Source organism: Colwellia sp. BRX8-4 (genome assembly GCF_014077345.1).
In the GTDB taxonomy this organism is placed as follows: Bacteria; Pseudomonadota; Gammaproteobacteria; order Enterobacterales; family Alteromonadaceae; genus Colwellia_A.
This window is the reverse complement of record NZ_JACGVS010000001.1, coordinates 1-57,671: the sequence shown is the minus strand read 5'-3', so window position 1 is coordinate 57,671 and position 57,671 is coordinate 1. Positions and strand designations below refer to the sequence as shown.

53 protein-coding genes (1 of these 53 running past the window's edge) are annotated in these 57,671 nt (G+C 37.4%); 42 read left to right on the top strand and 11 right to left on the bottom strand.

Annotated features, from left to right (window positions below; translation table 11 throughout):
* A protein-coding gene (locus H4J56_RS00265; protein WP_182221281.1) for an HD-GYP domain-containing protein crosses the window boundary here: on the bottom strand, positions 1 to 1,184 show its 5' portion. 7 nt of this gene lie to the left of the window's left edge; the window shows 1,184 of its 1,191 coding nt (coding positions 1–1,184); the start codon lies at positions 1,182 to 1,184; its stop codon lies beyond the left edge, outside the window.
* Between the two features lie 14 nt (positions 1,185 to 1,198).
* The gene (locus H4J56_RS00260) at positions 1,199 to 2,221 is read right to left on the bottom strand and encodes a DUF484 family protein (protein ID WP_182258693.1); all 1,023 of its coding nucleotides are present in this window, start codon (positions 2,219 to 2,221) and stop codon (positions 1,199 to 1,201) included.
* 284 nt (positions 2,222 to 2,505) lie between these two features.
* Here H4J56_RS00260 and H4J56_RS00255 point away from each other — a divergent pair, with 284 nt between their 5' ends.
* The 7 genes from H4J56_RS00255 to rplI all read left to right on the top strand — a co-directional run bounded on the left by H4J56_RS00255 (position 2,506) and on the right by rplI (position 8,400).
* Complete coding sequence (locus H4J56_RS00255) at positions 2,506 to 3,123, top strand: tetratricopeptide repeat protein (RefSeq protein ID WP_182221279.1); 618 nt, start codon at positions 2,506 to 2,508, stop codon at positions 3,121 to 3,123.
* Positions 3,124 to 3,416: 293 nt separating this feature from the next.
* The gene (rnr, locus tag H4J56_RS00250; RefSeq protein WP_404842628.1) at positions 3,417 to 5,804 is read left to right on the top strand and encodes a ribonuclease R; all 2,388 of its coding nucleotides are present in this window, start codon (positions 3,417 to 3,419) and stop codon (positions 5,802 to 5,804) included.
* 93 nt (positions 5,805 to 5,897) lie between these two features.
* A complete protein-coding gene (gene rlmB / locus H4J56_RS00245) occupies positions 5,898 to 6,650 on the top strand; it encodes a 23S rRNA (guanosine(2251)-2'-O)-methyltransferase RlmB (RefSeq protein WP_070375544.1) in 753 nt (250 codons plus the stop codon).
* Positions 6,651 to 6,893: 243 nt separating this feature from the next.
* Complete coding sequence (gene rpsF / locus H4J56_RS00240) at positions 6,894 to 7,313, top strand: 30S ribosomal protein S6 (RefSeq protein WP_070375545.1); 420 nt, start codon at positions 6,894 to 6,896, stop codon at positions 7,311 to 7,313.
* Positions 7,314 to 7,350: 37 nt separating this feature from the next.
* Positions 7,351 to 7,641: a primosomal replication protein N gene (gene priB / locus H4J56_RS00235; protein WP_083277989.1), complete on the top strand. Its 291-nt coding sequence runs from the start codon at positions 7,351 to 7,353 to the stop codon at positions 7,639 to 7,641.
* A 58-nt stretch (positions 7,642 to 7,699) separates the two neighbouring features.
* The gene (rpsR, locus tag H4J56_RS00230; protein ID WP_070375547.1) at positions 7,700 to 7,927 is read left to right on the top strand and encodes a 30S ribosomal protein S18; all 228 of its coding nucleotides are present in this window, start codon (positions 7,700 to 7,702) and stop codon (positions 7,925 to 7,927) included.
* 20 nt (positions 7,928 to 7,947) lie between these two features.
* A complete protein-coding gene (gene rplI / locus H4J56_RS00225; RefSeq protein WP_182175428.1) occupies positions 7,948 to 8,400 on the top strand; it encodes a 50S ribosomal protein L9 in 453 nt (150 codons plus the stop codon).
* A 140-nt stretch (positions 8,401 to 8,540) separates the two neighbouring features.
* Here rplI and H4J56_RS00220 read toward each other — a convergent pair whose 3' ends face one another.
* The gene (locus H4J56_RS00220; protein ID WP_182251072.1) at positions 8,541 to 9,470 is read right to left on the bottom strand and encodes a 1-aminocyclopropane-1-carboxylate deaminase/D-cysteine desulfhydrase; all 930 of its coding nucleotides are present in this window, start codon (positions 9,468 to 9,470) and stop codon (positions 8,541 to 8,543) included.
* 115 nt (positions 9,471 to 9,585) lie between these two features.
* On the opposite strand from H4J56_RS00220, the gene H4J56_RS00215 reads away from it, so the two are divergent.
* The 12 genes from H4J56_RS00215 (at position 9,586) to H4J56_RS19855 (ending at position 20,794) form a co-directional block, all read left to right on the top strand.
* Positions 9,586 to 10,491, top strand: a complete 906-nt coding sequence (locus H4J56_RS00215) for an MSHA biogenesis protein MshI (protein ID WP_182258692.1) — start codon at positions 9,586 to 9,588, stop codon at positions 10,489 to 10,491.
* Complete coding sequence (locus H4J56_RS00210) at positions 10,491 to 11,096, top strand: PilN domain-containing protein (protein WP_182221277.1); 606 nt, start codon at positions 10,491 to 10,493, stop codon at positions 11,094 to 11,096. The genes H4J56_RS00215 and H4J56_RS00210 overlap by 1 nt, the downstream gene beginning before the upstream one ends.
* On the top strand, positions 11,089 to 11,787 hold the full coding sequence (locus H4J56_RS00205; RefSeq protein ID WP_182258691.1) for a hypothetical protein: 699 nt from the start codon (positions 11,089 to 11,091) through the stop codon (positions 11,785 to 11,787). The genes H4J56_RS00210 and H4J56_RS00205 overlap by 8 nt, the downstream gene beginning before the upstream one ends.
* A 49-nt stretch (positions 11,788 to 11,836) precedes the next feature.
* Positions 11,837 to 12,121 carry a hypothetical protein gene (locus tag H4J56_RS00200; protein ID WP_182221275.1) on the top strand — a complete coding sequence of 95 codons (285 nt, stop codon included), beginning with the start codon at positions 11,837 to 11,839 and terminating at the stop codon, positions 12,119 to 12,121.
* Between the two features lie 14 nt (positions 12,122 to 12,135).
* Positions 12,136 to 13,845, top strand: a complete 1,710-nt coding sequence (gene mshL / locus H4J56_RS00195) for a pilus (MSHA type) biogenesis protein MshL (RefSeq protein WP_182215556.1) — start codon at positions 12,136 to 12,138, stop codon at positions 13,843 to 13,845.
* Between the two features lie 12 nt (positions 13,846 to 13,857).
* Positions 13,858 to 14,766: an ExeA family protein gene (locus tag H4J56_RS00190; RefSeq protein WP_182215554.1), complete on the top strand. Its 909-nt coding sequence runs from the start codon at positions 13,858 to 13,860 to the stop codon at positions 14,764 to 14,766.
* Positions 14,763 to 15,917: a lipopolysaccharide assembly protein LapB gene (locus H4J56_RS00185; protein ID WP_182258690.1), complete on the top strand. Its 1,155-nt coding sequence runs from the start codon at positions 14,763 to 14,765 to the stop codon at positions 15,915 to 15,917. The genes H4J56_RS00190 and H4J56_RS00185 overlap by 4 nt, the downstream gene beginning before the upstream one ends.
* Before the next feature lie 2 nt (positions 15,918 to 15,919).
* On the top strand, positions 15,920 to 17,635 hold the full coding sequence (locus tag H4J56_RS00180; protein WP_182251070.1) for a GspE/PulE family protein: 1,716 nt from the start codon (positions 15,920 to 15,922) through the stop codon (positions 17,633 to 17,635).
* A 14-nt stretch (positions 17,636 to 17,649) separates the two neighbouring features.
* Positions 17,650 to 18,885, top strand: coding sequence for a type II secretion system F family protein (locus H4J56_RS00175; RefSeq protein ID WP_182221272.1), 1,236 nt, complete (start codon positions 17,650 to 17,652; stop codon positions 18,883 to 18,885).
* A gap of 139 nt (positions 18,886 to 19,024) precedes the next feature.
* On the top strand, positions 19,025 to 19,558 hold the full coding sequence (locus tag H4J56_RS00170) for a hypothetical protein (RefSeq protein WP_182251068.1): 534 nt from the start codon (positions 19,025 to 19,027) through the stop codon (positions 19,556 to 19,558).
* 139 nt (positions 19,559 to 19,697) lie between these two features.
* Entirely contained in the window at positions 19,698 to 20,294 is a 597-nt protein-coding gene (locus H4J56_RS00165; RefSeq protein WP_182251067.1) for a type II secretion system protein, read from the top strand.
* Between the two features lie 44 nt (positions 20,295 to 20,338).
* Entirely contained in the window at positions 20,339 to 20,794 is a 456-nt protein-coding gene (locus H4J56_RS19855; protein WP_182251066.1) for a prepilin-type N-terminal cleavage/methylation domain-containing protein, read from the top strand.
* Between the two features lie 52 nt (positions 20,795 to 20,846).
* Here H4J56_RS19855 and H4J56_RS00155 read toward each other — a convergent pair whose 3' ends face one another.
* Positions 20,847 to 22,475, bottom strand: coding sequence for a PglL family O-oligosaccharyltransferase (locus H4J56_RS00155; RefSeq protein WP_182251065.1), 1,629 nt, complete (start codon positions 22,473 to 22,475; stop codon positions 20,847 to 20,849).
* Between the two features lie 232 nt (positions 22,476 to 22,707).
* On the opposite strand from H4J56_RS00155, the gene H4J56_RS19850 reads away from it, so the two are divergent.
* The 16 genes from H4J56_RS19850 to H4J56_RS00075 all read left to right on the top strand — a co-directional run bounded on the left by H4J56_RS19850 (position 22,708) and on the right by H4J56_RS00075 (position 41,467).
* Positions 22,708 to 23,202, top strand: coding sequence for a prepilin-type N-terminal cleavage/methylation domain-containing protein (locus H4J56_RS19850; protein WP_310733820.1), 495 nt, complete (start codon positions 22,708 to 22,710; stop codon positions 23,200 to 23,202).
* A 44-nt stretch (positions 23,203 to 23,246) separates the two neighbouring features.
* Positions 23,247 to 23,738, top strand: a complete 492-nt coding sequence (locus H4J56_RS00145) for a hypothetical protein (RefSeq protein WP_182251063.1) — start codon at positions 23,247 to 23,249, stop codon at positions 23,736 to 23,738.
* Positions 23,725 to 24,303, top strand: a complete 579-nt coding sequence (locus H4J56_RS00140; RefSeq protein WP_182251062.1) for a prepilin-type N-terminal cleavage/methylation domain-containing protein — start codon at positions 23,725 to 23,727, stop codon at positions 24,301 to 24,303. The genes H4J56_RS00145 and H4J56_RS00140 overlap by 14 nt, the downstream gene beginning before the upstream one ends.
* Positions 24,303 to 25,199, top strand: coding sequence for a PilW family protein (locus H4J56_RS00135; RefSeq protein ID WP_182251061.1), 897 nt, complete (start codon positions 24,303 to 24,305; stop codon positions 25,197 to 25,199). Before H4J56_RS00140 ends, H4J56_RS00135 begins: the two co-directional genes overlap by 1 nt.
* Positions 25,189 to 25,653 (top strand): type II secretory pathway component, encoded by a 465-nt coding sequence (locus tag H4J56_RS00130; protein ID WP_182251060.1) that lies wholly within the window; start codon positions 25,189 to 25,191, stop codon positions 25,651 to 25,653. Before H4J56_RS00135 ends, H4J56_RS00130 begins: the two co-directional genes overlap by 11 nt.
* Positions 25,654 to 25,817: 164 nt before the next feature.
* Positions 25,818 to 26,387 (top strand): PEP-CTERM sorting domain-containing protein, encoded by a 570-nt coding sequence (locus tag H4J56_RS00125; RefSeq protein ID WP_182251059.1) that lies wholly within the window; start codon positions 25,818 to 25,820, stop codon positions 26,385 to 26,387.
* A gap of 712 nt (positions 26,388 to 27,099) precedes the next feature.
* Positions 27,100 to 28,143 carry a rod shape-determining protein gene (locus H4J56_RS00120; protein WP_070375565.1) on the top strand — a complete coding sequence of 348 codons (1,044 nt, stop codon included), beginning with the start codon at positions 27,100 to 27,102 and terminating at the stop codon, positions 28,141 to 28,143.
* 136 nt (positions 28,144 to 28,279) lie between these two features.
* Positions 28,280 to 29,200 carry a rod shape-determining protein MreC gene (gene mreC, locus H4J56_RS00115; protein ID WP_182244109.1) on the top strand — a complete coding sequence of 307 codons (921 nt, stop codon included), beginning with the start codon at positions 28,280 to 28,282 and terminating at the stop codon, positions 29,198 to 29,200.
* Positions 29,187 to 29,666, top strand: coding sequence for a rod shape-determining protein MreD (mreD, locus tag H4J56_RS00110; protein WP_070375567.1), 480 nt, complete (start codon positions 29,187 to 29,189; stop codon positions 29,664 to 29,666). Before mreC ends, mreD begins: the two co-directional genes overlap by 14 nt.
* A gap of 36 nt (positions 29,667 to 29,702) precedes the next feature.
* Complete coding sequence (locus H4J56_RS00105; RefSeq protein ID WP_182251058.1) at positions 29,703 to 30,320, top strand: nucleoside triphosphate pyrophosphatase; 618 nt, start codon at positions 29,703 to 29,705, stop codon at positions 30,318 to 30,320.
* Complete coding sequence (rng, locus tag H4J56_RS00100; RefSeq protein ID WP_182175473.1) at positions 30,317 to 31,783, top strand: ribonuclease G; 1,467 nt, start codon at positions 30,317 to 30,319, stop codon at positions 31,781 to 31,783. The genes H4J56_RS00105 and rng overlap by 4 nt, the downstream gene beginning before the upstream one ends.
* Positions 31,784 to 32,205: 422 nt before the next feature.
* Positions 32,206 to 36,147 (top strand): YhdP family protein, encoded by a 3,942-nt coding sequence (locus tag H4J56_RS00095; protein WP_182251057.1) that lies wholly within the window; start codon positions 32,206 to 32,208, stop codon positions 36,145 to 36,147.
* On the top strand, positions 36,140 to 36,976 hold the full coding sequence (locus H4J56_RS00090; protein WP_182251056.1) for a carbon-nitrogen hydrolase family protein: 837 nt from the start codon (positions 36,140 to 36,142) through the stop codon (positions 36,974 to 36,976). The genes H4J56_RS00095 and H4J56_RS00090 overlap by 8 nt, the downstream gene beginning before the upstream one ends.
* A 26-nt stretch (positions 36,977 to 37,002) precedes the next feature.
* The gene (tldD, locus tag H4J56_RS00085; protein ID WP_182175476.1) at positions 37,003 to 38,442 is read left to right on the top strand and encodes a metalloprotease TldD; all 1,440 of its coding nucleotides are present in this window, start codon (positions 37,003 to 37,005) and stop codon (positions 38,440 to 38,442) included.
* Positions 38,443 to 38,698: 256 nt separating this feature from the next.
* On the top strand, positions 38,699 to 38,950 hold the full coding sequence (locus tag H4J56_RS00080) for a hypothetical protein (protein ID WP_182221264.1): 252 nt from the start codon (positions 38,699 to 38,701) through the stop codon (positions 38,948 to 38,950).
* A 75-nt stretch (positions 38,951 to 39,025) separates the two neighbouring features.
* Positions 39,026 to 41,467, top strand: a complete 2,442-nt coding sequence (locus tag H4J56_RS00075) for a TonB-dependent receptor (protein ID WP_182258689.1) — start codon at positions 39,026 to 39,028, stop codon at positions 41,465 to 41,467.
* A 62-nt stretch (positions 41,468 to 41,529) separates the two neighbouring features.
* Here H4J56_RS00075 and H4J56_RS00070 read toward each other — a convergent pair whose 3' ends face one another.
* Both H4J56_RS00070 and H4J56_RS00065 read right to left on the bottom strand, forming a co-directional pair.
* Positions 41,530 to 42,360: a S1 RNA-binding domain-containing protein gene (locus H4J56_RS00070; RefSeq protein WP_182258688.1), complete on the bottom strand. Its 831-nt coding sequence runs from the start codon at positions 42,358 to 42,360 to the stop codon at positions 41,530 to 41,532.
* Positions 42,361 to 42,430: 70 nt separating this feature from the next.
* Positions 42,431 to 42,883 carry a TerB family tellurite resistance protein gene (locus H4J56_RS00065; RefSeq protein ID WP_182215523.1) on the bottom strand — a complete coding sequence of 151 codons (453 nt, stop codon included), beginning with the start codon at positions 42,881 to 42,883 and terminating at the stop codon, positions 42,431 to 42,433.
* 189 nt (positions 42,884 to 43,072) lie between these two features.
* Between H4J56_RS00065 and nagX the strand changes: the two genes are divergently transcribed.
* From nagX to H4J56_RS00040, 5 genes are all read left to right on the top strand, one after another.
* Entirely contained in the window at positions 43,073 to 44,224 is a 1,152-nt protein-coding gene (gene nagX / locus H4J56_RS00060; RefSeq protein WP_182230490.1) for a transmembrane glucosamine N-acetyltransferase NagX, read from the top strand.
* Between the two features lie 265 nt (positions 44,225 to 44,489).
* Positions 44,490 to 45,689, top strand: a complete 1,200-nt coding sequence (locus H4J56_RS00055; RefSeq protein WP_182215519.1) for an efflux RND transporter periplasmic adaptor subunit — start codon at positions 44,490 to 44,492, stop codon at positions 45,687 to 45,689.
* A gap of 3 nt (positions 45,690 to 45,692) precedes the next feature.
* The gene (locus H4J56_RS00050; protein WP_182215518.1) at positions 45,693 to 48,908 is read left to right on the top strand and encodes an efflux RND transporter permease subunit; all 3,216 of its coding nucleotides are present in this window, start codon (positions 45,693 to 45,695) and stop codon (positions 48,906 to 48,908) included.
* Positions 48,909 to 49,082: 174 nt separating this feature from the next.
* Positions 49,083 to 49,385: a hypothetical protein gene (locus H4J56_RS00045; protein ID WP_182215516.1), complete on the top strand. Its 303-nt coding sequence runs from the start codon at positions 49,083 to 49,085 to the stop codon at positions 49,383 to 49,385.
* Between the two features lie 95 nt (positions 49,386 to 49,480).
* Positions 49,481 to 49,906, top strand: a complete 426-nt coding sequence (locus H4J56_RS00040) for a hypothetical protein (RefSeq protein WP_182215515.1) — start codon at positions 49,481 to 49,483, stop codon at positions 49,904 to 49,906.
* A gap of 62 nt (positions 49,907 to 49,968) precedes the next feature.
* On the opposite strand, the gene H4J56_RS00035 is transcribed toward H4J56_RS00040, so the two are convergent.
* The 3 genes from H4J56_RS00035 to H4J56_RS00025 all read right to left on the bottom strand — a co-directional run bounded on the left by H4J56_RS00035 (position 49,969) and on the right by H4J56_RS00025 (position 53,155).
* Positions 49,969 to 50,478 carry a histidine phosphatase family protein gene (locus H4J56_RS00035; RefSeq protein WP_182258687.1) on the bottom strand — a complete coding sequence of 170 codons (510 nt, stop codon included), beginning with the start codon at positions 50,476 to 50,478 and terminating at the stop codon, positions 49,969 to 49,971.
* A gap of 33 nt (positions 50,479 to 50,511) precedes the next feature.
* Positions 50,512 to 51,948, bottom strand: coding sequence for a Si-specific NAD(P)(+) transhydrogenase (gene sthA, locus H4J56_RS00030; protein WP_182175485.1), 1,437 nt, complete (start codon positions 51,946 to 51,948; stop codon positions 50,512 to 50,514).
* Between the two features lie 88 nt (positions 51,949 to 52,036).
* Entirely contained in the window at positions 52,037 to 53,155 is a 1,119-nt protein-coding gene (locus H4J56_RS00025) for a fatty acid desaturase (protein WP_182258686.1), read from the bottom strand.
* 229 nt (positions 53,156 to 53,384) lie between these two features.
* On the opposite strand from H4J56_RS00025, the gene fabR reads away from it, so the two are divergent.
* Entirely contained in the window at positions 53,385 to 54,002 is a 618-nt protein-coding gene (gene fabR, locus H4J56_RS00020; protein ID WP_070375583.1) for an HTH-type transcriptional repressor FabR, read from the top strand.
* A gap of 5 nt (positions 54,003 to 54,007) precedes the next feature.
* On the opposite strand, the gene trmA is transcribed toward fabR, so the two are convergent.
* Positions 54,008 to 55,105: a tRNA (uridine(54)-C5)-methyltransferase TrmA gene (gene trmA, locus H4J56_RS00015; protein ID WP_182258685.1), complete on the bottom strand. Its 1,098-nt coding sequence runs from the start codon at positions 55,103 to 55,105 to the stop codon at positions 54,008 to 54,010.
* Positions 55,106 to 55,352: 247 nt separating this feature from the next.
* On the opposite strand from trmA, the gene H4J56_RS00010 reads away from it, so the two are divergent.
* Positions 55,353 to 56,621, top strand: a complete 1,269-nt coding sequence (locus tag H4J56_RS00010; RefSeq protein ID WP_182258684.1) for a DUF5610 domain-containing protein — start codon at positions 55,353 to 55,355, stop codon at positions 56,619 to 56,621.
* Positions 56,622 to 56,681: 60 nt separating this feature from the next.
* On the opposite strand, the gene H4J56_RS00005 is transcribed toward H4J56_RS00010, so the two are convergent.
* Positions 56,682 to 57,125: an RNA-binding protein gene (locus tag H4J56_RS00005; protein WP_070375587.1), complete on the bottom strand. Its 444-nt coding sequence runs from the start codon at positions 57,123 to 57,125 to the stop codon at positions 56,682 to 56,684.
* Positions 57,126 to 57,671: the final 546 nt, after the last annotated feature.

Below are 57,671 nucleotides of genomic sequence, written 5' to 3'. Positions count from 1 at the left end.
TCCATTAAAAGAAATTCGATGATTTTGTTCATATCTAGATCAAAATCATCGGCTCTTACCCCTCGAACAATAAAGTCTTCATTGTCGGATAAATTTATATCTTCAGCCATTACGTAACGGCCATCTAGAGAATTATAGAATGAACGCACATTAGGATTGATTGGATCGCCATCATTTCTGCTTTCGACAATAGCCAGTTTATTGGAACTCAATTCGACTAATGAACCAACAGGATAAATACCCATACACTTGATAAATAAGTCGACTAAACGCTGATCTAAATGCTCTTTTTGCGCCAAACTTCGTAAAATACTAAATGCTTTTATATGGCTATAACCCTCTTTATAACAACGGTTGGCGGTTAGGGCATCAAAAATGTCACAAATGGCAATCATCCGACCATATTTCGTGATTTTTTCTTTAGGGATGTTATAAGGGTAGCCAGTGCCGTCGAGCTTCTCATGGTGGAGTGCAGCAACTTCAAGACTCAATTCGGAAATACCCGGCGTCGACTCTATTATTTTTATCGAATGGTTTACGTGGCTTTTCATAATGGTAAATTCAGCTTCTGTTAACTTACCCGGTTTATTTAAAATGCTATCTGGGATATTAATTTTACCGACATCATGTAAAAAAGCACCAACTGAAAGTAACTGAATTATTTTTTTGTCTATTTTTAAAAAGCGCGCAAAAATCGTCATTAATACAGAAACCGATACTGAATGCTCGAGTAAGTACTCATCTTTTTTCCTGATATTGATCACACAGGCTAAGGCATCCGCATTTTTAAATACGGTATCAATGGTTTTATTCGTTATTTCAATAACGGGTGTTAAGTTTATATTTCGTCCTTGTTGAGCATCTGAAAATACTTGCCGTTGAATCTCTTTTGATTGATTAAAGAGTTTTTTTGCTTTGCTTATCTCTAAGATAATGGGGGATTTATTACTTGCTGGTAAGGGCGTCTCTTTTATACGACCAACAATATTATTATCGGCATCGAAGGTGAGTGTTTTGCTGGTATCAATTAATAAACTTTCGACGCCCCTGCTACGCAAATTACCTATAACCTTGATATTTTTTATATGGCCAGGGGTTGTTAAGCTGTAAGCGCCTCGTTGTTTGGCGATATCAACCACATAATGCCCTTTTAATAATCCTGAAATTTCAATTTCAACAATCATAAATAATATACTCGTTAAACTAGCAGCTGTTTTCTATTATTCTTTAGTTGATATAAATGGGTATCCGCCTCTTTTAGCAGTTCGTCCATAGAACGTTTACCATCACTTGCTGCTACCCCACAGGTTATTGTAACGGGTAAAACTGTTTGTTGATAAGGCATAGGGTTTTTGATAAAAAACTCGCTTAAACGTTTTGCTGCTAGTTCTGCTTCTTGGTATTTTTGGCTTGCCAATACCACAACAAATTCATCGCCTGCGAAACGAAAACAGCGGTCATTTTCTCTTATTAATCCTTGTAAATTTGTCGCTATATAAGCCAGTACTCTATCACCACAATCATGACCGTATCGGTCATTAACTTGTTTGAAATCATCACAATCAACAAATAATAGTGAAAAGGGAACGCCATACCTTTGCTGTCGTACTAACTCCTCGGCAATAAAAATTTCCATTAAACGACGGTTGGCAACACCGGTTAAGCGATCATAATGTGCCATGTATTCAAGTTGCTCTCGAATGAGCACATTGGATAAGCACAAACTTACTTTAGTAGCGAGTTGCTCTAAATGAAAGGTGCCGAGTATATTACTAAAGCGACTTTTATCTCTATCAGAAAACAATAGGCTACCAAAAAGTTGCCCTTCTAGTATTAAGGGAATAAGCGCAATAGATTGTGCTTCTATAAGTAATTCAGTAGGTATAACAGCAGGTAAATTATCTAAATCATTCGTTAGGAAAGGTTTACTGTCATGATGAAAAGCTTTTAGCTGCTCTAAAGATATTTTGTTACTATGTCGTTGTTGCCAATTCGATTGCAATCGTTCATTGAATAAATAGCTGATCGGTGTTGGTTCAACCAAAAGTAAAGTAATCTCAGTGATATCAAATTTTTGTTGTATGGAGTTCAACAAACGTTGGATAAGTTCTTCACAAGATTTACTTTCAAGTACTTCTTTTTCTATTTCAAATAGCTTTAGTGCAATGTTTTCATTAGCTTTTGAGTTGGCGATTAGTTGCTCAATTTCTAATTCTGACATAATCATTTCTTGTTTTATGAAACCGTTTTAATTGTGTTCTTTTCAGAGCTATTGTGCAAGGGCTTAGTCAGGTCCCCTTTGTTAATCGCTATATTTACTAAAACATCACTTTTAAACGCTAAGGTAGTTGAGATAATGGTATTAATATTGCTTAACCTTTAATCGTTGATAAGAGAGGCTGTTGGCAACAAAAAAATGTCAGTCTTTATTACTTAACCTTTTTTATGTTCAGCCGATAATAAGTTAATGCTTATATATTTTTTTGAATTTTTGGATTGTCATTTATGCGATTTTTATTAGTAATTTTAGCGTTGTTATTTTTTATAAGTAATACCTGCTATGGTCAAAAACTTGAAGCAGTGCAAATTTATACAGATAACCAGCTTTTGGGTTTGATTAAAGAGAATAAACATTTGGGGCAAGTTGTGCTCGACGAATGTCAGCTTGTACAAGACATTGAAGCACGAGCCACTAAATCAGAATACCCTTCGTACCAATTTCTTTGGGGGGATATGCTAGCGTATGGTGTCTGTGTTAAAAAAGATGTGCCGCTTGGACTTCACTTTATGAAAAATGCTGCAGACCAAGCTTTGCCTGAGGCACTTGAACAACTGGGGCGTTACTACCATACCGGTAAATTTATGCAGGTTGATGTAGAAAAAGCAATGTTTTATCTCAAAGAAGCCGCGGCAGTAAATAATTTAAAAGCACAGATCCGTTTAGCGGATATTTATGCACAAGGCTATGGTAGTCCATTAGACTACCCAGAGTTATATACACAACTTCATCACTCAGTTACCGATGATAAAAAAATTCATCAGCAAATTGCAAAAATATTATCAGCATTGGCAGATAAAATGCCAGAGCATGTTGTTAATTCAGCCAAAGAAGGTAAATTTTAAGCTGTTTTTCATGTGATGACATTTTTTATCGCATTACTCTCTTAATGGCTTTAGCTAATAAATTCATTAATTAACATATGCCTAACCGATTTATATTGCGTTATTAAAATTTAAAAAAGCATCATCATTCGATAAAATTAATGTCTATCGACAGCGTTTTTAATTACCACTTAAAACCAACGCTTTGAATGGTAACGGGTATAGGTATATAATTGCTGTATTAACACATTAATCGAGTTTATCCCCTGAAAGATCCTCATCAAAAACGCGAAGCACAAAAATACGACAATCCAGTGGCGAGTCGAGAATTACTATTATCAGTAATAGAAAACTCTGCTGTGCCACTTAATTTTAAAGCGATATGCAAAGCTTTGAATTATCATGATGAAACGCATCATGTTGGCGTAAAGAGGCGTTTGCGTGCTATGGAAAATGCAGGTCAGCTTGTTTTTAATAAACTTAAGCAATATGTCATTCCTGCCAAAAATAGTTTGATCACGGGTAAAGTTACCGGTCATCGTGATGGTTTTGGCTTTTTTATACCTGACATTGCTAAAGGTGAGAAGCCAGGCAAAGATTTTTATATTTCATCTCATGAAATGCAACGTGTATTCCATGGTGATATTGTTAGCGCTATTTTAGTGGATCGTACCGATCGTAAAGGCCGACAAGAAATTAAAATAATTGAAGTCATTGAACCGCGTAAAGCCGGTATTGTTGGCCGTTTCTATGTTGAACATGGTATCGCTTATATTGTTCCAGACGATGCGCGTATTAAACAAGATATTTTGATTGAACCCGAAAGCAAGCTTGGTGCACGCCACGGACAAATGGTGGTGGTCAATGTTCTGCATCGCCCATCAAAACGCAATAATGCCGTAGGTGAAGTGATTGAAGTCTTAGGTGACCATTTAGCACCAGGCATGGAAATTGACATTGCTCTACGTGAGCATGATTTACCGCACGAATGGTCGGCTAGCGTTATTGAAGAAGTTGCAACAATAGCAGACGAAGTCGAAGACGAAGCAAAAATTTCACGAGTTGATTTACGTGACTTACCGCTAGTTACTATAGATGGCGAAGACGCCAGAGATTTTGATGATGCTGTTTACTGTCAGCCTGAAGAATCCGGTGGCTGGCGTTTATGGGTGGCTATAGCCGACGTAAGTTACTACGTACGTAATGGTACAGCGCTTGATGATGAAGCTATATCTCGTGGTAATTCGGTGTATTTCCCGAGCCAAGTTATTCCTATGTTACCGGAAAAACTATCTAACGGTTTATGTTCATTAAACCCTGATGTTGACCGTTTATGTATGGTTTGTGAAATGACTATCAGTGCGTCAGGTGAGTTGTCGGGTAGTAAGTTCTACTCTGCGGTTATGCGCTCACATGCTCGTTTTACTTATAGTAAAGTAGCAGCAATTCTATCGGGTGAAGACGCAACCGAAAAGGCAGCGTTGCGCGAACAATATCAGCCATTAGTCGGCGATTTAGAAAATTTATATCAAATGTATTTAGCATTAAAGACCTCGCGAACTAATCGTGGTGCCATTGCCTTTGAAACCTCCGAGTCTCTATTTTTGTTTAATAGTGATCGTAAAATAGAATCGATTGTGCCGCTTATTCGTAACGATGCGCATAAAATCATTGAAGAATGTATGGTTTTAGCGAATGTGGCAACGGCAAAATTTGTAGAAAAACACCAAATGCCGGGCTTATTCCGTGTTCATGACAAACCGAGTGAAGATAAGTATAAAAACTTTGTCAGTTATTTAACTGAACTCGGCATATCCTTGCCAACACGAGAGCAACCTGAACCTGCTGATTACGCTAATATTTTAAACCATGTTCAAGGTCGTCCAGACCAAGAGTTGATCCAAACCATGTTGCTGCGCTCTATGCGCCAAGCAGTTTATCAAAGTGAAAATTTAGGACATTTTGGTTTAGCACTCGAGTCTTATAGTCATTTTACTTCGCCAATTCGTCGTTATCCAGATTTGGTTATTCATCGAGTGATTAAAGCGATTCTGGCAAAGCAAGCACAAAGCGCTAACGAAAGTAATGAAGCGAATGCCGGATTTTACCAATACTCACCTGAAGAAGTTATTGAACTAGGAGAGCATTGTTCAATGACCGAACGTCGTGCTGATGATGCGACTCGTGATGTTGCTGATTGGTTGAAATGCGAATTTATGCAAGATCACGTTGGTGATACTTTCACCGGTGTTATTTCAACCGTTACTAATTTTGGTCTATTTGTACGCTTAACCGATTTACATATCGAAGGCTTAATTCATATAACCTCTTTAGGGCATGACTATTATCACTTTGATGATGTTCGCATGTGTTTGAGCGGTGAACGTTCGGGCACTAAATATCGTATTGGTGATGTTTTAGAAGTTAATGTTGCCGCAGTAAACTTAGATGAGAAAAAAATAGATCTCGTTTTGTCGGGTGAACAAGCCCCGAAAAGTAGTGGTAAACCTGATGGTAAATCGAAAGCTAAAAGTACAGGGCTGAGAAAAAACGCCGATCAGGGCTTTAATAGGCCCAAGGGAACTAGCGACAAAGGAGCGCCTAAAAAGCCAAAAGACAAGAAAACAGAAAAATCAAAAGCTAAAAAGCGTACCGCACGAAAAAAACGTCCAGGTAAAAATGCTCGTAAAACGGCTGAGTAATATCGGTTAAAAAGTCGTAACGATTAACGTTCGACCGATACGTAATGAAGCTCGATATAGAGTAATTAAAGAAGAAGTTGAAAAGAGAATAACATGGCAAAACAAGACGAATTAGTATTTGGCATTCATGCTGTTAATGAATTAATTAAACGTGCTCCAGAACGCTTTATTGAGCTTTTTTTATTAAAAGGTCGTGAAGATGAACGGTTAATGACGATCATTAATTTGTCAAAAAAGTATGACATATCCACCCAGCTTGTTAGCCGTAAGGTCCTTGATGAAAAAAGTGATGGCGAACAGCATCAAGGCGTCTTAGCACGTATTACCCAAGGAAAAACTTACACCGAAAATGATCTCGTTGATATTCTAGCCCAAGCCAAACAAAAAGATGAAACACCCTTTTTATTAATTCTTGATGGTGTCACCGATCCTCATAATCTTGGTGCGTGTCTTAGAAATGCAGATGCGGCCGGTGTACAGGCTATTATTGTTCCAAAAGATAATGCGGCCCGCTTAACAGCAACAGTGCGTAAGGTTGCTGTTGGTGCAGCTGAAACCGTGCCATTGGTACAAGTGACAAATTTAGTACGTACGATGAAACAGTTGCAAGACAATGGTGTTTGGATTATTGGTACAGCAGGAGAAACGGATCATTGTTTGTACGATGAGAAATTAGCTGGCCCAATGGCATTAGTGATGGGCGCAGAAGGCAAAGGTATGCGTCGATTAACCCGTGAAAACTGTGATCAATTAGTTAAATTACCTATGGCTGGCAGTGTTTCAAGTTTAAATGTTTCTGTTGCTACCGGCATTTGTTTGTTTGAAATAGTACGCCAACGCCGTTAATGTTTACCTACATTTATGGTAGTTAAGTTGTGCCACAGCTTTAAACCTCAATAAAATCATCAAAGAAGTCATTTTCTTGGTGATTTTTTTGTTTATTGCCCTGTATCCTTATATTTATCTTGCCTTCGCTGCTTATATTTACTACACTTCGCGACCTTAATTCAGCCCGAACTTTTTGTTCCTTGCCTCTTTCTGGTGTTTGGCTGAGCCAGCTAATGAGGCTACAACCGTAAGGAGCTCGTAATGCGTCATTACGAAATCGTATTTATGGTTCACCCTGATCAGAGTGAACAAGTACCTGGCATGATCCAGCGCTATACAGACTTGATCAATGCTGCTGAAGGCAAAGTCCACCGTCTTGAAGACTGGGGCCGTCGCCAATTAGCATACCCAATCAATAAATTGCACAAAGCACACTATGTTTTATTAAACATTGAAGCGCCACAAGCAGTTATTGATGAGCTTGAAACAGCTTTCCGTTACAATGATGTTGTTATTCGTAACATGATCATGCGTACTAAAGACGCAGTAACAGAAGCGTCAGCAATGGCTGCTGCTAAAGAAGAACGTCGCGACGATCGCCGCGAAGTTAAGAAAGATGCTCCAGCTGTTACAGAAGCACCAGTTGCTACTGAAACTACAGAAGAAGCTGCGAGCGAATAAGTAACTCGTGACAAACTCTCTTTATGAGAATTGCCTTGTGTTGGTAGGTGAAGTGGTAAAACCACCGAAAAAATCAACAAGCCCTGCAGGTATTCAGCATTGTCAGTTTTCAATGGACCATAAGTCCATACAAAATGAAGCTGGCATGAACCGACAAGCATTTGTCCGGATACAGGTTGTCGCAACAGGTGAGCTGTCACAAAACTTAACTCGTGATTTAATTGCGGGCAGTAAGCTCAAAGTGACTGGTTTTATAAACCGTCATGAATCAAGAAATGGTAACCCACTTCTTGTCTTACATGCTCAACATATTGAAATGATTAATTAAGGTGGTTTTTTTGGTTGGTTAATCTACCCAATAAAGACACCATATTTAGGAGAAATCCATGTCTCGTTTTTTTAGACGTCGTAAGTTCTGCCGCTTCACAGCGGAAGGTGCTACCTCTATCGATTATAAAGATATTGCTACACTGAAAAACTATATCACTGAAAGTGGTAAAATCGTTCCTAGCCGTATTACTGGTACTGCCGCTAAATATCAACGTCAACTTGGTCGTGCGATCAAGCGTGCTCGTTACTTAGCTTTATTACCATATACTGATTTACATAAGTAACCTAAAAAGGGGTTTTGAAAATGGAAGTAATACTTCTTGATAAAATCGCCAAATTAGGCGGCCTTGGTGACAAGGTATCAGTTAAATCTGGTTATGCACGTAACTTCTTATTACCGCAAGGTAAAGCAGTTTTTGCATCTGAAGCTAACGTTGAACATTTTGAAGCACGTCGTGCTGAAATTGAAACAGCATTAGCAGCAACTTTAAAAGCTGCTGAAGCTAAAGCTGCTAAAATCGTTGAATTGGCTGAAATCACTATCGCATCATCTGCGGGTGAAGAAGGCAAATTATTCGGTTCTATCGGTACTAAAGATATTGCTGATGCAATTACTGAAGCAGGCGTTGAAGTAGCGAAAGCTCAAGTGCGTATGCCTTTAGGTACAATCCGTGAAACGGGTGAATTCGAAATCGCAATTCACTTACACAACGATGTTGATACTAACATTAAAGTTGTTGTTATCGCTGAAGCTTAATTTAGTTCGCTAAATTACGTTGATAAAATACCGTTATTTCTTTTTAAGAATAGCGGTATTTTTTTGCCTATTGTTTCCGATAGTATAAATATTTTTACCTGAAAATTATCACTGTAAAATAATTCCCCTCTAAAATATCATCAAAAAGTAGGTATACTCCAGTCGTTAGCATTAAGTAAACCTCGTTCAATTAAACCGCCAATACCTTGTAAACCACCAGTATGTAATAAGACGAGGCGATGTCCTTTAGGAAAATACTGCTGATCTATTAAGTCTAATAACGCTAAAATCATTTTTCCTGAATATACAGGTTCAAAAATGAAACCTGTTTGTTGGCTAAAGCTTAATATTTTCTCCACATCTTCTTTACTAAATTTAGCATAACCGCCACGGTGAAATTCTGGCATTATTTGCCAATTACTGAAATGTAGATTATCACCGAGCAGGCTATTTACTTGTTCTGTTAAGTAACCATCTTGCTTTAATACGCCAATCCCTAAAAGATTATGCTGATTATTATCTGCTTTTATAAGTCCGGCTAATGTACCACCACTACCCACAGGCGTTACTAAAGTATCAAATTCACATTGTTGATTTAATTCAGTTATGACTTCGCCAACGCCAGCTAATGCTAAGGTGTTACTGCCGCCTTCAGGCACAATTAAATAGCCAGGGTATGTGAGTTGTAATTGAGCTAAGTACTCCTTGTTTTCACGAAGTCGATAGGATTTTCTGTCAACAAAGTGCAGTTCCATGCCCCATTGCTGCGCCATCGAGAGGGTGAAGTTACTCGCATATTCTTTTTCACCACGAATAATACCGATACTTTTTAACCCCTGCTTATGGCAAGCAAAGGCGAGGGCGTGAATATGATTAGAAAAACTACCACCAAAGCTTATCACACCAATATAGTTATGTGCTCGGGCGTGGCGTAAGTTAAATTTTAATTTACGCCATTTGTTGCCAGATATTATCGGATGAATAATGTCGTCTCGTTTGATCGAAACAGAGAGTTGATGCTTCTCAAATAAAGGGTGGATGATTTTCTGTAAAGGAGATTCTGTTTTCATAAAAGGTAATGTTATTCTTTACTTAAATATAACTACTCGATAAAAAACTTGCGCCTTCAATGGAATAGGGGATAATGATTTATAGACATCTGACTATAAATAATAATATTGATAAATGTCACTTATTAAAAAAATAAATAATTTTTTCTCCAAAGTTGAGTCCAAAGACTTGTTAGGTGTAAGTTTACATCAGCATTCTTTTGCCTTTTTTTCTTGTCCAGAGCAGGGGGAATCTCAGTTTCAACAAATTAACTCGCCATTGGCAGAGCATCCTCAACAGATTAAAATTCAAAAAGAAAAGTATCAGTTGCAAGGGCAATGTCATCTAGTGCTGGCTTCATCACAAACCCAAATATTGCAAGTCGACAAACCCAATATTCCCGATAATGAATTAAACGCCGCTTTAAAATGGCAGATTAAAGATCTCGTTAACCATTCTCCAGAAGATATGGTACTCGATTATTTTGACGGTCCAACACTTTCTGGTGGCAATGACAAAATAAACGTTGTTTGTGCTTCTAAAAAAGAATTATTAGCCTTAATTGGTCCACTTAATCAAGATGGGCTAATATTGAAGTCGATTACTACCGAAGAATTCGCCTTTGCCAGTTTATTGCCAGTGAAAGATGATGCCTGTTTAATGGTATGTCAGCAACCTAACGAAGAAATAATTTTATTGATCGTTAAGCAAGGCAAAGTATTCTTCTCTCGTCGTTTACGTGGTTTTGCTCATATTGCAACCAAAACAGAAGAAGAGTTATCGTTTGGCATTGTTGATAATTTAAACCTTGAAATTCAACGCTCAACTGACTATTTTGAACGTCAATTAAAACAAGCACCTATACGCAGTATTGAAGTTATTGTGCCGATGGCTAATGAGGCGTTACTTGCACGTAAATTGGCTGAAAACACCAATGTTGCTGTGAACTTATTCACCATGCCTGAAGGTTTTAACCATGCACGAGAGTTTGCGGTAAGCTTAGGAGCAACAAAATTGAATAATATGGAGCCAATAAAATAATGGCAAAAAATTCAATTAATTTACTACAACAAGACTTATTGCCTAAACAAGTGCTGGTGACTTTACCCCGCGTTGTTATGCTTTGGTGTTTAACTCTCGTCTTTATGTTGTCTTGGACTTTTTTCAACCTTTATCAAGTAACTGAATTGACGGCTAAGTACGTAGCGCTTTCTCAAATAAAAACTAATCAAGATAACCAACTTGCTCAACTAGAAAATAAGCTCAAAGCGAACAGGGCAGACGTAACAGTGCTTGAAGAACTAGCAATGTTGAAAATTGTTTTGAAAAATAAAAGTGTGCTACTGAATGAATTAACTGATCGCACTCATACTTCGGTGGCAGGCTTTGCCTCATCGATGACAGAACTGTCTTTAATGCATCATAAAGACATTAGTTTGCAGCATGTTAATATTACTTATCAAGATTTAACGTTTTCTGGTGTGGCGCGAACGCCAGAAGCGGTACCCGCATGGTTAGCTAAATTTGAAACATCAAAGTTTTTATCAGGTAAATCATTTATTAATTTTTCTCTTAACGAAAATGAGCAAAAGCTTACCGAATTTTTAGTTAGTTCTAAATCAAAGACCGGAGGCGCCGATGAATAAACAATGGCAAGCGTATAGTGAAAAATATTTAACGATTACTCCTCGTGAACAATATATGGTGTTATTAACTGGGTTAGTTGCCATTATATTTATTATTCATAACTTCTTTATTGATGATAACGCGCTAAAGATTGTTAAGCTTGATAAGCAAATTATACAAGTGAACAACGACAATCGAACAGCTAAAGCTTCTATATTAATTTTTGAAGAAGGCTTGTCAAAAGATCCTAACGAATCATTAAATAAGCAAATTTCACAATATAAAGATAAATTAAATAAGGTTGATGTAAATTTATTAAAACTTACCTCAGACTTAATAGACCCTGTTCAAATGCGTTACGCGTTAATGCAGTTATTAAAAACCCAGAAAGGTGTTTCTTTACAATCATTTCAAGTTATTGCTGCACAGCCGATGAACATCGCTAGTACAGCGACTGCGGTTACCGATGATGGCACTAAAACGGCTGTCGTTAGCTCTGACCAGCCAGAAATGATACTTTATCGTCATGCGATAAAAATTAAACTCAGCGGTAGTTACTTTCAATTACGTGACTACTTAACACAGCTGGAAGCATTATCTTGGAAGTTTTTTTGGCAAGAGTTTACTTACCAGCTAAAAGAATACCCAGTGAGTGAGTTAGAAATAGAAATGTACAGCTTAAGTACTAAACGGGAGTTTATAGGTGTTTAAAATCTTAACTTTCAACAGTATTTTTTTTATAATTTTGCTGACTTCTATTGTGGCTAACGCTCAAGATGTTGACCCAACTAAACCGCTTTCAGGTACTGATTTTTCATCAATGAGTAAAGCTCAAACGACACCGAAAGCAGAATTAATATTAGAAAGTATTATTCATGGTGTAGAAGTACACACTGCTGTTATTAATGGCCAAGTGTTAAAAATAGGTGATTTTATTCGCCAATATGAATTAGTAGCTGTGAACAATACCAGCGTGGTCTTACGTTCAGCAGAAAAACGCTTAAAGCTCAGTGTTTTTTCTAGTGTCGTGGTTAAATCAAAATGAAAAGATATGATCAAATGAAAAACACTCAAAGAAAATTTTATTGTTTCACCTTACTGTTAACTTTGTTTGGTTGTCAAACGGCGCCAGATAAACCAACTGAAATGATTAATGCACTAGACAAAGCGATTGAAGAATCGAGTAAACCTGCGCCTAAAGCATTGCAACAAGTGCCAAGTGCTATTCAGCAAGAATTAATGCAACGTAATGTTAGCCAAGCTCGAGAGGGTTTATTGGCAGAAAAACGCTTAGAAATTGCCGCTAGCGATGTTAGCGCACAAGAGTTTTTCGCAGCTTTAGTCGACGAGTCAGCGTACAGCGTTGTTGTGCATCCTGACGTAAGCGGTACGATTACCTTGAACTTGAAAAGCAGTACGCTCAATGAAGTGCTTGATGTTGTTGAAGAGGTTTATGGCTATGAAATTAGACGTAGTGGTAAAATAGTACAAGTTTACCCAGCCGGTATTCGCACTGAAACTATTCCACTAAATTATTTGTTTGTTAAACGCTCAGGCATGTCGAGTACTAGTATTAATTCTGGTGGCGTGTCAGAAAATGACCAAGGTAGTGGTAATAACTCAAATAACAGTTCAAACGGTAATTCAAACAATTCTGGTAATTCAGGTGGTGGAAACAACCAAAATAGTCAACAAGGAAGTAGCGGTATTAATATTTATACTGAGACCACATCTGACTTCTGGGCTGAATTAAAAGAAACGCTAACGGTATTGGTAGGTTCTGAAGAAGGCCGTTCAGTTTTTGTTTCTCCGCAAGCAGGCTTAGTGACTGTTCGCGCTTTTCCAGATGAAATAAAAGTCATTAAGAGTTTTATTAACGATACAGAAACTCATTTACGTCGCCAAGTCATTATTGAAGCTAAGATTATGGAAGTTACGCTCAACGATGATTATCAGCAAGGTGTTAAATGGGATCAAATTTTAGGCAGTATTGGTAGCACTAACTTAGCTTTTTCAACGTCTGGCTCCATCGCTGGCAATGTTATTTCAAATACTATTGGTGGCACAAGTAACCTTACCATTAACAATAACGATTTTTCAGGTGTTATAGATTTACTCTCTACCCAAGGAAATGTACAAGTATTGTCAAGCCCAAGAATTACCGCTACCAATAATCAAAAAGCGGTAATTAAAGTCGGTGGAGATGAATATTATGTTACTGAGGTTTCAAGTACGACGACTACCGGTACGTCAACTACTACTACACCTGAAATTAACCTAACCCCTTTTTTCTCAGGGATTGCTTTGGATGTTACCCCTCAAATAGATGGTAATGGTGAGGTTATTCTTCATGTTCATCCTTCAGTTACTTCAACTGATGAGCAGACTAAAGTTATTAAACTTGGCAGTGAAGAAATAATTTTACCCCTTGCACAAAGTAGCGTACGTGAGTCCGATACTATTATTCGTGCTAAATCAGGTGAAATAGTGGTGATTGGTGGGTTAATAGAAACACGTAAAGTGATGTTAGATTCAAAAACACCTTTTTTGGGCGATATTCCATTTATGGGAGAGTTATTTAAAAGTAAAAGTGAAACTACCCAGAAAAAAGAACTGGTGATCATGTTAAAGCCGATTGTTATTGGCCAGGATACTTGGAAAAATCAATTACAAGATGCTCGCTCATTATTGAAACAATGGTTTCCTGAGGAAAATGATTTTTCTCAAAGTGAAAAAGGTAGGTCTGATGATTCTAGCGACAATGAATAATAGCTAAAATCTATGTACCTTTACCACTTTGGTTTAACGGAACTTCCGTTTACATTAACACCAAATACTGCATTTTATGTAGGGTTAGAGCCGCATAACGAAGCGTTAGCTGTCTTACTAACCGCGCTAAAAACAGGTGAAGGCTTTATAAAAGTTATCGGTGAAGTCGGTACGGGTAAAACCCTACTTTGCCGTAAACTGCTTAATGAAATACCCGAACATTTTGTAACCGCTTATATTCCTAACCCTTATTTAAAACCTGATGAATTACGACGAGCGGTTGCGGTTGAATTAGGTATCAAACAAGCACAGCGAATGTCAGTGCAATTGCTTACTCAACGTATTCAACAGCGATTATTAGAACTTCATTTAGCCGGTCATTCGGTAGTGCTTATACTTGATGAAGCACAAGCTTTACCAGAAGAAAGCCTTGAGGCTTTACGCTTATTTACTAATTTGGAAACTGAAACACGTAAACTTTTGCAAGTTGTGCTGTTCGCACAGCCAGAATTAGATGAGCGCTTAGCGACGAAAAGATTTAGGCAGTTAAAGCAACGTATCACTTTTTCTTATAAATTACGTGCGATGACAGCGCCAGAAGTTCAACGTTATATTCAACATCGTATGCAAGTTGCTGGCTATAAAGGTGCTTCTTTATTTAGTGCCGCCATATCGAAGAAGGTGGCGAAAGTTAGTTTAGGGATCCCACGTTTAGTTAATGTGTTATGTCATAAAATGTTGATGTTAAGTTATGGCCAAGGTCAATATCAGATAACGAACAAGCATTTATCTGTAGCGATAGAAGATACCGAAGCAACAACTCAAGCGAGCAATGTTAAAGGCTATTTAAGTATTACGGGTCTGATCATTTCAGCCATCTTAATTGTCTATGTTTTAAAAAATTATGGAGTGATAGCTTGAGCGTAATTAACCAGATGTTAAAAGATTTAGATCAGCGTAAAGCTGAACAACAAGGTTCGAGTGATTTTACCGTACCTGTTTCCTCAGCGTCCTTAAATAAAAAAACTGTTTTTATCGGTTTATTGATGATTATTTTATTAAACATTTGCGGTATTTTTGTTTGGCAAATGTATGTTGAAAACCAAACATTAAAAATGTCTAATTCTTCAGAAATTAATCGAGTTGGGAAAAAAGCCGAGCAAAATCAGGTCGTAATAAATGAAAGTTTAGCGCAACCACCGAACAGCACTGAACCAGTAAACATGACCAAAAATAGCGTTGTAGCATCTAAACAGGCTAGTTTGAATAATAATTTGAAAAGAGAACAGCTAATTCAAGTTGACTTAAACCAAGCTAATTTAGCTGAAACTTTGTCTCAGAATATTACAACCGAAGAAGCGCTCAGTAAGATTGATGCACCAGAGACAAAAAATAGTGGCTTAGTGAATGACTCAAATATTCAACAAGCGTCAATTGACTCTTTAGCGCCAGTAGCGAAAAAATCAACATTAACAATATCTCGCAAAGCACTAACGCCTTATCAACTTGCTGAGCAAAAATTAAAACGTGCTGAGCAAGCGCTTGCCAACAATGATATTTCTAAAGCAGAGACTATGTTCGAAGATGTATTATTAGTTCTACCAACACATAAAACAGCGAGAAAACATTTAGCGGCTTTATGGTTTGGCCGTCAATCTTATGCTGCTGCGTTAAACTTACTTTCTCAAGGCATTAACTTATCCCCTGATGATAGCGAATTTCGGGTGATGCAAGCTCGAATTTATTTACAGCAAAACAGACTACAACAAGCATTCGCCACTTTAAATAATATGCCGAATGTCAATGATGTTATTAATGTCGAATATCAGAGTTTACGCGCAACAACAGCGCAGCAACTTAAGGAATTCACATTTTCTGCACAAGCCTACCAAATTTTAGTTAATATCGAACCTACTTCGGGGCGATGGTGGTTAGGCTTAGGCGTAGCTTTGGACAGTAATAGTGAATTTAAGCAAGCAAGTACAGCGTATCAAAACGCATTATCTAAAACAGGGTTATCTGCAAGCGCTGAGAATTTTGCCCGTCAGCGTATTATCGAGTTGGGAGAATAATTATGGCAGCACCTAAATTAAAAATGCGCCTAGGCGATTTATTAGTACACGAGCATATCATTACTAATGAACAATTAATGCAGGCACTGAATAGCCAGAAAGCGACAGGACGAAAACTAGGTGATACCTTAATTGAACTTGGCCACATCGGCGAGCGTCAATTACAAGAGTTCTTAGCGCAACAGCTTAATGTACCTTTCTTAGATATTAGTCAACGTCGTATTCCCAATGAAGTTGCTTCATTATTACCCGAGGTTCATGCACGTCGTTTACGCGCGTTAATCATTGAAGACCAAGGTGAAAGTGTCTTGCTAGGGATGAGCGACCCTGCTGATTTAAGTGGTCTAGACCAGCTTGAAAGAATGCTTGCTCCGAAAAAAATAAACCTTGCTGTAGTCATGGAGTCACAGCTTTATCAAGCATTTGATGGCTTGTATCGACGCACAGCAGATATAGAATCATTCGCCAGTCAGTTAGAAGAAGAGTATGAACAAACCACTGATTTTGATTTATCATCAACATTTTCAGATGACAGCGGTGATGCAACAGTTGGTAAATTATTACAATCGGTCTTTGAAGATGCGGTGCAGATGCGTGCCTCTGATATCCATATTGAGCCAGATGAAAATCTATTGCGCATTCGTCAGCGAATAGATGGAGTATTACAAGAAAATATATTAAAAGAAAATAAAATTGCCTCAGCCATGGTTTTACGATTGAAACTAATGGCAGGCTTAGATATTTCAGAAAAACGTTTACCACAAGATGGCCGTTTTAATCTTCAAATTAAAGGCCATAATATTGATGTGCGTATGTCTACTATGCCAGTGCAGTACGGTGAATCGGTCGTTATGCGATTACTTGACCAGTCTGCAGGTTTGCTGTCTCTCGATAAAATTGGAATGCCTGCCGACTTAGTCGCCCGTGTTCGTCACCAAATTACCCGGCCACATGGTATGGTGCTAGTTACAGGGCCAACAGGTAGTGGTAAAACAACAACTTTGTATGGCGCGTTAACCGAACTTAACCAAGCGAGTAAAAAAATTATTACCGTGGAAGACCCCGTAGAATATCGTCTACCTCGGATAAATCAGGTGCAAGTCGCACCAAAAATCAATTTAAATTTTTCAACCGTGCTACGTACTGCGCTTCGTCAAGATCCCGATATTATTATGGTTGGCGAAATGCGAGATCAAGAAACGGTCGAAATTGGTTTGCGTGGCGCATTAACAGGTCACTTAGTGCTATCAACACTGCATACCAATGATGCCATTACCAGTGCCTTACGATTAATTGATATGGGTGCAGCGGGTTTTCTTGTTGGTAGTTCACTACGCGCGGTGATTGCACAACGTTTAGTACGCAAAGTCTGTGAATATTGCCTTGAAGACCATTCGCCAGACAGTCAAGAAATGATGTGGCTGACTCATCTTGCTGGCGATGAAGCCACAACAGCCAATTATAAAAAAGGTCGTGGCTGTCAGTCATGCCAGTACACAGGTTATAAAGGACGTATAGGTGTATTCGAATTATTAGAAATGAATGATGCGATGATGGCGGCTTTAAAACGTGATGATGCTGAGGCATTCACTGAATTAGCAAAAGCTAATCCTACTTTCACACCGATAGCACAAGCGGCATTTAATTATGCTAAACAGGGTATTATTAGCGCAGAAGAAGTACTTCGTTTAGTTGATAGTATTGACGTTCAGGGTTAAGAGTAGACTTACTTATGGCTATATTTAGTTACGTAGGCAGAAATGCTAGCGGCTCACAAGTTAAAGGGACAATAGAAGCAACAAACGCTAATACGGTTGCTGAGCAATTGTCACGTCAAGGCATTATTCCCGTTGCTATTAATAAATCAAAAGATAGCGGTTCAACTGATATAGCAAATATAGATATTGGTGATTTACTGGGCTTTTCTGTTATATCACTGGATGAACTCATTGTCTTTTGTCGACAAATGTATGCACTTGTTCGTTCGGGCGTGCCAATATTACGCGCGATCAACGGTATGGCAGAATCAAGTACATCTGATAAATTAAAAGTTGCTTTAACTGATATTGGTAGTCAATTAGAAGGCGGCTACACCCTTTCAACCGCTTTAAGTAAATACCCTAAGCTTTTCTCACCTCTATTTGTTTCGTTAGTCCATGTTGGCGAGAATACCGGGCAGCTAGATGGTTCGTTCTTAAAGCTGGCCAATTATCTTGAACGAGAGCAAGACACCCGTAAACGAATAAAAACCGCCTTACGTTATCCAAGTTTTGTCCTCGGCGCCATTGTGATTGCTATGGTCATTTTGAATATTTTTGTTGTTCCTACATTTGCAAATATGTTTGCAAAATTAGGTGCTGACTTACCCGTGACTACAAAAATGCTAATTGCCAGTTCGAATTTCTTTTTAAACTACTGGCCTCATCTGCTTGTAGGAAGTGTATTTGGCTTCTTTGGCCTAAAAAATTATTTAAAAACTGAACGTGGTATGTATTTATGGGACCGATTAAAAACAAAATTACCGGTTGTCGGAGGGGTGATTGAACGGTCTATTCTGTCACGATTTTCCCATACATTTGCCATTGTACTTAAAGCCGGTGTTCCTTTAACAACAGGATTAACCTTAGTTGCAGACGCCGTAGATAACACTTATATGCGAGATAAAATTTTAGCCATGCGCGGTGGTATTGAAAGTGGAGATAGTTTATTGCGCTCAGCCAATGCCAGTAAGTTATTTACGCCTCTCGTTTTACAAATGGTGGCTGTTGGTGAAGAAACCGGTCGAGTAGACGAGCTTCTAGAAGAAGTCGGTGATTACTATGAACGCGAGGTTGATTACGAACTGAGTACGTTAACGGCTCGTATTGAGCCGATAATGATCGCTATTGTTGCCGCTATGGTATTGGTGCTTGCACTGGGTATATTTACTCCAATGTGGGACATGATGTCGGCCTTTAAAGGTAAATAGTGTTTGTCTTTAATTGTTACGTTTGATTATTATCAATGTAATGAGCCTATGACTTGAAACGTAGATCAATTTAGCTTGTTGATTTAATCGTTGAGGTATTTATAGCCTAATAATTTTTATGGATTAAGTTAGTTATAATATGACATTACAACAGGTAAGTGCTAAAAAGGGTAAGTCGTTAGCTGAAAATCTGATCATACTCGCTATGATTGGCTTACTTATGGCGACATTCCTCTATTATTTTTTTAAACAAGAGCAGCATTTATCACGTGTAGGTTTTGATTCTGTTGCCAATACATTTTCCGCACGAGTTATAGGTATTCATGCGCAATGGTTTATGGATAATAAACCCACCTGGGTCTTGATCAAAGAAGCAACAGCAGTCAATGGCGATCGCGAAAATAATCGCATTGCCGTAAACAAATTGGGTTGGGTTGATATAGCAACTGTAAATAACCTAAGTAATGAAAACGAGTGTCAGAAAATATGGCAACAAGTGTTAGCAACACCTATGATTTATATAAAACAGCCTATTTCAGCAGTAATAGTCAATATAAAAACTAATCAAGTGGGGCAGCAACAAAAATATCTTTGCCAATATAGCTTACCTTCGGGTGAATATTTTGAATATCACCCAAGCAACGGTAAGGTTACTGAAATAAAGATACATTAATAAAAAGTAGTGAATTTGTTTTATATACGTTAATAATGCTATAAAAGTACACTAAGTAAGTGACTTTATTAGTAAATCGTTGTTAGAATCAATTTATAACACTAGTCAAAGCGCTAGCAAAACGATAGAAGAGGTTGTGATGAAAAAACAAGCAGGTTTTACACTCATTGAATTAGTCATTGTTGTGGTTATTTTAGGTTTCTTAGCGGTAACGGCCATTCCTAAATTTATTGATTTAACTGATCAAGCTAAACAAGCCAACATCGAAGGTATGGCAGGTGGTTTTGCAACGGGTATTTCTCTAGCTAGAGCTCAGTGGGAAGCTGAAGGGCGCACGACTACTGGCACAAATAACACCACAGTTTATGATGGTGTGAGTCTAACATTAACCACTGAAGCAGCAGGTGTGCGTCCTGGTTATGTAACGGGTTTAACCGATGGGGCAACATTAGGTGATGGCTTCAACGCAGCTAACTGTAAAGAAATTTGGGATAATATTTTTCAACAACCTCCAACATTAGAAACATTTGCTAACTCAGACAGTACAACAAATTATATTGTTGCTGAAACAGGTGATGTCGCTGACTCACATTGTATTTATTATTTAACAGAAACATTGAATAAAGACGCAACAACGGGGGCTTTTGTTGACCCGGGTGTAGCAAATATAGGCAACAATTTTACCTATTATCCTGCGACTAGTCGTGTAGAGATTAATATTGCAGTAACAAACTAATCGTTAGATAGATAAAAATTTAAAATTAAATTAAAAGGTAAATTATGAAAAAATTACAAAAGCAAGCCGGTTTTACGTTAATTGAATTAGTTATTGTTATCGTTATTTTAGGTATTTTAGCGGCAACGGCAGCACCTAAGTTTATTAATTTGACTGGTGATGCACGTTCAGCTACAGTCGAGGCTGTTGAAGGTGCATTAAATTCAGCCGCAGATTTAGCTCGTGCCAAAGCTTTAGTTTCAGGAACTGCTAATGGCAGTCTTAGTATCGCAGGTTCAACTATTGTGTTTGCTGGTGGTTGGCCAACAGAGGAGACTATTGGTTTGTTACTTGAAATAGACTCTACGGGTAGTGATTTTTCTGAAGTTTCTGGTACTCCTGGAACTTTTACTCATAATGATGCGGCAGAGCCTACAACTTGTCAGGCAATATACAATGCAACCGGTGCAAGCAATACGGTAAGACCAGATATTAAAAGTATAGTGACTGATTGTAACTAATCAATAACAGCTCTATCGATATAAGAAACCGAGCAATGCTTGGTTTTTTATGTCACTTAATATCATTCAGCTTTAAGTTCTTACCCCAAACATCAATAAGAGGGTAAGTGTGCTTTGCTTCTTTAAGTACTTCTTCGTATTGTTCTCTTTTTCCTAAAACACTTAAACACAGTAGTATCTTTGAATAAACACTCGGACGAGGTTTATAGCGCACACGACTTAACCCCCAATCAATATATTGTTGCAGTTTGCCAGTATTCTTTTCTTTAAGTCCTGAGATTAATATGAGGCTGTATATATTAGCCTCAAATCGACTTTGCCAAGCTACAGGGTTAATGATTTGTTCAAATGATTCTATATTTTGGTGACCATTTTTTTCATATGCGGTAATGATAATACCCGTATGTAGAGTTGTCGCTAAAAAAGGTAGGAAAATAACAGGTAATAAAACCGCAACAAAACGTAATAAAAAGGTTTTATCGAATGAAAAATTATTTTTATCACTACTACCTTGTATATCAGTAAACCATAATAAAATTATGAATATAAACCAGTGGCTTATTGAGCTATAAAAAGGAAACTCTAATTGGCTGTGCAGCAGTAATGGGATAATCAATCCTAAAATGGCTAATCGCTTGGCGAGCTTATTATTTATTTTTAGCCAGCTTTTCATATAGGCCACAAAGAAAAAAGCCATTCCTAATAAAGCAACAATTCCACCTTCACTGACCCAATATAAAACTTCATTGTGAGGGTGTGATAACATCAGTAATGGATGGTTAATCTCTGAAGTATCTAATTTTAACTGGTTATTAAAATCTAGATAACTACGTTCAAATCCTCCATAGCCAAAACCAAATATTGGTTTTTCCAATATCATTTTGATTGATATTAAATAAATATCAGAACGAGCCGTAATATTTGTAACCCTTTTTTCGATTAGGTTACTAGGTTTGTCGACAATACTAAGTTGGGCTAAAAATAAAGCTGAAAGTACGATCAACAATAATTTAGTCAATTGTTTTTTATTGACCAAAAATAGGTATGGCGCTATCAATAAGCTTGTGATTATAACTACTAAGTAACCTGTTCTTGAAGAAAGTGGAATAATCAGAAAGCTGGTATTAAATAGTGTGATGTAAATAAACCATTTTTTTAGGAAAGCATATTTTTTTTTGTCAACATCGACAGTTAAATATAAACTCAAACTGATGCCTAAGCCCATAAAACTTGCCATAACATTAGGTTGTAAAAAACTGCCGTGAGGCCGACTAATTCCCATCTTATAACCACCCCAATCACCTGTTTCTAAAATAAAATATTGTACTAAGCCAAAACTTGCTTGTAGAGCAACGGCAATTAATATCCACCAGAGAACTTGTTGAGGGTTATTTCTTAATTCATCAAATTGATATAAAGATAACAGAAGCAATAAACCACCGGCCAAACCTAGTAAGCGTGGAATAGCGTGGTCACTGAACTCACTGCCATAAAACATAGGCACACATAAACACAGAAACCCCAATAAACTGTAAAGCTGTAATTTACTAAGAATGACTTTTTTATTAATAGTAATTTGCCAAAGACCTAAAGAAATAAGTATGGTGGCGATTAACCAACCAAAAACATTGAATGACAAATAAAGCCCTGTGCCACCGGGTGTTTCAAGAACAATATGCATGGCAAAGCAGAAGTATAAAATGAGAAAAAATCGGAAATAGGGAAATAGCGTCACGGTAATTTAGTCAGAGAAAATAGTGCATAAAGAGTAAAGTGCTTCATCTATATTTACAATATTTAATCGGTTAATTGTTTGTCGTTTACAAGATATATTTTTATAAACAAATACGATATGCTATTTAATATTAAATAGATGAGATTTTTCAAAAGTGAAAGTATCAATGGACTCTAAAGTGACACTAATACAGTCAAAAAAAATTACTCAAGGCTTTACGCTTATTGAGTTGATCGTGGTTATTGTTATTTTAGGTATTCTTGCTGCCACAGTAGCGCCAAAATACATAGACATAACATCTGATGCTCATACAGCGACATTAGAAGCTGTAAAGGGATCTTTAGAAGGAGCGTCGGCTCTTGTCTATAGTAAGTCTATAGTTGCTGGAAATCAGAATATCCATAGAAATGATTCACCAACAGTTGCCTTGTCTGATGGTCCTCTTAATATTCATTACGGTTACCCCAAAGCAAATGTTGCAGATTGGAAAAGGTTGATTGAAGTTGACGAGAATGTTTATTCTATGCTCATTGCTGGAGATGGATCATTAATTATATATAGATCCGATAGAGAAGGTGCTCCCCCTACTCGCATTGTATTTGATTGTATAGCTTATTACAGGCAAGGGGGCGAAAATCGTAAGTCTGTAGCAGGGGTAAACCCTTGCATTTAAATTATGAAACTCTCTAAGTAAAGAGATTTAATAAGGGGGAGTTAATGCTTTATAAATTGAATTATAATAACTTTAAGAATATAACTGGTTTCACTACAATTGAACTAGTTGTTGTGATCATACTTATTGGTATTATTTCTGCCACCGTAATCCCTAAAATGCAATCAACAGGTGGATATGAAGAAATAATCTATCAAGATGAAACCGTTACCAAACTTCGCAGTATTCAGTTACGTGCCATGCAAGATACCTCTGTTAGCGGGTGTCATGATGTATTAGTTACGAGTGATAAGTTAGGTATTCCAGATGTTAGCTGCACAACTTTTGTTGATAATAATGTGAACAGTACCACCATCGTTAAAATAATCGAAGATGGGGTGAGCTTTCAATATGCAGGTGGTTCAACACTTTTTTCTTTTGATCATTTAGGACGACCTGTTGATTGTGTTTCTCCTTGCCAAATTAGTATAGTTGGTAAAGAACAAACCCTCATTGTTGCCATTAACGATCAAGGCTATATTTATGCTGTTAATTAATCAGATAAAATATCAGAGTACTGCAAAACAAACTGGCTTTACGCTGATTGAAATTATTGTCGGTATCGTGGTTTTATCTACTACTTATGCCGTGCTAACAACTTTGATATATCCTCTAGCAAGCCAAAGTGCTGCTCAAGTTCATCAGATCAGAGCTGCGGAATTAGGTCAATCCATGATCAATGAAATTTTAGGCAAAGCCTTTGATGAAAACTCTGATATGTCCGGTGGTTTTTTACGATGTGGAGAAATTTCTGCAGATCTTTGTACTACATCGGCGAATTTGGGTGCTGACGGCAGTGAGCAGCGCGTTGATTATAATGATGTAGATGATTACAACTCGATTAATTTTACTGACGATAACATTCTCAACTCTCAAGGTAATCCTATTTCTGATGTTTATGTCGGCTTCTCTATGAATGTTTCGGTAATTTATGACAGTGATTATAGTGGAACATATGATGCAAGTGTTGATGATGAAAAAACAACAAAGTTAATTACTATTACTGTGCGCAGCCCACAAGATGATGATTACATTTTTTCGGTATATAGGGTGAACTTCTAATGCTTTCTCGTTTTTGTCAGCCCAATAACCTTAAAATAAATGCTATTCATTGCTTACATTCAAAAAAAGAAAACTTTAAAACGGGGCATTTTAAAAATATAAAATCAAAAGGCTTTACGTTAATTGAGTTTATAGTCGCTATGGTATTATTGGGTATACTCGCGGTAGGTGTTAGCTCTTTTTTACAATTTGGCAGTCAAATATATTCTGATGTATCGGCACGAGATCAAATATTATCATCTGCCCGGTTTGCCATTGAAAGACTCAACAGAGAACTTAGAGGTGCGTTGCCTAATAGTGCACGGATAACGACCAACGGCTGTTTAGAGTTTATGCCGATTCAATCTAGTGCTATTTATGTTGATATCCCCGTTGCTCCAGACTCAGCAAGTGATAAAGTTACTATTGTGCCAGCTTCGACCACGGTCAGTATTACAGATGTAGTAACCTTTAATGCGATCGTTTACCCTTTAAATTCGAATGATGTTTATCTTTCATCTAATCAGAAGTTTTATCCTATTGATAGTGCAATTTATTCGACTAACTCTTCGATAGACCCGCATGTTTTAACATTAGATAGTTCAGTGCTATTTGCCGAAGAATCAACAACCAACAGAGTATATTTTATCGACGACTCTGTGATGTATTGTATCGAAGGCAGCGATGACAATAATAGTTTAATTCGATACGATGTGACAAGTCATAGTATCACCGGCGAGCCAGTCAACTTAAGCAATAGAGCTGTAATGGCAGAATATCTAAAAGATGATTCTGCCTTTAGTACGATTGGTGCTAATTTGCAGCGAAATGCAATTGTTTCGATTCGATTATATTTTACAAGGCAATTCGAAGAAATTTTATTTGAGAATGAAATACAGGTGCCGAATGTTCCATAGCGATAGAAGTATAAATTTACATAAACGCGATGATTGCGTTATTCAAGTCACAGCCAAGCAAAAGGGTAGTGCTATCGTTATCGCTATTTTTGTCATTGTGGTAATGGCTTTACTTGGTGCGGGGTTGGTTAAAATATTATCATCAAGTGCTGAGTCTGTAGCTTATGAAGTTATCGGTACGCGTGCATATGCAGCAGCGCAGACGGGGGCTCAATGGCAATTACTCGAAGTTTTTCCTCATGACACTGATATAAGAACGACATGCCAAAATATTATAATTGAACCTGATTTTTCGAATGTTAAAGGTTTAGAGAATTGCGAAGCTTTAGTAACCTGTAATGATGACGGTGAATTTGATGGCACAACCTACTATATTATTACCAGTACAGGTCAATGTTCCATCGGCGGTGTTATAACATCTCGTACCGTTAAAATAGAAGCAAGAAGCCTATAACGTCTGTTGCAGTGTTTTAGCATTAAGTGTTAGAAATTTTTACAGTTTACTTTATGTATATATACCTAAAAGAGCAACCTGTTGTTTTTTAATGGAATTTACTGGTTGGCATAACTTGTGCTTACTAGTTGATATACTAAGTTTTTCATTAATTGAGAATTATAATGATTAAGTTTTCTTTGAAATTAGCTGTTTTTCTAATTTATTTGTTATCAAGCGCAGCTCATGCTGGCTTAATAGATGAATCTGGTGTTTGGGTTTGTGACGATCCTGAAGATGAGGTTTGTATAATCAGTGATGTAATCCCTGAAGAGTTTTATATAGTTAAAGGTCAATTTCAGTGGGTATGGGCATCTTATGTAAATACAGAGTTTTATGACGGGAATCAATTAATGAGCCCTGAAGATTTTCATCTAAATGAAGGGTGGCGATTTGCAACTACAAACGAAGAATTATTTGAACTATCTGAACTTACACTTAGTGATTTTACCAATGATAATGGGAGTTTAATTGAAGCTGCGATATATTGGAATACACGCTATATGGGTGTTGATAGCCTTAATTTAGATGATAGTGACATTTCAAGCGTTTGGGTTTCTAATGTTCATGACAATTTCTTTTTCGATACTTTTTACGTTCGCAATACTCCAGCTCAAGTACCTGAACCTACAACAATTATGATTTTTGCCATTGCTTTAATCGCATTATCCATGAGAAATCGTGTAATTCAATAGTTTCGAATTTGTAGCGTTTACGTGCAAACAGCCTCGTCAATACGGGGCTTTTTATTGCCTTAAAATAATTATATAGGACCTATATTAGGCTCGCTAAATTTATTTGAAAAGATGTGCCGATAAAAAACAGTTGGCTTTTAAGCCGAACATTCATCTTTATTCATTAGTCATCATGAAATTTTATTCACCGATAAATATGATTAATTAGCATGGTAATCTCGTGGTAAAATGCTGAAATTTATTAAATAGGTTATCCAAAAAGATTGATTTTTAATTCGCGGCGAGTGTAAAAATATTTTTGTCATTTTATGGTAATAATTAGGGAACTATTGGTGTTGAATACAAGACTAAAGATTGGCGAAAGTGTAACTGCACCGCAAAAGTAAGTAACACAACCGATAAACGTAATTGTGCAATTGTAACATTTTGTCCAAATCGAGAAAATGTTACTATGACTTTTTAACAAGAATGAGGGATTTAATACATTATTGATTAACAATTCCCTCAATTTTGGCTTAGTCATTAAAAATATGCTAAAAAAGTGATGTTTTTTATCATTCAAACAACACAAATTTGAAACACTCAGGTATGATTAGCCCATATAATATATTATTAACAAACTTGACAAAATGCTCATTGATTAACTCAATGCTTTGTTGAGAATAAAAGAGATTAATTCTCTTTTTATAACACTTTAGGATATTTAGATCTTATGTTTAAAAAATTACGCGGCATGTTTTCTAATGATTTATCAATAGATTTAGGAACGGCGAACACTCTTATTTATGTAAAAGACCAAGGCATCGTTTTGAATGAGCCTTCGGTAGTTGCTATTCGCCAAGACCGCTCTGGTGGTTCAAAAAGTGTAGCTGCAGTAGGTTCTGCTGCAAAACAAATGCTGGGCAGAACGCCAGGTAATATTGAAGCTATTCGCCCAATGAAAGATGGTGTTATCGCTAACTTTTTTGTTACTGAAAAAATGCTGCAATACTTTATTAAACAAGTTCACAGTAATAATTTTTTACGCCCAAGTCCTCGTGTACTTGTTTGTGTTCCTTGCGGTTCTACTCAAGTTGAACGTCGCGCTATTCGTGAGTCTGCACTTGGTGCTGGCGCCCGTGAAGTTTATCTTATTGACGAACCAATGGCTGCGGCTATTGGTGCAGGTATGCCCGTTTCAGAAGCTACAGGTTCGATGGTAGTTGATATTGGTGGTGGTACCACTGAAGTCGGTATTATTTCATTGAACGGTGTGGTTTATTCTTCTTCTGTACGTATCGGTGGCGATAAGTTTGACGATGCCATTATCAATTACGTACGTCGTAATTTTGGTAGTTTAATTGGCGAAGCAACCGCTGAGCGTATTAAACATGAAATTGGTTCAGCCTACCCAGGTGAAGAAGTATTAGAAATTGAAGTACGTGGCCGTAACTTAGCTGAAGGTGTTCCTCGTAGTTTTACGTTGAACAGCAATGAAATATTAGAAGCACTACAAGAACCACTAACCGGCATTGTTAGTGCTATTATGGTTGCTTTAGAGCAAGCGCCACCAGAACTAGCCTCTGACATTTCAGAACGTGGTATGGTACTTACTGGTGGTGGCGCATTATTACGTGACTTGGATCGTTTATTAATGGAAGAAACTGGCATTCCTGTTGTCGTTGCTGATGATCCACTTACGTGTGTGGCTCTTGGTGGTGGTAAAGCGCTTGAGATGATTGATATGCACGGCGGCGATTTATTCTCTTATGAATAAGTAACCTTCCGTCTGTCGTTGTAGGGTAAATTTAGCGGGTAGAAGTACTTATTGACTGATGTCATCTTGTATTTATTACTTAAATTTACCTATGTAGCTTAACGATGACCATTCCCTAAATAAATTTTAGGTTTATATGAATCCAATATTTAAACATGGCCCTTCCCCTCAGCACCGCCTCTTGTTGGTGCTGTTTTGTTCTGTGTCTTTAATTTTTTTCGATCACAAAATGAATAGCTTTGAAAATATTCGAGGTTATTTACAGTCTCTGGTCAGCCCCTTACAGTATTTAGCGACGACTCCTAAGCAAGTCATGACTTGGGCTGCCGAAAATATTGTTACGCGGCGACAACTACTCAGTGATAACCAGCAATATAAAGTTGAAGAATTGCGTTTTCATCAACAACTATTAGAACTTGAAATTATCAAGAAAGAAAATACGCGGTTGCGTTTATTACTGGCCTCGCCGATACGTGGTGAAGTAAAGAAAATGGTCGCTGAAATAATATCAGTCGACTCTGATCCGTATAGTCAGCAAGTCGTTATTAACCGTGGCAGTGATGATGGTGTCTTTGAAGGTCAACCTGTTATTGACGATGAAGGTATTGTTGGGCAAGTATTACATGTGGGCATTAATAGTAGTCGGGTTATTTTAATTACTGATGTCACTCACGCCGTACCTGTTAGAGTTAGTCGAAATGGTGTGCGTTTAGTCGCTTCAGGAACAGGACAAATAGACAGATTAACCCATAATTTTGTGCAACACAGTACGGATGTTCGCACGGGTGATTTATTAGTAACTTCAGGTCTTGGTGATAAGTACCCTGAAGGGTATCCTGTTGCACGAGTGACCAAAGTTTCACAGAATGATGCAAATGCCTTTGCTTTAGTACAAAGTCAGCCGGTCGCTAAAATTGATCGATTACGCTATTTATTATTGCTGTGGCCTGAAAAAGCATCAGAGATTTTTGCGCCTTCGCAAAAAGTAGTAACACCAAACGTACCTGATAATAAAAAAAGTGAAGATAACACAGGACTAAATAATGTCGATACGTAACCTTTTGATTATTATTTTTACTACGGTTATCGCTTTAATCGCCAGCATTATGCCATTACCCCAGAGTATTGATGTTTTTCGTCCAGACTGGGTATTAGTGGTCTTAGTATACTGGTGCTTAGCCTTACCCGCGCGTGTTAATGTTATAACCGCTGGTTTTGTTGGCTTATTACTTGATGTTTTACTGGGGTCTATTCTCGGTGTGCACACGATGGCGATGGCCCTTGCTGTTTATATTATCGCGGGCAACTTTCAAAAAATTAGAAATTTCTCTGTTTGGCAACAATCACTCATTGTTGGTGTTTTATCGGCGTTATATCATTTAATTGTTTTTTGGATGCAACGGTTTTTAACTGATGCCGTGTTCCTACCTAGTTATTTATATCCGGTGATCACAACGATTGTACTGTGGCCTTGGGCGTTTTTATTATTAAGAAAAGTACGTCGTCACTTTCGTATTACTTAACCCCTGTTATTGACCCGTTAACTGAGTAATTTTTCTATGAAGCCTGTTTTAATTTTAGCGTCACAGTCACCACGAAGAAAAGAATTACTTAGCCAACTTGGTTATCAATTTCAAACTATTTCTGCTGATATCGATGAAAGCATCATCGACAATGAATCACCAAGCGATTATGTGTTACGTTTGGCGATTGAAAAAGCGACGGTAGTCTCAAAAAATCAAGTAGCAGGCAGTGTCGTTCTCGGTTCTGATACTAGCGTTATTTTCGACAATCATATTCTTGGTAAACCGGAGAATATTGCAGCATGCTGTCAACAACTGCTAATGTTATCAAACAACACTCACCAAGTACTGACCGCCATTGCCGTTGTAAAAAACAAACAAATATTATCCGCGGTTATTTCTACGGATGTTACCTTTAAAAAATTGTCTGTTGAAGAAATTAAGCGCTACTGGCATACCGGTGAACCTCAAGATAAAGCAGGCTCGTACGGTATTCAAGGTATTGGTGGACAATTTGTGACACAAATTAAAGGTAGTTATTCTGCTGTAGTCGGTTTACCTTTATATGAAACAGCAAAATTATTGGCTGAGTTAGGTTTACCTACCCCTGTTCAAGACCAAGCAAGCCCCCTCAGCGACGGAGAAATTTTATGAGCGGTGAATTACTGATTAATGTAACCCCAAGTGAAACTCGAGTTGCGCTAATAGAAAATGGCGTATTGCAAGAAGTTCATGTTGAACGTGAATCTCGTCGTGGTTTGGTTGGCAATATTTATCTAGGTAAAGTTATTCGGGTTTTACCGGGTATGCAAGCAGCCTTTATTGATATTAATTTAGAAAAAGCCGCGTTCTTACATGCTTCAGACATCAACACTAAACTCATTATTAGTAATGACGATTTGCCCGCTGACCACGTACCTGACATTAGAGCGTTAGTGCATGAAGGCCAGCAAATTGTGGTTCAGGTCATTAAAGATCCACTGGGCACCAAAGGAGCGCGCTTAACCACAGATATTACCGTAGCCGCTCGATATTTGGTGTTAATGCCAAATGCTAATCATGCGGGCATATCACAACGTATTGAATCTTCAAAAGAGCGCAATCGTCTCAAAGATATTATTACGCCATATTGTAGTGAGGAACACGGATTTATTGTTCGAACGGCTGCTGAAGGTGCTGATGAAAAAGAATTAAAACATGATGCTGAATTTTTACGTCGTGTCTGGAAAAAAGTGCAAGACCGTAAAAAAAGAAAGCAAATGAAAGCGCCTATCTATCAAGATCTTTCATTAGCATTTCGTGTACTCCGTGATTTTGTTGGTATTGATCTTGAACGAATTCGTATCGATTCAAAACTGACTTTTGAGCAGTTGCGGGAATTTACCGAAGAATTTGTCCCTAATTTAACCCCTTTTTTAGAAAATTACCCAGGGGAGCGACCAATCTTTGACTTGTTTGATGTCGAAAATGAGATACAAAGAGCGTTGCATAGAAGAATTGAATTGAAGTCGGGTGGTTACTTAATTATTGATCAAACCGAAGCGATGACCACGATTGATATAAATACCGGTGGATTTGTCGGCCATCGTAATCTAGAAGAAACTATTTTTAATACTAATTCAGAAGCCACACAAGTCATTGCTCGACAGTTGAGACTGAGAAATCTAGGTGGCATCATTATTGTCGATTTTATTGACATGAACAGTGCCGAGCACCAAAAACGTGTGTTACACAGTTTAGATGTAGCGATGGCGAAAGATAATGTTAAATACAGTATTAGTAAGTTTTCTAAGCTTGGCTTAGTAGAAATGACCCGTAAACGTACCCGAGAGAGTCTAGAACATATATTGTGTGGAGAATGTTCAGTGTGTTCAGGTCGAGGGCATTTAAAAACTGTTGAAACCGTTTGTTTTGAAATTTTGCGTGAAATAGTACGAGTAAATCGCGCCTATGATTCAGATAAATTCACTGTTTATGCTTCTTCTGCAGTGAGTGAGTCACTAATTAATGATGAATATCATCACCTTGCTGAGTTAGAAGTTTTCATCGGTAAGCAAATTAAAGTTCAGACAGAAACCATGTATAATCAAGAGCAGTTTGATGTGATTATGATGTAATTAAAAACTATCGATAAAGGCCATTAGGGTCTTATTGTTACTTAAACTTAGGTTTATAGTTCCAGACTAAACCTAAGTACCTACATCCGTGTAGGCACAGGTTTACAGGTATAGAGTTCCAGACTAAACCTAAGTACCTGCATCCGTGTAGGCATAGGTTTACAGGTATAGAGTTCCAGACTAAACCTAAGTACCTACATCCGTGTAGGCACAGGTTTACAGGTATAGAGTTCCAGACTAAACCTAAGTACCTACATCCGTGTAGGCACAGGTTTACAGGTACAGAGTTCCATACTAAACCTAAGTACCTACATCCGTGTAGGCAATTTAGTATAATGGCTTCAAAACCTGATTTGACGGTAAATAAATCAATCACCGTAAGTTAAAAATTAAGATAATTAAGTGTGTAGTAAATTCATTTTATGAGTATTTCAGCTTTTTCGAATCGTTGGTTAAATCGACTGTATAAAGTATTGGCAATTTTGTTGGTGCTTTTTGCGGTACTGATCAGTGCGTTTCGTTTATCTTTGCCCTACGCACATAATTTTCATCAAGACTTACAATATTATCTCAATGAAACTTATGACAGCAATGTAAGCATAGGTTCGTTGAGTATGGAGTGGGCGGTTGACGGGCCGACGATAGTTGTTGAAAAAGTCAATGTACTAGATACTCAAACCGCTAATATATTTGTGTCTCGCATGGAATTGACTGTTGATTTCTGGGGAAGCTTACGCCAACAAAAATTGATTTCTCAAGATATAACCTTAGCAGGTGTACAAGTTTTTTTTGATAAAGCATTATTAACGTCAAAAGATCAAAACGCGGAAGATAGTTCGGTTATTGCTACCATCAGCGATGTATTGTTTCAGCAAATTAATCGCTTTTCATTAATAAACAGTAATATCACCATACAAGATGAGTCAAAAACGCGAACCTTTTTGGTCGACCAACTTGCTTGGGTCAATAACGGTAATCATCATCGAGCTACGGGTAGTATGCTTATTGACGGGTTAACATCTAATAATATTAAATTTAATCTTGATGCATCTGGACAAGACCTTCGTGATTTAAGTGGTCAACTATACTTTGAAGCGAATAAGCTTAATGTAACTCCGTGGCTAGATACTGTTTTTGCTATCGAAAATGACAAAACTTATTCATCGGTTAATTTTAGTGCTTGGTATACCTTAAACAAAGGCAAAGCCAACAGATTACAAATCGCATTAGGCGATAATGAAGTGAGCTGGCTTTTTAAAGATGAATTACACAGTATTCGTATCGATGAAGGTAATATCTTGGTTGAAAATTTTGACGATGCTAAAAATATAAGCACTACGACCACACCATTACAGTTCTACACCAACAATAAGGCTTGGCAGCCTTTAACCATCAACACGAGAAGAACGGCCAATGGCCTACTTACGTATATTTCTTCATTAGAGCTGTTTGGTTTAGCTGACCTTTATCCACTTTTTTCTGGCCACCCAGAAAGTGAAACATTATTAAATGATCTTGCTCCGGTTGGACAGATAACCGACGTTTACTTGCTCAATAATGACGATGATATTAAAGCCGTAGCGCAATTTTCGGATGTTACCTCTTCGTTTAGTCAAGGGATCCCCGGCGTTGAAAATGTCAGTGGTGAACTTACCTTCACTCAAAAAAACTTGCAGGTTAAGTTGTTAGCTCAAAATGGAGAGCTAGATTTTGACCAACACTTTCTTTATCCCATTCCATACCAATCGATTGCTGCACAAGTTAATGTCGACTTTAATCATGCTGAACTATTAGTGAAAGTTCAGCAAATCGAAATGATATCAGAACAACTTAATGCTACCGCCGATTTAGAAATTAAAGCGCTAGAAGATGAAACAATCACGATGGCATTACTCGCTAATGTCCATCAAGGTGACGCTAAGCTCGCAAACTATTTTTACCCACATCTATTGATGGGACAGGAACTGGTCGATTACTTAAACTTAGCCATCATTGACGGTGAATTCGCACAAGCTCAAGTGCTTTTTAATGGGCCACTCGATAAATTCCCATTTGAAGATAATAGCGGTATTTTTGTTGTTAATGCAGAATTGGTCAAGAGTAAATTTCAGTTTGATCCAAGTTGGCCGGTGATTAATGATTTTGATGCTAACTTAAATTTCACTAACAACAGCATGCTAATTACGGGTCGAGGTGGCGAGCTTACTGGCATAGACGTTACCGGTGTTAAGGTTGCTATTGATGATTTAGCTGGCCAACAAATATTAACGGTTGCCGCGAATTTTAAAGATACCCAAGCCAATGCAGTAAGTGACTTAATGAACAATAGTCCGTTGGCCGACACGGTTGGAGAGACACTAAACCAGCTACAAGTATCAGAAAATATTTCAGGTAGCTTTGCACTAAATTTACCTTTAAATGATCTTGATAGTGCTGTGGCAAGTGGCAAGGTTGAGTTCAAGAATAATAAAATAGCATTGCAAGCACCTGCAATGAACTTTACGGAAGTGAATGGTGAATTGAGCTACGAAAATGATGTAATAAAGACGCAAGGACTGACATTAAATTGGCGAGAAATGCCCTTAGTACTGAAAGTAGAAGCCCAGGATACTAACCGTAAATATTACCAAACATTGATTAACCTACAAGCGCAGTGGCCAGAAACCGTTTGGAAAAAAGAGCTGCCAGAATTACTTGAAAAATATGGTCAGGGTCTGTTAGCGTGGCAAGGTGATTTAACGCTAAAGATGCACCACCAAGGTGGTTTTAGTTATGAACTCTTACTGGACTCTACTTTAGAAAAGATAGCACTTTCATTACCTGCGCCTTATAAAAAAATAGCCGATGATGTACTTAATGTTGCGGTAAAAGTTTCTGGAGAGGAAAATTCATCAGTACTTTACGCACAAATCGGTGATGAGCTAAATTTTTATGGTGAGTTAAATCATAGTAAAGTGCAATTTACTAAAGCACATTTAGTCTTAGGTAATGAACATATGTTATTACCAACGGAAGGCTTTCATATCACGACAAACTTATCTACCGCCTCAGTAACCGAGTGGCAACCGTTAATTTTTGATATTCTTGATGGCATAGAACAAGCATCGGTAAATACAGCTGCAGATAATGTTGCCCTGTTAAGTGCGCCTAAACGTATTAGGGGCAAGGTTGAAAAGCTTAATGTGTTAGGACAAGAATTAACTGACGTCTCTTTTAATCTTAACGATGAAGAGCAATGGTGGTTACTTGAATTGCAAGCCAAAGAAACACGTACCAAAGCTAAGTTTTATCCTGATTGGCATCAACAAGGGATAGAGCTTAATGCTGATTTTATTCATTTAACGGCAGATGATGAACTTGTTAATGAAAACCTTGTTGAGGAACCATCAGCAGAACCGATAAGTAACGATGTTATTTTCGCTAATATTCCGCCTATTCGTGGGAAATGTTCGAGTTGTAGCTATGGAAAATTTGATTTTGGTGAAGTTGATTTTTCTATTGAACGGTCTGCTGTCGATACGTTAACCATTAAAAAATTTACGGCTACACGGGGTAAAACACAATTAAGTTTTGATGCCAGTTGGCAACATAATGCCGATGAATCTCAAACCACTATTATAGGCAAATTGAAAGCGAAAAATGTTGATCAAGAAGTCGAGAAATTAGGTTATCCTTCAACGATAAAAGATAGTGAATTGGACATGTACTATAATTTTAACTGGACAGGTAGCCCATTAGATTTTGCGATAGAAAGCTTTAACGGTACAAGCCAAGTTAAACTTTCAGACGGATATTTAGCTGAAGTACCTGATCAAGCCCGAGCATTTTCACTACTCAGTTTACAGTCCTTAGTTCGTAAATTGAAGTTTGATTTTCGAGATATTTTTAGTGATGGTATGTTCTATGATTCCATTAAAGGAGATTTTGAGGTCAAAAATGGCGTTGTTTATACCGATAACACTTTCATGAAAGGTGCGGCAGGCGACTTATCTATAAAAGGTAATACCAACTTAAACGACCAAGTACTCGATTATAAAATGTCTTATAAGCCCAATTTAACCTCAAGCTTACCTGCAATTGCCTGGATAGCGACATTAAACCCATTGACCTTTATTGGTGCTTTGGCTCTTGATGGCGTTATTACCTCGCAAGTTGTTTCAGAATATAAAATTGAAGTTACTGGGCCAATTGACTTACCCGTAGTAAAAGTCGTCGATAAAAAAACCCAAAATATAAAAGTTGGCCGTTCAACACCTCCTGAAGTTATTGATATCATTCCTGATCAGAACAATATCACTCCTGTTACACCAGCAAATAAAACAGAGGGTATAAAAGATCACAAGGAAATAAACCTAGATGGTTAGACTTACGGCAATACAACTATGCTCTGTACCCAATGTTGAAGAAAACCTAGTGAGTATTGAGGCTGAATTAGCTCGATTATCGCCAGTTACTTCGAATGATGAACATATTGTCGTTTTACCTGAGTGTTGTTTGTTCTTTGGAGGAAAAGACGCCGAGCAATTAGCGGTATCTAAACGATCATTAAAAGATAAGCTGGCAACGTTAGCCAAAAAATATCAGGTGCTTTTGGTTGCTGGTAGTATTCCACTAGCAACCTCAGCCAAAATTGAAGATAAGTTTACTAACAGTAGTTGTATTTTTTCACCGCAAGGTCATGAGTTAATACAGTACGATAAAATTCATTTATTCGATGCTAATGTTGAAGATAACGAAAAAAGTTATCGTGAATCTCGCTATACTCAAGCGGGTGATAAAGTTTGTTGTTGGCAAGCTGAAAATGTGAATATTGGCTTAACAATTTGTTATGACTTGAGATTTCCTGAACTTTATCGCCAACTTCGCTTGTTAGGTGCTGATGTTATTACGGTACCAAGTGCCTTTACTACAGTAACCGGTCAAGCACATTGGCAAACATTATTACAAGCACGTGCCATTGAAAATCAAGTGTATATTGTAGCTGCAGGCCAACATGGTACGCATCTTAATGGTAGAGAAACATGGGGACACAGTATGATTATCAGTCCTTGGGGAGAAATACTTAGCTGTATAGAGCAAGGTATTGGTAGTATTAGTGTTGAATTTTCCCGTGACGAACTAGACAGAGTAAGAGCAGCAATGCCTGTTACTGAACATAATCAATTTGAAAGCACATTAAAACGCCCAAATTAAATAAATTAATACGATAAGTGAAAAATATGAATAGTGTTGAACGTGAACTTTTAGCCGATAGCCAAATTGACCGAGATCTTTTAGATCAAACGTTAAACAATATATATCAACGAAACATTGATTTAGCCGACTTATACTTTCAGTCGAGCTGTCATGAGTCATGGATGCTAGAAGATGGCATTGTCAAAGAAGGTTCATATAATATTGAACGTGGTGTTGGTGTGCGAGCAATATCAGGCGAAAAAACTGGTTTTGCTTACTCTGATGATATTTCTCCTCTCGCGTTAAAAAAAGCAGCTGATGCCGCTAAAGGTATTGCAAATGCCGACCAAAATGGTCGAGTACTTGCTTTTAAAAATCAAACAGTGAAATCAGTTTATCAAGCCACTGATCCGTTAGGCAGTCTAGCGCAAGAGCAAAAAATCACCTTAATGCATGAAATTGAAGCCCATGCTCGTTCAGTTGATAAGCGTGTTCAGCAGGTTATTGTTAGTTTGTCAGGTGTTTATGAAAAAATATTAGTGGCTGCTAGCGATGGTACTTTTGCTACTGATATACGACCACTGGTTCGCTTAAATTGCTCAGTATTAGTTGAAGATAATGGTAAACGTGAACGTGGCAGTGCTGGCGGTGGTGCTCGAACTGATTATAGTTATTTCTTTGAACTTGAAAATGGTAAAGCACGTTATTTAGCTTATGCCGAAGAAGCGGTTCGTCAAGCTTTAGTCAATGTGGTGGCAATAGAATCTCCAGCTGGCATGTTACCTGTTGTACTTGGTTCAGGTTGGCCGGGCGTGCTATTGCATGAAGCCGTTGGTCATGGTTTAGAAGGTGATTTTAACCGTAAAGGTTCGTCAGCATTTTCAGGTAAAATTGGTCAAAAGGTGACTTCTGATTTATGCACTATTGTTGATGATGGCACAATCCCTAATCGCCGTGGTTCAATTTCAATAGATGATGAAGGAACGCCAGGACAATACAATGTACTGATTGAAAAAGGTATTTTGAAAGGTTATATGCAAGATAAGCATAACGCTAAGCTGATGGGTGTAGCACCTACCGGTAATGGTCGCCGTGAATCTTATGCACATTTACCTATGCCTAGAATGACTAATACTTATATGCTTGCGGGTGAACATGATCCAAAAGATATTATTAAGTCAGTGAAAAAAGGCATTTACGCGCCACATTTTGCTGGTGGTCAAGTTGATATTACCTCTGGAAAATTTGTTTTCACCAGCTCTGAAGCTTACCTTATTGAAAACGGTGAAATTACTTCGCCAATAAAAGGCGCTACGTTAATTGGTAGTGGTCCTGAAGCGATGAAAAATGTCAGCATGGTCGGTAACGACCTGAAACTTGATGCTGGCGTTGGTGTTTGTGGAAAAGATGGACAAAGTATTCCGGTAGGTGTTGGCCAACCTACTTTGAAAATCAATGAAATGACAATTGGTGGCACTCAGTAGTTCATTTCTGAATAAATTACTTTTAAGAAAGTCATCCGCTATTTAGAAATAAATGGCTGATGACTTTTTTTTGCGCTAGCTATTAAGAGGAATATTTTGGCAAAACATTATAAAAGTAATAACAATCGCTATTTTTATTAACAGGGATTGAAAAACAGCTCTAATTGTTATAATGTAACAACATATGCGTAGTAATTACTTTTTATTTACACAGTTTTTTTCACAGAGTCGGCAATCAATAATAAGTTTATTGATCATGTCTGCATTTCTGTGCGCCACGCTTAGTCATAGTTCGCATGGTGAATTGATACCTGATAATGTTGAATTACAGCAGTGTAAACTGTGTCAGCATAACATTGACACGCCAAAGAATAATATCACCTTAAAACTGGTTAACGTCAGTAATTATCAACAATCCACGCAAACGTTAATTATAGTTAATCGTTACACACCATTTTATTTGATACCACAGTTACGTGCCCCCCCCTGTTCAATAGATAAAAATTAACACAGTTCAAAAATACAAATTTTAGGAAATTAGCTTAATCGCTAATCTTCTTTAGATCTATCTATTGGAAAAAAAATGAAATCAATTTATATCAATAAAATTGCACCTTTGTGTGCCTTATCATTATTAATGGTCGGCGCTGCCAGCCATGCTCAAAAATTTTCAGGCGTAGTATTTGATGCCGATGGCAACAGGATTGCGAAAGCTAAAGTTTCTTTGGTTAATACTAAATATAAAGCAGTTACTGACGAAAAAGGCCAATTTACTTTTAGTGACATTGGTGTTGGTAAAGTAGAACTTCATGTTAGTGCTAAAAACTTTAGTCATATCAACGAGTATTTCACCATTACCGATCAAGACATTACCGAGGTGACAATTTCACTGAGTGCTACGGTCATGGAAGTGGTCGATGTTTATGCGACACCTTTGCATTCATCGAGTATTGAGTCGGCCTTGCCAGTAAATGTTATTTCTGGTGATGAGCTGCGTTTAAAGCAAGCATCTACATTAGGTGAAACACTGAAAAATGAAGTGGGTGTACATTCAAGTTATTTTGGCCCAGTTGCAAGTAGTCCTATTATTCGTGGTATGGATGGACCAAGAGTGTTAATCACACAAAATGGTTTAGACGTAGGGGATGCATCTCGCGTAGGACCAGACCACGCGGTTGCCGCCGAAGCTGGTACTGCCCAACAGGTAGAAGTACTTCGTGGGCCGTCAACGCTTTTTTATGGTAGTGGTGCGATAGGTGGTGTGGTGAATGTCGTTGATAATCGAGTACCTACAAATATTGATAATCAGGTCGATTATTTACTTAAGCATAATGATGTTGCAGATGAAAGTGAAGCAACACTCAATGTAAATACAGGGTACAAAAGTTTAGCCGTTCATCTTGATGCGTTTTGGCGTGAATCTAATGATTATAAGATCCCAGGCTATGCGACTGCAGAAGAAGACCATGATGAACATGAAGAAGGTCATGATGAACATGAAGGCGAAGAAATTAAAGGTATTCTAGAGAACAGTGCCTCGAAGTCATCAGGTTTTACCCTGGGTTCAAGTTATTTGTTTGACGCAGGATATATTGGCTTTTCGTATGGCCGAATGGAAAGAACTTACGGTATTCCTGGGCATTCAGAACACGGTGAAGAAGAACATGAAGAAACAGGAACTGAAATCAGTGAAGAAGGCGCTGTTTTTGGTGATTTAGTACAAGACAGATATCAACTATTGAGTGAAATTAGTTTTGAAGACAGTTTTATTAATCGTGTGATGAGTAAAGCTGCTTACACAGATTACCAACATCAAGAAATTGAAGGAGGTGAAGTCGGTACTCAATTTAATAATGAGATGTTAGAAACACGCTTTGATCTTTATCATCAAGCCGTTGACGGTTGGAAAGGTGCATGGACATTGCATTATAAAGAAAATGATTTTAATGCGATTGGAGAAGAAGCATTCACGCCTCCTTCAAACACAGAATCAATTGCCATTGCTTGGCTTGAAGAGAAACACATAGACGATGTTTTATGGCAATTAGGTATACGTGCCGAACATGTAACCTTGAGTGCAAATAGTGAAGTTGAATCACACGATGAACATAGCGATGAACTAGGCAGCCATGAAGAAGAGTCGCATTTTAATAAACAGAGCTTTACGCCTATAAGTGCGTCTTTAGGTGCTGTATGGGAATATTCAACGGGTTATAATTTAGGATTTTCTGCTGCGTTTTCTCAGCGAGCACCTTCAGCGAGTGAATTGTTTTCGAATGGTGCTCATATCGGCACGAATACTTATGAAGTTGGGGCATTATTTGAGGTACATGAAGAAGACCATGAATTACATGTAGACTTGTCTGATCAAAATGTTGAGTTAGAGACAGCTTATAATCTAGATCTTACTTGGAGAAAATTTGAAGGCGACTTTGGTTTCGTTGCCAGTGCTTTTTATAATCATATTGACGATTATTATTATCAAGCGAATACTGGGCTATTTGCAGAAGGCGGCCATGATAGTCACGATGAAGCCATTGAAGAAAATCATGAGGAGGAAACTGCCGGTTTGCCCGTTTATGTATTCCAACAAAATAATGTGGTGATGTATGGTGTAGAAGCTGAGTTTTTTTATCAGGTAGCACCTTCACTTAAAGCGACGCTATTTACTGATTATATTCGTGCAAAGCTTACTGATAATAACAATGATAATCTACCTAGGATCCCGCCAATGCGCGTTGGTGGTCAATTAAATTATATGACCGATAAGTATTCAGCAGAGCTAAGTGCAACACATTACTTTAAACAATCAGACACAGCGGCATTAGAAAGTGAAACAGACGGCTATACTATGCTAGATGCTAACTTTAATTACTTTATTAATAATGTTGGCGACGATATGGTGGCATTTTTAAAAGTGAATAATATTACAGATGAAGAAGCACGAGTACATACGTCATTTCTCAAAGGTGTTTCACCATTACCGGCACGAGGGTTTACGGTTGGTATTAGAGGAAGTTTTTAAGCAGTAGAATAATAGCTTTGTAGATGAGGCCAAGGCTTCATCTACAAAGTATGTTTAACGATTTACTTTAATCTAAGACCTGATTTTTCAATCGTGATTTTGTCTTTCTTCAATAAGTTTCCAACGGTAGCTTTAAAGGTTTTTTTACTAACACCAAGAATACGCTGAATAAGTTCTGGCGAACTTTTGTCATGTAATGGGCTAAAACCATCATTTTCTGCAATGTGCGCTAATAATTTATCGGCAAAGTCATTAACTTTCCCTTCACCTGAACGAGAAAGTGATAAATCGATACGACCATCTTCACGGATGTTTTTAATAAAACCGTCAATAATTTTACCAACACGTAATGGTTGAAAAATTTCATTGTCGTAAAGTAAGCCCCAGTGCTTATCGTTGATAATCGCTTTGAAACCCAGATCAGTTTTTCCACCAATCATTAACTTAACTTTGTCCCACTTTTGATAATCAGCAGGCCAAATATCAATATATTTGTCGAGCTTACTTGAAGCTGCAATTCGGTCTGTGGTGGTATCAAGAAAAATACGTACTAGATAATATTTCCCTTCTTCCATTGGTGTATGCTGCTGATTAAAAGGTACTAATAAATCTTTAGGTAACCCCCAATCAAGGAATGCACCCATTTTATTGAGCTGTTTTACTTTCAATGAAACGAATTCATCTACTTGGCCAAACGGCTTTTCAGTGGTCGCAATAATGCGTTCAGCTGAATCAACATAAATGAAGACAGTGAGTTTATCGTTTACTTTACAGTTTTCAGGAATAAAACGGTTCGGTAGTAATACTTCACCCAGTTCTCCAGCACTTAAATAAGCACCTTTTTCGGTGACTGCAACTACAGAAAGGGTATTATATTTACCAATGTCGGCCATTTGAATTTACCAAGAAAATTAATATGAAAATCTTAAGGGCTATAATAACGCATATCAAAAATGAATGATGTTATTTTCTTGGTTTGGTTTGAATATATTCAGCGTGGCGTAGCTGAAGTAAATCGCCAATTTTGCGAATAACATGCTCTTCAATACTTGCCAGCTCACCATCGGCATAAGCCATATTCCATAACTGCTTAACAATTGATATTCGTTGTTCGATAGAAAAATGTTTATTTATTTTCGATGTATATCGATAAAAATCAGTCGCTTGTTCACTTTGAATTAGCGCCTGGTCAATAATTTGCTTAACTTCTTCTTCATTCAAGTGAAACTGTTCAACGAGTAACACGGCCAGTTTAGCTTGTTCTTTTTGGTCAAAGTGTCCATCAGCACGCATCACTTCACACAATAATACCGCACAGGCTAGCTCTATAGTCACCTCATCAGAATTTTTTTTAGTGTTATTGTCTGTTAAATCATCGGCCAGGTTTTGAAAAAAAGAACTGATTTTTGTAAGCATGTTTATTCCTTAAATAAAGTAATCACTTTATTGTTACGCTCAGCAATAAAGAAAACAAGCAGATAATAGCTATATTTGATAACAAAGTGTGTCTGATTGCTATTTTTTGCTGGTAATATTATGATAACAAACTGATGACAGCGCTGTCTTTGGTGGCAAGGTTGCACTGAAAGTTTATAAGGTAAAAGAATGTTAAGTCAGTATCCCTCTGCAGTTGTAAAAGCAAGTCCAAATAAAAAACGACTATTGTCAATTGACGCTTTACGTGGTTTCGATATGTTTTGGATTTTAGGTGCTGAAGGTTTGTTTGCAGCATTATTTATAGCGACAGGCTGGCCCATTCTTGCGGTGCTTGCACAGCAAATGGAACACAGTGCTTGGCATGGGTTTCGTATTTATGATTTAATTTTTCCCTTATTTATTTTTCTATCAGGAGTCAGTCTAGGTATCGCAGCAAAGCCCTTATCTAGCTATGAGCCAGAACAAGCAAAATCGATTTTATATAATGGCATCAGGCGCTTATTGCTTTTGATTAGTTTTGGTATTTTATATAACCATGGTTGGGGCGGCGGTATTCCCACATCATTTGATAGTATCCGTTATGTTAGCGTACTCGGGCGTATTGGTATTGCGTGGTTTGTAGCAGCATTATTAGTTTGGTACGTCAGTGAAAAAATACAGTGGTTCGTTGCAGGCGGTATTTTAATAGGATATTGGTTACTACTAAGCTTAGTCACATTAGGTGGATATGGTGGCGGTGATTTTTCAGCGAATGGAGCATTGAACGCTTGGTTTGATCAACATTTATTACCGGGGTCAACTTATCAGGGGCTCGCCATCGACCCAGAAGGGTTGTTATCAAATATAACATCGATTGTAAATGCACTAGCAGGTGTCTTCATTGGTCGTTACATGATAAAAAATATTTATACGCCCAAGACACTATTAACCGGTCTTTTGGTTATTGGGACCTCTATTTTATTACTCGGTTATTTATGGGGCGTTTTTTTCCCAATTAACAAAACATTATGGACGAGTTCATTCACTTTGGTCACTATTGGTTACAGTATCTTATTACTGACGCTATTTTATTGGCTGATTGATGTATTAGAGTTCACCCTATGGGCTAAATTTTTCGCAGTAATTGGTACGAATTCAATCATTATTTATTTAGGTTCGAGTATTGTTGATTGGCAATATACCTCGAAAAGTATTTTCGGAGGCTTAATCAACTCTGTACCTGCAGGTTGGCAAGATTTTATTCTTTATGCTGGCATGGTGCTTTTACAATGGCTAGTCCTGTATTGGCTATATCGAAGAAATATTTTTATAAAAGTATAAATATTGGTTAAAAGGACGAATATTGTCGAGGACTGTTTTTTCAAGGCAGTCTTTTTTTATATCAGTAAATAAATAGTGGCTTGTTAACTTATTGTTTTTGATTGAAAAATAATGTGTTTTTGTTTTTGTTTACTGAATTTGTTATTTCGGCGCGTATCTTGTAACAAGCATTTACAACTTAATTGATTGTATAGACTGTTAATTAGCTATCCTATAGACAATTAAAAAAATTATTAGTTCAGATCACATTTATGAGGACATAACCGTGACACGTAAAAAACAAATTATTATACCCATTGCCATTCTAATCATTGGCATTTTATTGTTTTTTGGCTTTTCAAGCATGAAATCGCCACCAGAAGAAAAAGCGGAAGTTGATAATACCCCCATCGTTGCTGTTGAAGAGGTTCATGTTGCACCGATGAATTTAACGGTTAAATCATATGGTGTCGTACAGCCTAAGTATGAAACCGAACTTGTCGCTCAAATTAGTGGTGAAGTAGTTGAACTGGCAGATGTTTTTGTACGTGGTGGTTTTGTTGCAAAAAACCAATTGCTCGCCCGTATCGACCCTAATGATTACCAAGCTGCATTAATTGATGCTGAAGCAACAATGGCCTCGGCACGTGCTTCGCTAGAAAAAGAGCGTGCCCAAGGGCAGGTAGCTGAACAAGAATGGAAACGCATTACGGATACTTCTCCTACTGAATTGAGCTTGCGTAAACCGCAACTAGCACAAGAACTTGCTAATGTTAAATCAGCACAAGCCTCTGTACTTCGCGCCAAACGTAACCTAGAACGTACCGAAATTAGAGCGCCTTATGATGCAATGATTGAAAGTCGTATGATTGGTTTAGGCTCTTTTGTCGGTACTGGCACTAAAGTGGGTAAATTATTAGGAACAGGGGTAGCTGAAGTTCGCTTACCCGTAGCCGATGATCAACTGCAGTTTTTAGCTTCACAAGGGGAAAATGCCCAGGTTAATTTACTTGGAACATTTGCGGGTGAAAATATTACATGGTCCGCAAAAATTGCTCGCAGTGAAGGTGTTGTAGACAATAAAAGCCGTATGACTTATTTAGTGGCTGAAGTTAAAGACCCTTATGGTTTGAAGTCTCAAAAAAATGTAAATAAACACAATCCTATTCGCTTTGGCTCTTATGTTAAAGCAGAAATTTTTGGTATTAGCCTTAATCGTGCCGCTTTGTTACCTCGATACCTCGTTAGTAATAACCGCGTTGCCATTTTAGATGCCGATTCTACATTGCACTATGCTGACATCATTATCGCTCGTCAAGAAGGCTCAAATGTTATTGTAACTGACGGTTTGAAGGAAGGTGACCAGCTCATTGTTTCAGCATTAGATTACCCTGTTGATGGTATGAAATTAGCTTTGCAAGGTAGTAAAAGTGAAGTCATTAATCAAGATGCACTTGAAACACAAATCGCAAGCACTAAGGATTAGATGATGGATGATACCAATAAAGGCTTAATTGCTTGGTTCGCCCGTAATAGTGTCGCGGCAAATTTGTTGATGATATTTATTCTAGTGGGTGGTTTTTTTACGATTAGCACCATCAACAAACAAATGTTTCCACAAATAAACATTAACTGGATTTCTTATACCGCACCTTACCCAGGGGCAGCCCCTCAGGAAGTAGAGGAAGGTATTACCATTAAGGTTGAAGAAGCTTTAGAGACTGTCCAAGGCTTAAAGCGTGTGATCACTTATTCTAACCGCAATTTTTCAAATGGTTGGTTTGAGGTTGATCTCGATTACGACCCACAAGTTGTTTTAGAAGAAGTTAAATCAGCAATTGATTCTATTTCAAGCTTTCCTGACGGTATGGAACGTATTAAAGTTGAACGCGAAAAGTTTCGCCAAGAAGTTATGTATATCAGCTTATACGGTGACCTAACTAATGGCGAGCTTAAAGAGTTAGGACGAAAAGTCCATAATGAAATTCAACAATTACCTTTAGTCAATATTGCAGAATTATACAGCGGCTTAGACTACGAAATTTCAATAGAAGTTAGTAAAGATAAGTTACGCGAATATGGCTTAACTTTTAGAGATGTTGCTCAAGCGGTACGTGGTTATTCTGGCAATATGTCTGCTGGACAAATTCGTGCAGAGAATGGCTACATTAATTTACGCGTTGAGAACCAAGCTTATCGAGGTTACGAATTCGAGCAAATACCTATTATTACCTTAGCCGATGGTACTAAAGTCTTGTTAGGCCAAATGGCGACTATTATTGATGGTTTTACTGAAGGCCTACAGTATTCAAAATTCAATGGTGAAAACTCGGTCAGTATCTTTATTGGCGCAGCTGATAATCAAAGTATTACCGATGTTGCCGATGTCATTAATAAGTATGTTGATGAAAAGTCGAATGTTCTTCCTGCAGGCGTTAAGTTAGAAACTTGGGTTGATATGACCTACTATCTTGAAGGCCGTTTGACCATGATGATAGACAATATGAAAAGTGGTGCAATATTAGTCTTTCTAATGTTAGCGTTATTCTTACGTGTCCGTTTGGCTTTTTGGGTAATGATGGGCTTACCCGTATGTTTTCTTGGTACTTTATTCCTGATGCCATTAGAATTTATTAATGTCACTATTAATGTCATTAGCTTGTTCGCCTTTATTTTGGTGTTAGGTATTGTTGTTGATGATGCCATCGTTATGGGGGAGAGTGCCCATGACGAAATTGAACAACATGGCCATAGTACTGAAAATGTTATTCGCGGTATTCAACGTGTTGCTATGCCAGCAACCTTTGGGGTATTAACAACGATTGCGGTCTTCTTGCCTTTTCTTTTTGGTGAAGGGCCTTCTGCCGCGTTCGGTAAAGCCATTGGCTCGGTAGTTATCTTGTGTTTAATTTTCTCTTTAATTGAGTCAAAACTCATTTTACCGGCGCATTTGGTTAAAATGAAACCTAAGGTTAATATAATAAAACTTAAGAAATTAAACGAGTATGGCTTCTTTTGGTTCATTCAATATCCTTTAGATAGGATCACTAAAGTAGTAGACAGGCTTCGAGGAGCCATTGATGACAGTTTAAAATCTTTTATTCAAAATATTTATCAGCCAGCGTTACAGAAATTTCTAGATTATCGTTATGCCGTACTAATGTTTTTTATTAGTTTAATGTTAATCAGCGCAGGTTTGTTTAGTGGTGGTTTTGTTCGCTTTGTTGGTCAACCTAAGATCCCACATGACTTTCCTCGTGTTAATGTTGAAATGAATGTAGATGCCTCAGAGAAAGCAACCTTACAAACCTTATTAAATATCCAAGGTGTAATTAATACCATAGATAAAGAGATTGAAGCTCAATACGGTCAGTCAATGATCTCTGATATGCAGGTCGATTTACGCAGCAGAACCAGTGGTCAATTGATGGTTAAATTAGTGGTACCTGAATTAAGACCGATGAATACTTTCGAACTGGCTGATTTATGGCGTGCCGCTATACCGAATTATCCTGGGGTAAAATCGTTTACCATTGGTGATAATTTATTTGGCTCTGGCCGAGACGACGGTGATATTGCCTTTAGATTAGAAAGTAAAGACGATGCACAACTACTCGCTGCATCAAGAGAGTTAAAAACTAAACTTAATTCTTTAAAAGGTATTGGCGATGTTAATGATAGTCGTCAAACAAGTGCCAAAGAAGTTCAGTTTGAATTGAAACCGCTTGCTTATAGTTTAGGATTAACTTTAGCCGAAATTGCTTCACAAGTGAGTTACAGTTTCTATGGTTTAGAAGCACAACGCATTTTACGTGACAGCGAAGAAGTGAAAGTGATGATCCGTTATCCACTTGAGCAACGAAGCTCTGTTGGACATGTTGATGATGTGATGATCAAAGCGCCAAATGGTGCGGAATTACCTTTGTCGGAATTGGCTAATATTACCTTACAAGAAGGGGTGACTAGTATTCGTCGTGAAAATGGTAATCGGACAATTAACGTCTGGGCAAGTGTTGACGCTGAACAAGTTGAGCCATTCAAAGTTGCTAACGATATCAGAGACAACTTTATTCCTGAACTATTAAGAAAATTTCCAAAAGTTCAAAGTGAAGTGTCGGGCAGTATTCAAGAAGAAATGGAAGGTGCGGACAATCAAAAACGTGACTTTATTATCTCATTGTTGATTGTTTTCTCATTACTGGCTATACCATTGAAGTCTTACTCTCAGGCAGTGATGATTATGATCGTTATTCCTTTTGGTATTATTGGTTCGGTCTTTGGCCACTTCCTTTTAGGTATGGACTTAAGTGCACTATCAGTTATGGGGATATTAGCGGCTGCGGGTGTGGTCGTTAATGACTCCTTAGTCATGGTTGATTATGTTAATAATGCCAGGAAATCAGGCGTCAAACTAAAAGATGCGGTAATACATGCCGGCACTAAACGTTTTAGAGCTATCATGTTAACGTCAATAACAACCTTTATTGGTTTAGTGCCTATCATCTTCTTTGAGGTAAGTGCCCAAGCACAAATCGTAATTCCAATGGCGATATCTTTAGCCTTTGGGGTATTATTTGCGACTATAGTTACACTGGTACTGATCCCAAGTTTATATCTTATTATTGAAGATATGAAAAAGATCTTTAAGCGTAAAAAGAAACAACCGCTTATTGCTGAAAACACAGGTGATTTATCGGTTAATTAATCGGTAGTATTTTTATCAAAGCCATTACTTTTGTAATGGCTTTTTTATGCGATTCATTAAATTTATTAACCAATATCTCTCTGCTAGCCTGGTCAAGAAAAGCTATCGTTAATAATAATAGCTGGCTATAATGGTGTTAATGCTAATATTAATAAATGAAGCGAACTCATTATAATGAAATATATTTATCTTTTTTCAACACTTACTCTCATGACAATAACGGGTTGTTCGACAACTGAAAATGCTTGCGAAGATATAACCATCGCGAGTGAACAGATTCAAATGTGCCAGTCACTGCAACGCCAAATAGCAGACGCCAAAGGTAAACCTATAAAACGAACTGAGTTAGAACGTCGTTATCAAGTTGACTGCATCGACATTCGCTACTATCGTGATGACAAACAACCAGCAATTTGTGGTAATAAACAAAAAATTGGCGAAGAAATTAAGACGCTTAAAAAAGAGGCTAATCAGTAAACGATTAAGCTCTTGGTCGCTTACTTTAAGGCAAACTTTAGGGTTTGCTTTTTTGTTTACTTTTCTTAAAATTAATCATCAAATGAGTGTGTCATATGTTTAAAAAAATAGTCGGTTTAGTCTTCACTTGTAGCTTTTTATTCTCATGTCAGCAAGCCGCTGAGGAAGTGACTAGCAGAGATACAGCCAATACCGAAGCTATTTCAGCCGCAGAGGTATCAATAATGCCTAAAAAAAGTTTGTCTGCTAAAGCGGAACCTGAGCAAATATCATTTACCGCAACAATTAAATATATGAATTTAGAAGGGGGCTTTTTTGGATTAATTTCTAAAGAAGGTAAGCATTGGTTGCCGCTGAATTTAGAAAAAGAATTCCAAAAAGATGGCGCTGTTATCAAAGTAACAGGCAAAGCTATCACGGGTATGATGACTATTCAGCAATGGGGAACTCCTTTTTCAATTACCGATATTGAATTAATTACTGCAGCGAATAAAGCGCCTGAAAATAAGAACCTGCAGTAGTTTTACTTACTGAGCGAAGGTTGCATCAATAATGTTAGATGACTAATGTTAGATGACTAATGTTAGATGACTAATGTTAGGTGACGGTTTTTACCTGAAATGATAATTTGATAGATACCACGATATTCTTGTTCTGTCATTGGTGATACTGAGCTTTGGCTTAGTAATTCTGCCAATCGTGTCGTGGTGTTGCTGTGCCCAAACACTACGGTGTTTTCTTGTTCTTTGATTAATTGCCAGGCGAGTTGCTCTAATTTATTGGGCGCATAATTTTTGATCGCAAGTTGTTGCTGTTGAGCTAGCGGTGTAGCTGTTGCCATAGTCCGTTGATAGCGCGTACTGTATATATTTTCTATTTCTGCATTCTCTAGAATACGCGCAAGTTCTTTTGCCCTATATGTACCACATTGTGTTAATCCAGAATCTTCTTGTTCAGTTTTGTTTTCAGCATGACGAATTAAATAAAGGCTGTAGCTTTTACTTTCCTTTTGTACATAAGCGTTTTCAGTCGCATTAACGATTAAAAAAGGTATGTTGATAAAAAAAATTAACAGTAAAATTAATTTATTCATAACATACCTTTTTCGATTCATGCTTATTCACTGTTAAAATAAACGATTCAAACCATTCAATGCAGCAACACGAAATGCCTCAGCCATCGTTGGATAATTAAACGTGGTATTAACAAAGTATTCAATGGTATTACCGCCATTGGTTTGTTGCATAATTGCTTGACCAATATGAATGATTTCAGCCGCATTTTCACCAAAACAATGAATACCTAAAATTTCTTTAGTTTCGCTGTGAAAAAGTATCTTCAGGGAGCCGACTAAACTATTTGATATTTGTGCTCTTGCTAAATGTTTGAACTGGGCACGACCAACCTCATACGGAATTTTTGCCGCGGTCAGTTCTTGTTCTGTCTTACCAACAGAGCTTATTTCTGGAATCGTGTAGATACCTGTAGGAATATCAGCAATAAGTTTTGCAGTACTTTGGTGATCTATCATCGCTGAAGCTGCTAACCGGCCTTGATCATAAGCGGCACTGGCTAAGCTTGGGTAACCAATGACATCACCTACCGCATATATATTGTCGACACTGGTTTGATATTGATCGTTGACTTTTAGTTGCCCACGTCCATCTGCTGATAATCCTGCATTTTCAACTTTTAAGTCGGCTGTATTACCTGTTCGCCCATTAGCAAAGAGTAAACAGTCGGCGCGCATTTTTTTACCTGATTCTAAATGAACAACGACAGAGTCGTCGGATGCTTCAACTCGTGCAATCGCTTCGCCATGACGGATCACTACACCATTATTCCATAAGTGGTAGCTGAGTGAATCAGACATTTCTGCATCTAAAAAAGAAAGCAGTCTATCTCGGGTATTAATTAAATCTACCTTTACACCTAAACCTCTAAATATAGAGGCATATTCGGAACCAATAACACCAGCACCATAAATAATGATAGAACGGGGATCATGCTTAAGTGATAAGATGGTATCTGAGTCATAGACTCGCGGATGGTTAAAATCAATATCTTTAGGTCGGTAGGGATGTGAACCAGTAGCAATAACAATTTGCTTTGCCGTAATTTGTTCAATAGCGCCCTCGTTATTCACTATTCTAAGCGTATGGGCATCAATAAAAGACGCTTCACCCGAAATCAGTTCAACGCGGTTACGATCATAAAAGCCACTGCGTAACTGTACTTGTTTACGAATAACCGAAGAGGCATGTTTAAGAATAGCTGGGAACGTTAAGTGTTTTGCTTTTTCATGGCCTCTAAAAAGTGGGCTCGCGTTATACTCAATGAGTCGGCTAACACTTTGACGTAAAGCTTTTGAAGGAATAGTTCCCCAATGCGTACAACCACCGCCAACGTCTTTATACCGTTCAACAATAGCAACACGTTTTTCTTTTTTAGATAGCTCCATAGCGGTACCTTCGCCACCTGGTCCGGTACCTATAATTATTGCATCGTAATCGTAATCGTTATTTGTTTTCTTCTTCGTTTTAGCTTTATTTTGAGTTGCCAAAATCTTGCCTTAAATTCCTACTAAGATAAAAAAATTTTAGCAGGAATTTAGACATCTGACCATGTAAAAGCTTATTAATCTAAAGGGTTTATGCCAGTTGGGTTAATAAGCGTTGAAAATGTTGTTGTTGGTCTGCCAAGTGCTGCTTAAATTCTTGGTATTGCGCTGCTAATTCAGAGCTCTCAACGTCGGCGATTAATTTATCGCGCCTACTGGCAAGTAATTTTTTACGCACATCATAGTAGTCATTAATTCTACTAATGAGTAAATCATATTCTTGCTGTAATTTTTCTCGCATTTGCTCCGCATTTGGATGAGAGAGTAACTTCTTCTGGCTACGTTTAAATACCATAGCTAAGCGCGCTTTTTCAATTTTGTCATCCGGGTAAGTCCGTAGTTTTGAGGTAAGCTTCAAAAACTCACAACCCTTAATCAACCATTTAGTTGGATCAAACTGCCACCAACGAATGCCGTTACGATAATCATTTTCAAAAATATGATGATAGTTATGATAGCCCTCACCAAAAGTTAAAAAAGCAAGAAAGCCATTATCTCGTGCAGTATTTCTTTCTGTGTAAGTTTGTTTACCCCAGATATGTGCCAAAGAATTAATGAAAAAAGTAGTGTGATGGCTTAACACTAAACGCAAGAAACCGACTAAAAGTAAACTACTAATAATATCGCCGTGCCATAAACCAAATAAAATAGGTACACCAAAGTTCATTAATATTGTCAGCAACAAATAATTTCTGTGCTGCCACATTACAATAGCGTCTTTTTGTAAATCACGGGTATTGTCGTAATTAGCATATCGATGCGCTTGATACTCACGAAGCATCCAACCGATATGTGAATACCAAAAGCCTTTTTTAGCTGAATAGGGGTCTTTGTCATTATTATCGACATGCTTATGATGAACTCTATGATCAGAAGCCCAATGTAATATACTATTTTGTAAGGCAAATGCTCCGCCTAGTGCAAAAATTAAACGCAGCGAAGCATGTGCTTGATAGGTTTTGTGCGACCATAATCGGTGATAGCCAGCAGTAATAGACATACCACAATAGATAAAGCAGCATAGTGCTACTACAAGTTCAGTGGTATCAAAACCGTGTGTTATTGCTCGATACGGGACGCCAATTGCGGCAACTAAAAAGGTAATTAAAAACACACTAAAATTTAGCCAAACGATTTTAGGTTTATTCATGTAATAAGAATTCCATCAGTAAAAAAACGAACACTAAGTAAATAATTTCAGTGTACACGTGTACTCTATTTTAACTTTGATCACTTTTCAGTCAAGGTAATTTTTATTAAACTTTTTATCTTCAATCAACAATACTGGATTTAAATGTAGATGTTAGTGATCAAGTTTCTAGTAAATAGATGAAAATTCAGTATGATATAAACAGGCTAAAGTATAGGTTAATTAAGTAATGAGCGGGATTCGGGCACAGCAAAAAGAAAAAACACGTCGACAAATAATTGATGCTGCTCTTGGGCAGTTAAGTAGTGAACGTAGCTTTTCGAGTTTGAGCTTACGGGAAGTCGCTAAAGAGGCTGGCTTAGCACCAACATCATTTTATCGACACTTTTCTGATATGAACGAACTAGGTTTGACGCTGGTCGATGAAGCGGGTTTAACTTTGCGTCAATTAATGCGACAAGCTCGCCAACGAATTGAAAAAGGTGGTTCTGTCATTCAAATATCTGTCGTTACCTTTATGGAGTTTATTGAAAGTAACGGTAATATATTTCGCTTATTATTACGAGAGCGTTCTGGAACGTCAGCTGCTTTTCGAGCGGCGGTAAATCGAGAAGTGCGTTATTTCACCTTAGAACTATGTGATTATTTACAGCAAGCAAATAAATTGAATGCGGATGTGGCTTTTTTACAAGCCGATGCAGCGGTGACTATCGTATTTAGTGCTGGCTCTGATGCATTAGATGTTGATAAAGAGGATCGTCAACAAATTTCAATGCGTACCATTCAGCAGCTGCGCTTTATAGCACGGGGAGCTGCTGAATTTAGCAATAGGGGAGTGAAAAAGTAAATACGTTACTTTTTACGTGAAAGTATCACACCTGTTTCAACATGGAGGGTATATGGAAATTGATCAAATAACGCAAATTTTTCAATATTGTGTGTCTTGATTAGTTCAACTAAGTTTTCTTTTAATGTCTCAGGATTACATGAGATATAAACAATACGTTCAAATCGGCTGACTAACTCAACGCTGTCAGGGTCAAGGCCAGCTCTTGGTGGATCAACTAATACTGTATCGTAATTATAGCTTTTAAGATCGAAACCTTCTAGACGACGAAATACTCGCTCACCATTCATCGCTTGACTAAAATCTTCACTGGACATTCTTATTATATCAACATTGGTTAACTGGTTTGCGGTGATATTATTTTGTGCTGATTTTACTGATGTTTTCGATATTTCAGTACCTAAAACCCGATCAAAGTTTTCAGCGAGTGCGATACTAAAGTTACCATTACCACAATAGAGTTCGATTAAGTCACCACCGATATTTTGTGTACCTTGCTTTGCCCAAAGTAGCATTTGCTCATTAACGTGCCCATTAGGCTGTGTAAAACTATTTTCTACTTGCTCGTAGATATAAGTTTTATCGCCAACAGTTAACTTCTCAGTGACATAATCTTTATCGAGGATAAATTTTTGTTTTTTAGCACGGCCAATAATATCAACAGGGGCTATTGCTGAAAGGGTTGTTTTTAGTGTTGCCGCTTCAGTTAGCCATTCTTCATCTAATTGTCTGTGATACAACAAGCTTATTAAAAGCTCGCCACTGAGCGTTGATAAAAAATCGACTTGAAATAATCGATGACGAAGTGACGGTTTATCTTTAATTTCGTCAAGCAAGGCTTTCATAGCTTGATTAATGAGTTTACTGGCAACCGGGAAAGTGTCGACGCGATACTTTTCTTTCGTTTCACTATTAAACATAATATAAAATAAGTCATCATTGTCATGCCAAACTCTAAATTCTGCTCGTAATCTATAGTTTAAAGGCTCTGATCGAAAAACATCAAAATTTGGTAAGTCAAAATCACTAAACAATTTAGCGATATCATCCTGTTTGTTATCAAGTTGTTTATCATAAAATTGTGGTGCAATGTGACTAAACATATATAAGCCTTAAACGTAGAAAGAATTAAACAATATTATACCCAACTCTAGTGAGTATTAAAGAGGCGCTGAGTTTAGCGATTGTGATTACTTTGTCTAGTCATTTGTCTATAATTTTCTTACAAGAGATTGACTTCTTGCTAAAGTTTTACGAAAAAATGCCGATATATTGGCCATATTAAATTTAAAGATCTTTAGATCTTTGATTGTGTTTAATTAAAATTTAATTAGATACTGGAGAGTAACAATGAATAAAATTGATAATCAGACAAGGTTGCCGAATTATTTAGGGCAAAGTCGTAAAAGTGAACCAGCAAATAATGAAGTCGTTAAACGAGAAATGCCAGCAGAGTCAGTTAATACACTGGCATTAAACCATCGTGCTGCCATTACGATGAAAATTATATCTCAATCAATTTCTAGTCAGATTTCAGCAAATTTTCAAAAGATTACCGATGCACCACAAGCAACTAATGTAGTGATGAGTGATATCAGTAAAACAGCGTTAACTGAAAGCGAGCCATCAACTAGCCTTTTTGATTTCGAAGCAGTGGCTCGTAATGTTATGGACTTTGTTAGCGCGAGTATCTTAGCTGCCCAAGCAAATGGAGCGAGTGAGGATAAGTTGAAAGAGATGTTTGAGCAGGGGCGTGCTGGGGCGAATTTAGGTATTGATCAAGCAAAAGGCGATTTAAAAGATCTCGCCATGCTTGACGATGACTTAAACCAAGGTATAGAAAAAAGTCGTACGCTTATTAACAAGGGAATTGATGACCTCCATGAACAAATGTTTCCTTCAGCCAATAAATCAAATGAGAAGGTATCAGAGTTAACGCCAATTATCAGTTCTACAGCAATTGATAGCGAATTATACACAAGCAATTCAAAAAGTAGCGAGCTGAGTATTACCACTACTGACGGTGATGTAGTTTCAATATCATTTAGCGAATTACAAGAATATGCCAGTAAAGAAGCTTACCAGTATCAAGAGAGTAGCCAGGGGGGATCGACAAATTATAGTAGTACCAGTAGTCAGTATCATGAAATCAACTTTTCTTATAGCGTAGAGGGTGAACTTGATGATGATGAAAAAGCAGCAATCGAAGCATTAATTAAAGACGTAAATTCATTACAAAAAGATTTCTTTAATGGCGATGTTAATAAAGCTTTTGAAAAAGCAGTTGAACTTGGCTTCGATAATAAACAGATAACTAGTTTTAGTATGGACTTACAACAAACAAAAACCAGTTATGTTAGCCAAGCGTATACAGCAGTGGCAGAGTTGGATGATAAATTAGCGCCTAGTGTCGGAAAAGACCTGAGGCCTTTAATTGACTTCTTAGATCAGTTTAACCAACTACAAGATCAAGCAGATAAAATATTGTCTAAGAATGATGATGCTTTTGGTCAGTTACTTGATGCAGTCTTTAAAGCTGAGTTTGGTGACGATAAAGTCGCTAAAGAAAAGTTCGATAAAGTAATAGATACGGTTAAGTCTGACAACATTAAGCTTTAATAGATAAAATAAACCCACGCTAACGTGGGTTTATTTAGGATAACTTACCAAGAAGAACGATTATTCTTCTTCGAGATTTTTTTCTGGACGTTCCTTAGCTTCACGAACTTTCAAAGTACGCTGCTGAAATTCAGTATCATTAAGCGATGAAACAGCCGCATCAGCCGCATCAGCTGACATTTCAACAAAACCAAAACCACGACGCTTTCCAGTATGTTTATCTTTCATTAAACGAACAGAATGAACTTGACCATGTTCAGAGAATAACTCTCTGATCGATGATTCATTTGCTCGGTAAGGTAGATTCCCTACATATAACGTTTTTATTTCTTCATCAGCACTTTCTGCAGTAGTTGATGAACCTATAAGTGGCGCAATAAAAGTACTTACTAAAACTAATATCGCAGTAATTTCTGGTGAGCTGCCAATAACAGTTGATAAAATGTAAGCAATAACAGCAAATACTACTGCGACTATAAATGTTAACCCTTGAGGAGACTTCATATATGAATACCTAATTATTATTTTAAATTCTAAATTAAAAAACTAAATTGCAATGTACCTGCTACCCAGCCTTGAATATTGTACAAAGTACAAAGTTGTAAAAAAGATAAGTGTAATTTATATGCAAATAACACCTTACTTATATTAAGCAAAAAATAAAAAGTTTACTACACTAAATAAGCATATTAATTAAAAGCACTATTTTAGTGCTTATATAAGCCACTTTAAATGGATTATTATATAGTAGGAATAAGAACACTGATGTTTATTGAGCGATTAGAGAGTATATTGCCCACATTGTTTTTATTTTCAGCAAACAAACATAAAGATGAAAATAGTGCTTGATCCTTTTCAAAATATGTCTAGAATGCGCTCCAGTTCCAAGGGGTAACCCAAACGAACGTTTTGATAAGTTATCTACATCACTTTAGAGTAAAGTAGTTAACTTAACGTTTTATAGATAAGGTTTGAATCTTCGAAAAGAAACTTCAAATTAAATTAAATAAAACGTTGACATCAAAACTGAGAAGCGTATCATGCGCATCT

What these genes read in the sequence shown, in the direction of transcription:
- H4J56_RS00125 (WP_182251059.1), top strand. Translation starts at nt 25,818, where the DNA reads ATGATTAAGTTTTCTTTGAAATTAGCTGTTTTTCTAATTTATTTGTTA.
- H4J56_RS00135 (WP_182251061.1), top strand. Translation starts at nt 24,303, where the DNA reads ATGCTTTCTCGTTTTTGTCAGCCCAATAACCTTAAAATAAATGCTATT.
- H4J56_RS00130 (WP_182251060.1), top strand. Translation starts at nt 25,189, where the DNA reads ATGTTCCATAGCGATAGAAGTATAAATTTACATAAACGCGATGATTGC.
- H4J56_RS00175 (WP_182221272.1), top strand. Translation starts at nt 17,650, where the DNA reads ATGGCTATATTTAGTTACGTAGGCAGAAATGCTAGCGGCTCACAAGTT.
- H4J56_RS00165 (WP_182251067.1), top strand. Translation starts at nt 19,698, where the DNA reads ATGAAAAAACAAGCAGGTTTTACACTCATTGAATTAGTCATTGTTGTG.
- H4J56_RS00070 (WP_182258688.1), bottom strand. Translation starts at nt 42,360, where the DNA reads ATGGCCGACATTGGTAAATATAATACCCTTTCTGTAGTTGCAGTCACC.
- H4J56_RS00065 (WP_182215523.1), bottom strand. Translation starts at nt 42,883, where the DNA reads ATGCTTACAAAAATCAGTTCTTTTTTTCAAAACCTGGCCGATGATTTA.
- rplI (WP_182175428.1), top strand. Translation starts at nt 7,948, where the DNA reads ATGGAAGTAATACTTCTTGATAAAATCGCCAAATTAGGCGGCCTTGGT.
- H4J56_RS00220 (WP_182251072.1), bottom strand. Translation starts at nt 9,470, where the DNA reads ATGAAAACAGAATCTCCTTTACAGAAAATCATCCACCCTTTATTTGAG.
- rpsF (WP_070375545.1), top strand. Translation starts at nt 6,894, where the DNA reads ATGCGTCATTACGAAATCGTATTTATGGTTCACCCTGATCAGAGTGAA.
- H4J56_RS00010 (WP_182258684.1), top strand. Translation starts at nt 55,353, where the DNA reads ATGAATAAAATTGATAATCAGACAAGGTTGCCGAATTATTTAGGGCAA.
- mreD (WP_070375567.1), top strand. Translation starts at nt 29,187, where the DNA reads ATGTCGATACGTAACCTTTTGATTATTATTTTTACTACGGTTATCGCT.
- H4J56_RS00005 (WP_070375587.1), bottom strand. Translation starts at nt 57,125, where the DNA reads ATGAAGTCTCCTCAAGGGTTAACATTTATAGTCGCAGTAGTATTTGCT.
- H4J56_RS00180 (WP_182251070.1), top strand. Translation starts at nt 15,920, where the DNA reads ATGGCAGCACCTAAATTAAAAATGCGCCTAGGCGATTTATTAGTACAC.
- rng (WP_182175473.1), top strand. Translation starts at nt 30,317, where the DNA reads ATGAGCGGTGAATTACTGATTAATGTAACCCCAAGTGAAACTCGAGTT.
- H4J56_RS00215 (WP_182258692.1), top strand. Translation starts at nt 9,586, where the DNA reads ATGTCACTTATTAAAAAAATAAATAATTTTTTCTCCAAAGTTGAGTCC.
- H4J56_RS00190 (WP_182215554.1), top strand. Translation starts at nt 13,858, where the DNA reads ATGTACCTTTACCACTTTGGTTTAACGGAACTTCCGTTTACATTAACA.
- fabR (WP_070375583.1), top strand. Translation starts at nt 53,385, where the DNA reads ATGAGCGGGATTCGGGCACAGCAAAAAGAAAAAACACGTCGACAAATA.
- trmA (WP_182258685.1), bottom strand. Translation starts at nt 55,105, where the DNA reads ATGTTTAGTCACATTGCACCACAATTTTATGATAAACAACTTGATAAC.
- rpsR (WP_070375547.1), top strand. Translation starts at nt 7,700, where the DNA reads ATGTCTCGTTTTTTTAGACGTCGTAAGTTCTGCCGCTTCACAGCGGAA.
- H4J56_RS00210 (WP_182221277.1), top strand. Translation starts at nt 10,491, where the DNA reads ATGGCAAAAAATTCAATTAATTTACTACAACAAGACTTATTGCCTAAA.
- H4J56_RS00045 (WP_182215516.1), top strand. Translation starts at nt 49,083, where the DNA reads ATGAAATATATTTATCTTTTTTCAACACTTACTCTCATGACAATAACG.
- nagX (WP_182230490.1), top strand. Translation starts at nt 43,073, where the DNA reads ATGTTAAGTCAGTATCCCTCTGCAGTTGTAAAAGCAAGTCCAAATAAA.
- H4J56_RS00120 (WP_070375565.1), top strand. Translation starts at nt 27,100, where the DNA reads ATGTTTAAAAAATTACGCGGCATGTTTTCTAATGATTTATCAATAGAT.
- H4J56_RS00155 (WP_182251065.1), bottom strand. Translation starts at nt 22,475, where the DNA reads ATGCATATTGTTCTTGAAACACCCGGTGGCACAGGGCTTTATTTGTCA.
- H4J56_RS00170 (WP_182251068.1), top strand. Translation starts at nt 19,025, where the DNA reads ATGACATTACAACAGGTAAGTGCTAAAAAGGGTAAGTCGTTAGCTGAA.
- H4J56_RS00050 (WP_182215518.1), top strand. Translation starts at nt 45,693, where the DNA reads ATGGATGATACCAATAAAGGCTTAATTGCTTGGTTCGCCCGTAATAGT.
- H4J56_RS00145 (WP_182251063.1), top strand. Translation starts at nt 23,247, where the DNA reads ATGCTTTATAAATTGAATTATAATAACTTTAAGAATATAACTGGTTTC.
- H4J56_RS00140 (WP_182251062.1), top strand. Translation starts at nt 23,725, where the DNA reads ATGCTGTTAATTAATCAGATAAAATATCAGAGTACTGCAAAACAAACT.
- H4J56_RS00040 (WP_182215515.1), top strand. Translation starts at nt 49,481, where the DNA reads ATGTTTAAAAAAATAGTCGGTTTAGTCTTCACTTGTAGCTTTTTATTC.
- mreC (WP_182244109.1), top strand. Translation starts at nt 28,280, where the DNA reads ATGAATCCAATATTTAAACATGGCCCTTCCCCTCAGCACCGCCTCTTG.
- H4J56_RS00255 (WP_182221279.1), top strand. Translation starts at nt 2,506, where the DNA reads ATGCGATTTTTATTAGTAATTTTAGCGTTGTTATTTTTTATAAGTAAT.
- H4J56_RS00105 (WP_182251058.1), top strand. Translation starts at nt 29,703, where the DNA reads ATGAAGCCTGTTTTAATTTTAGCGTCACAGTCACCACGAAGAAAAGAA.
- H4J56_RS00075 (WP_182258689.1), top strand. Translation starts at nt 39,026, where the DNA reads ATGAAATCAATTTATATCAATAAAATTGCACCTTTGTGTGCCTTATCA.
- H4J56_RS00095 (WP_182251057.1), top strand. Translation starts at nt 32,206, where the DNA reads ATGAGTATTTCAGCTTTTTCGAATCGTTGGTTAAATCGACTGTATAAA.
- H4J56_RS00205 (WP_182258691.1), top strand. Translation starts at nt 11,089, where the DNA reads ATGAATAAACAATGGCAAGCGTATAGTGAAAAATATTTAACGATTACT.
- rlmB (WP_070375544.1), top strand. Translation starts at nt 5,898, where the DNA reads ATGGCAAAACAAGACGAATTAGTATTTGGCATTCATGCTGTTAATGAA.
- tldD (WP_182175476.1), top strand. Translation starts at nt 37,003, where the DNA reads ATGAATAGTGTTGAACGTGAACTTTTAGCCGATAGCCAAATTGACCGA.
- H4J56_RS00035 (WP_182258687.1), bottom strand. Translation starts at nt 50,478, where the DNA reads ATGAATAAATTAATTTTACTGTTAATTTTTTTTATCAACATACCTTTT.
- H4J56_RS00260 (WP_182258693.1), bottom strand. Translation starts at nt 2,221, where the DNA reads ATGTCAGAATTAGAAATTGAGCAACTAATCGCCAACTCAAAAGCTAAT.
- H4J56_RS00025 (WP_182258686.1), bottom strand. Translation starts at nt 53,155, where the DNA reads ATGAATAAACCTAAAATCGTTTGGCTAAATTTTAGTGTGTTTTTAATT.
- H4J56_RS19855 (WP_182251066.1), top strand. Translation starts at nt 20,339, where the DNA reads ATGAAAAAATTACAAAAGCAAGCCGGTTTTACGTTAATTGAATTAGTT.
- H4J56_RS00090 (WP_182251056.1), top strand. Translation starts at nt 36,140, where the DNA reads ATGGTTAGACTTACGGCAATACAACTATGCTCTGTACCCAATGTTGAA.
- H4J56_RS00080 (WP_182221264.1), top strand. Translation starts at nt 38,699, where the DNA reads ATGTCTGCATTTCTGTGCGCCACGCTTAGTCATAGTTCGCATGGTGAA.
- mshL (WP_182215556.1), top strand. Translation starts at nt 12,136, where the DNA reads ATGAAAAACACTCAAAGAAAATTTTATTGTTTCACCTTACTGTTAACT.